Origin of the sequence: Paenibacillus sp. FSL K6-1330, from assembly GCF_037976825.1 — a bacterium.
Classification (GTDB): Bacteria; Bacillota; Bacilli; order Paenibacillales; family Paenibacillaceae; genus Paenibacillus_AQ.
On sequence record NZ_CP150269.1, the window covers coordinates 6,497,844 to 6,555,514 of the forward strand.

44 protein-coding genes (2 of these 44 cut by a window edge) are annotated in these 57,671 nt (G+C 50.3%); 8 read left to right on the top strand and 36 right to left on the bottom strand.

Going from position 1 to position 57,671, the window contains the following annotated elements:
- From NYE54_RS29710 to NYE54_RS29725, 4 genes are all read right to left on the bottom strand, one after another.
- On the bottom strand, positions 1-3,455 hold the 5' portion of the coding sequence (locus tag NYE54_RS29710; protein WP_339268143.1) for an amino acid adenylation domain-containing protein. Its footprint begins 1,027 nt before the window's first position; only the first 3,455 of its 4,482 coding nucleotides appear in the window; the start codon lies at positions 3,453-3,455; its stop codon lies off the left edge, out of view.
- 34 nt (positions 3,456-3,489) lie between these two features.
- Positions 3,490-4,512, bottom strand: coding sequence for a hypothetical protein (locus NYE54_RS29715; RefSeq protein ID WP_339268145.1), 1,023 nt, complete (start codon positions 4,510-4,512; stop codon positions 3,490-3,492).
- 463 nt (positions 4,513-4,975) lie between these two features.
- On the bottom strand, positions 4,976-6,268 hold the full coding sequence (locus tag NYE54_RS29720) for a homocysteine synthase (protein ID WP_076325379.1): 1,293 nt from the start codon (positions 6,266-6,268) through the stop codon (positions 4,976-4,978).
- 149 nt (positions 6,269-6,417) lie between these two features.
- Entirely contained in the window at positions 6,418-7,245 is an 828-nt protein-coding gene (locus tag NYE54_RS29725; protein WP_339268146.1) for an SDR family oxidoreductase, read from the bottom strand.
- A 227-nt stretch (positions 7,246-7,472) separates the two neighbouring features.
- Between NYE54_RS29725 and NYE54_RS29730 the strand changes: the two genes are divergently transcribed.
- Complete coding sequence (locus tag NYE54_RS29730) at positions 7,473-7,730, top strand: DUF3949 domain-containing protein (RefSeq protein ID WP_339268148.1); 258 nt, start codon at positions 7,473-7,475, stop codon at positions 7,728-7,730.
- 79 nt (positions 7,731-7,809) lie between these two features.
- Here NYE54_RS29730 and NYE54_RS29735 read toward each other — a convergent pair whose 3' ends face one another.
- From NYE54_RS29735 to NYE54_RS29765, 7 genes are all read right to left on the bottom strand, one after another.
- The gene (locus NYE54_RS29735; RefSeq protein WP_076325376.1) at positions 7,810-8,673 is read right to left on the bottom strand and encodes an ABC transporter ATP-binding protein; all 864 of its coding nucleotides are present in this window, start codon (positions 8,671-8,673) and stop codon (positions 7,810-7,812) included.
- On the bottom strand, positions 8,666-9,508 hold the full coding sequence (locus NYE54_RS29740) for a hypothetical protein (RefSeq protein WP_076325375.1): 843 nt from the start codon (positions 9,506-9,508) through the stop codon (positions 8,666-8,668). Before NYE54_RS29740 ends, NYE54_RS29735 begins: the two co-directional genes overlap by 8 nt.
- On the bottom strand, positions 9,489-10,178 hold the full coding sequence (locus NYE54_RS29745) for an RNA polymerase sigma factor (protein WP_076325374.1): 690 nt from the start codon (positions 10,176-10,178) through the stop codon (positions 9,489-9,491). The genes NYE54_RS29740 and NYE54_RS29745 overlap by 20 nt, the downstream gene beginning before the upstream one ends.
- 90 nt (positions 10,179-10,268) lie before the next feature.
- Positions 10,269-12,470: an ABC transporter permease gene (locus tag NYE54_RS29750; protein ID WP_339268151.1), complete on the bottom strand. Its 2,202-nt coding sequence runs from the start codon at positions 12,468-12,470 to the stop codon at positions 10,269-10,271.
- Positions 12,463-13,332, bottom strand: a complete 870-nt coding sequence (locus NYE54_RS29755) for an ABC transporter ATP-binding protein (protein ID WP_076325372.1) — start codon at positions 13,330-13,332, stop codon at positions 12,463-12,465. Before NYE54_RS29755 ends, NYE54_RS29750 begins: the two co-directional genes overlap by 8 nt.
- 308 nt (positions 13,333-13,640) lie before the next feature.
- On the bottom strand, positions 13,641-14,546 hold the full coding sequence (locus tag NYE54_RS29760; RefSeq protein ID WP_339268154.1) for an aldo/keto reductase: 906 nt from the start codon (positions 14,544-14,546) through the stop codon (positions 13,641-13,643).
- A gap of 49 nt (positions 14,547-14,595) precedes the next feature.
- Entirely contained in the window at positions 14,596-15,390 is a 795-nt protein-coding gene (locus NYE54_RS29765; RefSeq protein WP_083659800.1) for a sulfite exporter TauE/SafE family protein, read from the bottom strand.
- Positions 15,391-15,512: 122 nt separating this feature from the next.
- On the opposite strand from NYE54_RS29765, the gene NYE54_RS29770 reads away from it, so the two are divergent.
- Complete coding sequence (locus tag NYE54_RS29770) at positions 15,513-15,692, top strand: hypothetical protein (RefSeq protein ID WP_076325467.1); 180 nt, start codon at positions 15,513-15,515, stop codon at positions 15,690-15,692.
- 46 nt (positions 15,693-15,738) lie between these two features.
- On the opposite strand, the gene NYE54_RS29775 is transcribed toward NYE54_RS29770, so the two are convergent.
- Both NYE54_RS29775 and NYE54_RS29780 read right to left on the bottom strand, forming a co-directional pair.
- A complete protein-coding gene (locus tag NYE54_RS29775) occupies positions 15,739-16,299 on the bottom strand; it encodes a hypothetical protein (RefSeq protein WP_339268155.1) in 561 nt (186 codons plus the stop codon).
- Positions 16,296-17,201 carry a hypothetical protein gene (locus tag NYE54_RS29780; RefSeq protein ID WP_339268157.1) on the bottom strand — a complete coding sequence of 302 codons (906 nt, stop codon included), beginning with the start codon at positions 17,199-17,201 and terminating at the stop codon, positions 16,296-16,298. The genes NYE54_RS29775 and NYE54_RS29780 overlap by 4 nt, the downstream gene beginning before the upstream one ends.
- A 189-nt stretch (positions 17,202-17,390) precedes the next feature.
- Here NYE54_RS29780 and NYE54_RS29785 point away from each other — a divergent pair, with 189 nt between their 5' ends.
- On the top strand, positions 17,391-17,732 hold the full coding sequence (locus tag NYE54_RS29785) for a hypothetical protein (protein WP_339268158.1): 342 nt from the start codon (positions 17,391-17,393) through the stop codon (positions 17,730-17,732).
- A 73-nt stretch (positions 17,733-17,805) separates the two neighbouring features.
- On the opposite strand, the gene NYE54_RS29790 is transcribed toward NYE54_RS29785, so the two are convergent.
- The 5 genes from NYE54_RS29790 to NYE54_RS29810 all read right to left on the bottom strand — a co-directional run bounded on the left by NYE54_RS29790 (position 17,806) and on the right by NYE54_RS29810 (position 25,318).
- A complete protein-coding gene (locus tag NYE54_RS29790; RefSeq protein ID WP_339268159.1) occupies positions 17,806-19,995 on the bottom strand; it encodes an alpha-galactosidase in 2,190 nt (729 codons plus the stop codon).
- A gap of 50 nt (positions 19,996-20,045) precedes the next feature.
- The gene (locus NYE54_RS29795; RefSeq protein ID WP_339268160.1) at positions 20,046-22,088 is read right to left on the bottom strand and encodes a beta-galactosidase; all 2,043 of its coding nucleotides are present in this window, start codon (positions 22,086-22,088) and stop codon (positions 20,046-20,048) included.
- A 152-nt stretch (positions 22,089-22,240) separates the two neighbouring features.
- On the bottom strand, positions 22,241-23,527 hold the full coding sequence (locus tag NYE54_RS29800; protein WP_076325364.1) for an ABC transporter substrate-binding protein: 1,287 nt from the start codon (positions 23,525-23,527) through the stop codon (positions 22,241-22,243).
- A gap of 69 nt (positions 23,528-23,596) precedes the next feature.
- Complete coding sequence (locus NYE54_RS29805) at positions 23,597-24,436, bottom strand: carbohydrate ABC transporter permease (protein ID WP_076325363.1); 840 nt, start codon at positions 24,434-24,436, stop codon at positions 23,597-23,599.
- Positions 24,437-25,318, bottom strand: a complete 882-nt coding sequence (locus NYE54_RS29810) for a sugar ABC transporter permease (protein ID WP_076325362.1) — start codon at positions 25,316-25,318, stop codon at positions 24,437-24,439.
- A 132-nt stretch (positions 25,319-25,450) separates the two neighbouring features.
- On the opposite strand from NYE54_RS29810, the gene NYE54_RS29815 reads away from it, so the two are divergent.
- Positions 25,451-27,286 carry a sensor histidine kinase gene (locus tag NYE54_RS29815; RefSeq protein WP_339268162.1) on the top strand — a complete coding sequence of 612 codons (1,836 nt, stop codon included), beginning with the start codon at positions 25,451-25,453 and terminating at the stop codon, positions 27,284-27,286.
- Positions 27,264-28,901, top strand: coding sequence for a response regulator (locus NYE54_RS29820; RefSeq protein ID WP_339268164.1), 1,638 nt, complete (start codon positions 27,264-27,266; stop codon positions 28,899-28,901). The genes NYE54_RS29815 and NYE54_RS29820 overlap by 23 nt, the downstream gene beginning before the upstream one ends.
- Before the next feature lie 240 nt (positions 28,902-29,141).
- Here NYE54_RS29820 and NYE54_RS29825 read toward each other — a convergent pair whose 3' ends face one another.
- The 9 genes from NYE54_RS29825 to yicI form a co-directional block, all read right to left on the bottom strand.
- Positions 29,142-31,175 (bottom strand): beta-galactosidase, encoded by a 2,034-nt coding sequence (locus tag NYE54_RS29825; protein WP_339268166.1) that lies wholly within the window; start codon positions 31,173-31,175, stop codon positions 29,142-29,144.
- A gap of 68 nt (positions 31,176-31,243) precedes the next feature.
- Positions 31,244-33,619, bottom strand: coding sequence for a glycoside hydrolase family 95 protein (locus NYE54_RS29830; protein WP_339268168.1), 2,376 nt, complete (start codon positions 33,617-33,619; stop codon positions 31,244-31,246).
- 202 nt (positions 33,620-33,821) lie between these two features.
- The gene (locus tag NYE54_RS29835; RefSeq protein WP_339268169.1) at positions 33,822-35,534 is read right to left on the bottom strand and encodes an ABC transporter substrate-binding protein; all 1,713 of its coding nucleotides are present in this window, start codon (positions 35,532-35,534) and stop codon (positions 33,822-33,824) included.
- A 76-nt stretch (positions 35,535-35,610) separates the two neighbouring features.
- The gene (locus NYE54_RS29840) at positions 35,611-36,519 is read right to left on the bottom strand and encodes a carbohydrate ABC transporter permease (protein ID WP_076325357.1); all 909 of its coding nucleotides are present in this window, start codon (positions 36,517-36,519) and stop codon (positions 35,611-35,613) included.
- A gap of 14 nt (positions 36,520-36,533) precedes the next feature.
- Entirely contained in the window at positions 36,534-37,496 is a 963-nt protein-coding gene (locus tag NYE54_RS29845; protein WP_339268171.1) for an ABC transporter permease subunit, read from the bottom strand.
- A gap of 89 nt (positions 37,497-37,585) precedes the next feature.
- Positions 37,586-37,771 (bottom strand): hypothetical protein, encoded by a 186-nt coding sequence (locus NYE54_RS29850; protein WP_339268173.1) that lies wholly within the window; start codon positions 37,769-37,771, stop codon positions 37,586-37,588.
- A gap of 280 nt (positions 37,772-38,051) precedes the next feature.
- Positions 38,052-39,608, bottom strand: coding sequence for a response regulator transcription factor (locus NYE54_RS29855; protein WP_339268175.1), 1,557 nt, complete (start codon positions 39,606-39,608; stop codon positions 38,052-38,054).
- Positions 39,583-41,391, bottom strand: a complete 1,809-nt coding sequence (locus NYE54_RS29860) for a sensor histidine kinase (protein WP_339268177.1) — start codon at positions 41,389-41,391, stop codon at positions 39,583-39,585. Before NYE54_RS29860 ends, NYE54_RS29855 begins: the two co-directional genes overlap by 26 nt.
- A 219-nt stretch (positions 41,392-41,610) precedes the next feature.
- Positions 41,611-43,938: an alpha-xylosidase gene (yicI, locus tag NYE54_RS29865; protein WP_339268179.1), complete on the bottom strand. Its 2,328-nt coding sequence runs from the start codon at positions 43,936-43,938 to the stop codon at positions 41,611-41,613.
- Positions 43,939-44,108: 170 nt separating this feature from the next.
- On the opposite strand from yicI, the gene NYE54_RS29870 reads away from it, so the two are divergent.
- Complete coding sequence (locus NYE54_RS29870) at positions 44,109-44,987, top strand: AraC family transcriptional regulator (RefSeq protein WP_339268181.1); 879 nt, start codon at positions 44,109-44,111, stop codon at positions 44,985-44,987.
- On the opposite strand, the gene NYE54_RS29875 is transcribed toward NYE54_RS29870, so the two are convergent.
- Both NYE54_RS29875 and NYE54_RS29880 read right to left on the bottom strand, forming a co-directional pair.
- Positions 44,982-46,409, bottom strand: a complete 1,428-nt coding sequence (locus NYE54_RS29875; RefSeq protein WP_339268184.1) for a glycosyl hydrolase family 18 protein — start codon at positions 46,407-46,409, stop codon at positions 44,982-44,984. The genes NYE54_RS29870 and NYE54_RS29875 overlap by 6 nt on opposite strands.
- 319 nt (positions 46,410-46,728) lie before the next feature.
- Positions 46,729-47,484: a YqcI/YcgG family protein gene (locus NYE54_RS29880; protein WP_339268186.1), complete on the bottom strand. Its 756-nt coding sequence runs from the start codon at positions 47,482-47,484 to the stop codon at positions 46,729-46,731.
- A 184-nt stretch (positions 47,485-47,668) separates the two neighbouring features.
- Between NYE54_RS29880 and NYE54_RS29885 the strand changes: the two genes are divergently transcribed.
- Positions 47,669-49,387, top strand: a complete 1,719-nt coding sequence (locus tag NYE54_RS29885; RefSeq protein ID WP_339268188.1) for a ribonuclease J — start codon at positions 47,669-47,671, stop codon at positions 49,385-49,387.
- Positions 49,388-49,555: 168 nt separating this feature from the next.
- Here the strand turns inward: NYE54_RS29885 and NYE54_RS29890 are convergent, their stop codons facing one another.
- Positions 49,556-50,779, bottom strand: coding sequence for an MFS transporter (locus NYE54_RS29890; protein WP_076325349.1), 1,224 nt, complete (start codon positions 50,777-50,779; stop codon positions 49,556-49,558).
- A 61-nt stretch (positions 50,780-50,840) separates the two neighbouring features.
- Positions 50,841-51,914, bottom strand: a complete 1,074-nt coding sequence (locus tag NYE54_RS29895) for an ATP-binding protein (RefSeq protein WP_339268190.1) — start codon at positions 51,912-51,914, stop codon at positions 50,841-50,843.
- 309 nt (positions 51,915-52,223) lie between these two features.
- Between NYE54_RS29895 and NYE54_RS29900 the strand changes: the two genes are divergently transcribed.
- Positions 52,224-52,844, top strand: coding sequence for a hypothetical protein (locus tag NYE54_RS29900; RefSeq protein WP_098749017.1), 621 nt, complete (start codon positions 52,224-52,226; stop codon positions 52,842-52,844).
- A 126-nt stretch (positions 52,845-52,970) separates the two neighbouring features.
- On the opposite strand, the gene NYE54_RS29905 is transcribed toward NYE54_RS29900, so the two are convergent.
- From NYE54_RS29905 to NYE54_RS29925, 5 genes are all read right to left on the bottom strand, one after another.
- Positions 52,971-53,633, bottom strand: a complete 663-nt coding sequence (locus NYE54_RS29905) for a VTT domain-containing protein (RefSeq protein ID WP_339268192.1) — start codon at positions 53,631-53,633, stop codon at positions 52,971-52,973.
- Between the two features lie 262 nt (positions 53,634-53,895).
- Positions 53,896-54,708 carry a pyridoxine/pyridoxal/pyridoxamine kinase gene (gene pdxK / locus NYE54_RS29910; protein WP_076325345.1) on the bottom strand — a complete coding sequence of 271 codons (813 nt, stop codon included), beginning with the start codon at positions 54,706-54,708 and terminating at the stop codon, positions 53,896-53,898.
- Positions 54,709-55,313: 605 nt separating this feature from the next.
- Entirely contained in the window at positions 55,314-56,060 is a 747-nt protein-coding gene (gene map, locus NYE54_RS29915) for a type I methionyl aminopeptidase (RefSeq protein WP_076325344.1), read from the bottom strand.
- A 739-nt stretch (positions 56,061-56,799) separates the two neighbouring features.
- Entirely contained in the window at positions 56,800-57,426 is a 627-nt protein-coding gene (locus tag NYE54_RS29920) for a hypothetical protein (RefSeq protein ID WP_339268194.1), read from the bottom strand.
- A gap of 168 nt (positions 57,427-57,594) precedes the next feature.
- Positions 57,595-57,671: the 3' end of a class I SAM-dependent methyltransferase gene (locus NYE54_RS29925; RefSeq protein WP_339268195.1), read on the bottom strand. Its footprint extends 490 nt past the window's final position; only the last 77 of its 567 coding nucleotides appear in the window; the start codon falls outside the window, past its right edge — the gene reads right to left on this strand; its stop codon occupies positions 57,595-57,597.

A 57,671-nucleotide genomic window follows, 5' to 3' on the forward strand; every position in this document is an offset into this window, starting at 1 on the left:
GCTTTGAATAGAAGGCCCTGTCCGAGCCGTACACTTGCTTTGAAAGATTCGGCTTGTTTCTTCAGAACCGCAGCCCGCTCTTTCTCCGGAAAGCTGGTCAGATCGAAGCGGGCAAGCTCTACGTCCCCGCGTCCGACCGTCCGGTACACCATGCGCCCTTGAGTTTCAACAGCCTGCAGCCTCAAGGTGTCATGGTGGCCGATTAATGCAAATAACGCATCGTGAAGCTGATCTGTTGTTATTGCCGGAGTTAGGCGAAGCAATACAGACTGCGCGTAGTAATGAGGATTGTTCCATTGTTGTGAAAAAAACCATGATGTAATCGGCAGTGGCTTAACTTCCCCGTAACTCGGCCCCTGCTCGATCGGAGCAGCCGTGTTTAGCTCAATAAATGCAGCCAGTTCTCGGATAACGGGATAACTCATAATTTGCTGCACCTTTAGCTGATAACCGGCCGCCTTGATTTTAGATACAATTTGTATTGCCTTGATAGAGTCACCGCCGAGCCGGTAAAAATTATCCTGAACCGTTATTTCATCCCTGCGGAGTACATCCTTGAATATATTCATTAACAGCGCTTCAACTTGACTGGTCCTTCCGGTCTCACTTGTTTCGAGGTACTGTTCCGGAGCCGGCAGAAGGCGCCGGTCCACTTTACCGTTCGGAGTAAGCGGCAATTGATCAAGACGGACAAAGTAAGCCGGTATCATATACGAGGGCAGTATCTCTGCTAGCTTCATCCTCAGCTCCAGAGCCGTAAGATGTCCCGTTGCGACGTAATAAGCGGCAAGCTGCTGCTGTCCGTCTTCTCCGATGCGGTCAATGACGACGGCTTCTTCAATACCGTTCATTTCAAGCAGCTGATGCTCGATTTCTCCCATTTCAATGCGGTACCCTTTAATTTTGACCTGATGATCGATCCGGCCTAAATATACGATGCTGCCACTATCGTGGCGTACGGCCAAGTCGCCCGTCCGATACATCCTATTGCCCGTAAGGAATGGGTTGGGCAGAAACCGGTCTTGAGTCAGCTCCTCCCTGTGCAAGTAACCCCGGGCCACTCCGGCCCCGGATATATATATTTCGCCGATCGATCCGTCTGGGACCGGCTCCAGCTGCCGATCCAGCAAATAAATCTGCACATTGTCAATGGGCTGTCCGATCGGAACGGAGACCCCTTCGTCGCTCGCCGGATCATACCGGTAAATCATGCAGCCGACTACGGTCTCAGTCGGTCCGTACTCATTGAGGATTTCAATCCCGCCCCGACTGTGTTCATGGATGTCACGAGCCAGCGAGCATTTCAAATCTTCACCGCCCACAATGAATGTCCGAACCGTATATTGGCTGAAATCCATGTCTCTGATGAGTGCCAGATGAGCCGGCGTCAGCTTGATAACTGTTGCCTTGTTGTCTTCCACAATACGTTTAACTATAAAGTCGCTCCCGTCATCTTCGTAGATTTCGATACGGCTGCCGCTAATTAACGGCGTAAAGATAGAGGTCACGGTCAGATCGAAAGCAATGGAAGAGTACAGCGCAAATACATCATTTTGCGAGCGGATATACGTCTTGCCAGCCCACCAGATGTAGTTCACCAGTCCCCTGTGTTCGATCATCGCACCTTTGGGATTGCCTGTTGATCCTGAGGTATAGATGATATAGACCAAATCATCTGGCGTAATCATAGCAGGCAAATTATGCCCGTCCTTGTTGTACAGACGTTCATCATCGAGTGCAAGAACCTCACCGTTGTAAGTAAGCTGCTCCCATTCCTTGCCATGAGTCAGCAGCAGGGAAGCTCCGCTATCCCTCAGAATATACTCGATCCGTTCTTTGGGATATTCGGGATCAATCGGCAGATATGCCATTCCAGCCTTGATTACCGCCCAGATCCCGACAACGATGGACAGAGAGTGGCGGCCCATGATAGCTGCCGGGGTGTGAGGGCTTATCCCTCTCTCCAGCAGTGTTCGTGCGAGCCGATTGGCGCGTTCATTCAGTTCGCCGTAAGTAAGCGATTGTCCCATGCATGAAACAGCAATGCGTTCCGAATTCCGCTCGACTTGTTCTTCGAACAGCTGCAAGATCGTTTGATGCGAGGGATATTCGCAATCTGTTGTGTTGTACGTATATAGAAGCTTCGTACGCTCTTCCGGCAGAAGCAGCTGCAAATCATGAAGTGCGGCATCGGGACGGCTCAGGACTTGATCGGTTAAATATAGAAGACGGCTATGTAGTTCATCGATTTGCTTCTCCGTGTAGTCGCCTTCTTTATAATCGAAGTACAGCTCCAGTTCTTCATTCGATGACCATTCGGTTACGATGAGCTGCAAGGAATACAGTTGGTTGCCGTTATTCACCTCAATTTGCTGCATTTTCCAACCAGGACCGAAGTTCCGGTCGAATGCCGTATTATAATAGTTCACGCACACTTGAAATAATTGGTCCAATCCCCGCTGCTGAAGCTGAAGATCCTGTACGAGCAAGTTGTAAGGATATTTCTGATGGAAATAGCATTGAATGAGTTCTTGGTTGACGTTATGTATGAACGATGAGAAGGACATCTCATGCTTGATGTCAATGAGAAAGGGCATCGTGCTGGTAAACATACCAAATGTATTTTTTTCTTTGGCCCCCGTACGATTCAATACAGGAGTGCCTATCAGGAGACGGTTTTGTTGATTCGCTTTGTGGAGATAAAGGAGCATCGTTGCTACAAAAAAGGTATTCAACGAAATACGATGGGTTTGTGCAAAGTCGCGGATGGCATCGGAAGCAGACTGGCTTACTAAGAACTTTTTGCGGTTGCCTGCGATGCCGATTGATGTAGTATGCAAATCAATGTCATGGATGTGATCAAATTTATGATTCCAATAGCTTTGATTTTTCGTAAAACGAGGGGATGATAAATACTTTTGCTCTTGTTCAATGTAATCCAGGTAGGTAGGTCGGGGTTCCTGAGGAACTTCCTCCCCCTGCATCAATTGCGTATAAATCTGATTGATGTGCGTCGTCATCAATTGAAAAGACCAGCCGTCCGAAATAATATGGTGGAATTTCGTAAGATACGCGCTTTCTGTGTCGCTGATTCTAACCAGTACAAAATCATACAATTGTTCTCCATCCAGTGGGAGCGGTTTGGAAAACTCGGCACTCACCCAGGCATCCACATCCGATTCTTGGGCCATAAAATCGATAAACGGGAACGTTTTCCTGCGGTATTCCATCACCGTCTGCAACACCGAACCGTCCTGTTCGACTAACCGCATACGGACGGCATCATTGAGCCGAATGAAATGATTAATGGCTTCCTCCAGCAAGGAAAAATCGACGGGTCCGTAAATTTTGATGAGTCCTCCGATGTTATGTATGCTCGTACCCGAGTATATATTTTCTACATACCAAATTCGTTTTTGCGGATGTGTCAGTGGATAGAGTTGGCATGTCTTCATAGAAATAACCTCCAATCGGAATAAGTTACGGATACTAGGAAACCACCCGAGGGTCCAGTGCATTCAAAACGGTTCCCAGTATTCGTTTTTCACTTTCCATGATGTGAGTCATCTCGCTCAATCCTTGCTTCAACATGCATTCGTCTCCGGTTAAGGCGTATTTCATCAACAAATGACGCAAAGCATATGCCTGCTCTTCTATTGGCCGGAAGCATTCTGTAAAATCTGGTGAAAGAAGTCCCTGATTACATAAATACTGGATCCGCAGCCCCATCATTTTCTTGTGTTCCCACAGAATGTGGATGGGCCGGATATCACGTTTACGAACAAGTACGGGCATATTGCGAATTAGTGCAGCATAAACATCGACACCGAATGCCGCCTCCAGTGGATTCGCCGTTCCCCGGTTGCGCAAGGAAATATTGCTGCCCGCCAAATATTCTTCCAGGGATTCTTTGATAAACGCTGCATCTAGCCAGTAGCTTCCCGATTTATTGAACTTGTAAAGGTAGATTTGTTCTTCATAGTTGTCCGTCCATTCGAGGTTTTGGAACCCTTGCTCCATTTCATGGTACGGCACCACGGTCTTCTGAAACTGCATTTCTTCATCGTAGCCGAGAACAAGAAACGTCCTTCTCGCATCATCGTAACCGTAAACCAGAATATCGTGAGCATAATGAGTATGTTGATAGACTCGTCTACGAGGGATATAGAACTCATCCACATAAAGAGAGATCGTATAGTTTGAACGGATACTGTTTATCAGAAATTCGATGATTCCAGGCGGTGAATCGAGCACGCATTCGCGCTCCAGCTTTTGTGTAATCAGCCAGGGACAGCGAATAAAATCTTCTCCGTAAAAGGTCATAGGCACTGAGCGTGAAGCGGCCTCTCCGTCAAGATCCTGATGACAATAGAGGTGGATGAAATTGCTGTAAAACCAAGGCAGCGCTTCATTTCGTGTAAGTACCGTACATAAGGGATATGCCAGATACTGATATCCGACAAGAGGCGGGATACTCAATTCAAGTTCCTTGCTACCCAAATCAATACTCACTTCTTTCTCGTTTGTTAATTTTTTGTAAAATAATGAAGCATTATATGAGTTTACCTAAAAATAATATAATAACTAATATATGTAATTCATACTCCCATAGATGTATTTTATTGTCAATATCTATTAAGATTTTTCATTTATACTTTTTTGTCGCCAAGTTATTCAACTCGAAAACAGCCGATCAGCTACAGGATCCGACAGGATCCGGCCTGTTCCAGAACTATGAAAATAGTCCTACTTAATGAAGTTATTCTGAAAACGTCCATCGATCCTTCTTCCCACGTCCCCTAACAAATAGAGTAGAAACATGAGTCTTGCTTCTAGGCTGAAACAGATTATTACAAGCTGTAAGGAAAGATTAACCCCATCTGGCAAGTCGCTCAGAGTAAAACAACAAAAGGCACCTTCCTCCAAAAAGGAAAGTGCCCTATATCTCAGTCATTAAAACTATATATAACAGCCTTTACTTCTGACTTGCCGCAATAGCTTGTTCCAGATCGTATAGTATATCATCGATAGACTCGGTCCCGATCGACAGACGCAGCAATTCCGGATTTACGCCCGCCGTAAGCTGCTCGTCTTCCGTCATCTGCTGATGCGTCGTGCTGGCCGGATGAATGATAAGCGACTTGGAATCCCCAACGTTAGCCAAGTGGGAGAACAGCTTCACATTCTCGATCACCTTCTGACCTGCCGCTGCCCCGCCTTTGATTCCGAAGGTCAGGATAGCGCCTTGGCCCTTCGGCAGGTACTTCTTCGCCAGCTCATGCGAAGGGTGACTCGGCAGCCCTGCATAGCTCACCCATTCCACCGCCTCGTGACTCTCCAAATACTTGGCAACCTTCAGCGCATTCTCGCTATGGCGCTCAACGCGAAGATGCAGCGTTTCCAGCCCTTGCAGGAGCAGCCAGGAATTAAACGGGGACAGCGATGCGCCAATATCCCGCAGCAGCTGTACGCGCGCTTTGATAATATAAGCAATCGGGCCTACTGCCTCCGTATACACAACGCCATGATAGCTTGGATCCGGCTCCGTCAATCCAGGGAACTTATTGTTTGCCGTCCAATCGAATTTACCGCTATCAACAATAACCCCGCCGATGGAGGTCCCATGACCGCCGATGAATTTGGTCGCAGAATGAACGACGATATCTGCTCCATATTCTATCGGTCGCAGCAAATACGGGCTTGGAAAGGTGTTGTCTACGATAAGCGGAATGCCGTTCTCATGCGCGATGGCCGCAACAGCTTCCACATCCAGCACATTGCCCTGCGGATTGCCGATCGTTTCGGCAAACACGGCCTTTGTCTTGTCATTGATCGCTTTTCGGAAATTTTCCGGGTCCGTGGAATCCACGAAATGCACCTTGATGCCCAGCTTCGCAAGCGTATTGGAAAATAAATTATAAGTACCGCCATACAAGCTCGAGGAAGAAACAATTTCATCACCTGCGCCCGCAATGTTGAGAATGGAGAAGGTGATGGCTGCCTGCCCGGAAGATGTCGCCAGTGCACCGGCACCGCCTTCAAGCGCTGCAATCCGCTTCTCAAACACATCCGTGGTTGGGTTCATGATACGCGTGTAAATGTTGCCGAATTCTTTAAGCGCAAACAGATTCGCTGCGTGCTCACTGTCTTTAAACCCGTAGGAAGTCGTCTGATATAGAGGGACGGCGCGGGATAATGTGGTCGGATCAAGCTCCTGACCGGCGTGAACCGCTAAGGTTTCAATGGAAAATTGGCGTTCTTCTGACATGGGTGTTTCCTCCCTTTTCTTCATATGGAAAGTATTATGGCTTCATAATTTCTCCCATTCTCTCATACTTTCCCGCATTTGAAAAGAGTTATAACCAACTAATTTCATCGGAATATTATAAATTATTCTGCATGCAGCTGGAAACCATCTTATTCCTCATCCGCTGCATACACCCTGCCCCATCCATATCCGGCTTCCGGGGACGTATCCTCCGGCATGCCCGGCAAGATTAAACCGCCGTCTATACGGAGATTGATCCCAGTAATGTAGGATGCCGCATCTGAGCAGAGCCAAGCAATCGCTTCCCCGATGTCCGACGGCGTGCCCAACCTTCCCAGCGGGATTTTTCTGCCGAGCGGCTCGTCCTCTGCCGATTGGTCCGGCTTGTGAACAGTCGCTCCCGGTGCCACGCAGTTTACGCGGATGCCATGCGGAGCCCACTCGAGCGCTAGCGATTGTGCGGCACGTATAAGCGCTGCCTTCATGCTGCCGTAAATGCTGTCCTTGGGATAGGCTCTCTCTCCCCGGGAGGACGTGATGAAGATGATATTTCCCGGAATTCCCTGGGCGATCATCTCCCGGACAGCATATTTGCTAAGCAGCATCGGTGCTCGAAAATCGAGATGAACCGTAATGTCCAGCGCGTCCTCCTCAAGCTCCGTGAGCTCGTCATAAAGGCCGATCCCCGCATTGTTCACCAACAGATCGATCCGGCCAAATTCCTCTATCGTCTTTCGTATCGTATTCTCCGCTTCACTGCGAACGGTCAAATCGCTTTGAATAATAAGAGGCGTCTTGCCATAGATATGACGAATATCCTCTGCTATGTCCACTATTCCATCTTTACTCGAATGGTAGGTCATCGCCAGCCGATATCCTTTTTCAGCCAAAACCTTGGCAATCCCCCGTCCAATTCCAGCTCCAGCGCCTGTCACCAACGCTACTTTCTCTATCCCTTGAATCCCTATGCTACCCATTCCTCTCGCTCCCTTCGAAATCCTGCATGCAGGCCACGATTACGCCGCTGTTCAACCTATACGCATACCGTGCCTACCCTTCCTTACCCTGTTCCGAAAGGGATGATTGGCTTTGATAAATAAAGTGAGCATCGTTATTATAAAAAGTTGAATCCTTACCGAGGTTAAATACGTATTGAATATTAATATGATTTTCCATAAACGATAATCTTTAGGAGGGTGTACTCATGAATTCTGAGTGGTGGATTGTTGGAAGTATTCTAGTCGCCGGATTCCTGTTTATGATTCCCGTGCAGTACCGCTATATTGCAGCGTTAAAGAATGATCCCCGGAAGCGAGGGGGCGATCAGGAAACGTATTACAACAAGATGTCGTTTCAAGAAGAACAGCTACACTACAACACGCAAATTATGTTTTTGCCTTCCACCATGGTTGCCTCGTGGATCTATAATTGGAGGCATAGGAAAAGAAACACGACCAAGTAGGCGCTTTCTTTCCAACGGACGAAACGCAAAAATCATCGCCCACAATAAGGGCGATGATTTCCCAAGATCCAAACTATTTTCAGCCGCGTCTAGCTAAAGCGTTCATATGTAGGAAAAAGGTATCCTCCAGCGTAGGCGCCTTCTCCACAAATTCGGGACCCGGCTGCTTTTTCCCCATCAGCCTTACTCTCATATGATGTTCCGTCATTTGAAAATGAATCAGCAGCTCCTGCGGTATCCGCTCGAAGGCTTCCAGATCGATTTCGCCTTCCCAGACGCTGGAGCTGGAGGCCACATTCAGTTTCCACTGGGTCGGTGAACCGATATACCGGATGCGACCGCGGTGTATCCATATCACGGTATCTACCGCCTCTTCCCACTCGTTCAGCTCATGGGCGGCCACGATCACCATTCGGCCCCTGGCGTATTTAGTCAAATACGTGATAAGGAATTTGCGTTCCTCAGCGTCCATGCCGTTTAAAGGCTCATCGAGGAATAGAAAAGAAGGTGAAGCCAGCAGCGCCTGCACGACGGCAATGCGCCGCTGCACCCCTTGTGACAAATTCTTGACCTTGCTCTTGCGGAAGGGCTCCAATCGAAAGTCCGTCATCAGCCTGTCAATGGCCTCAGGATTATAGATGCCCTTTAATTCTGCCATATAGGTCAGTAGCTTGCCGACCTTCATATCCCCATACAGCTCGATATCCGCCGGAACATATCCGATTTGACTGCGGATCAACGGCAAATGATCTCCTGCCCTGCGCCCGCTGTACAGAATTTCGCCTGCATCGGGTGCCTGGAGCGTGGTCAACAGCTCAATCAGGGTGGTTTTCCCAGCCCCGTTCGCCCCGACGATAAGGTTCAGGCCGGAGTGAATCTCCGCTTTGTCGATTTCAAGCCGGTACGTACCCGCTTGGCGTTCCAGTCCTTCAAGCCTAATCATTTGCCATTCTCCAAGCTCCGTTCAGCTTCAAGCTGCGTCCGTAGGAAGAGACGAGCAGAATCACTCCGATAACAAGCAGGGCCACGTCCGTCATCATTTTACCGCTCATCGAAACGCCGTGATCCACGATTTGTCCCTGAATTACGATCCACATTCCGTAGACCAGGACGGCCGAGATCAGTGAGACAACCATGCCTTTGCGAAACAGCATATACATCGCAGCCCCTCCCGTCACCAGCAGAATTCCCATCCACTCCAGAATAAAGGGTCCGAATAAAAAGCGAGAGCTTTCCGCCTGGATGGATCGCAGCCCGAGCGCGAGGGTGCTCAGCAAGGCCATTCCGATGACGATGCCGGTCACAAGCAGCAGACGGGTATACAACACAAGCGCCGGTGGATATGGGGTTAGGGTCTCCACAGCCCGCATTCCTTTATCCCAGGTTCGGCTGCTGAACAGCATCGATACAATCAGCAGCAGAGGGGTGATCAACGGGAAAATGCCGCCGGGCAATCCGGCAAACTGATCCAGTGGATACTCCGGATCGATCAGTAGAACCAACATGCAGAATACCGCGCCTGCTGTGAGCAGAATGGATCTTTGGTTCAATCGGATCTGACTCCGAAGAATCTGTTTTAATGAGGGCGGGTCGACCTGCGGATTAAAATCCAGCTTGGGGGACTCGGGCTCAATCCTGAGCTGATTGAACTCTCCCTGAAGAGACGCAATGAGCTGCGCCGTCTCATCCGGTGACGGCGATGGAAGAGCAGCGCGTCTGAGCGGGCCACGAAGCTCGTCTTCAAGTCTTCTCAATTCATTATCGAATGGATGATCCATGGAGGTACACCTCACTTTCTTTTACTTTGCTCTGCGAATCCGATTCTTCCGACTTGGAGCGGTTCCGAACCTGTTCCTGAGGGCTTTTCTCCCGTGTCCTTCGGGACGAACGGACGGGAACCAAATCAGAATGCTCCATCGATAATGTTTTCTTCAGCTTTCTCAAGCCGTTATATAAATGCGTTTTCACCGTACTTAGGGGGAGGTCGACCAGGTCGGCGATTTCCTGCAGCTTCAGATCATGAAAGAATCGAAGAGATATGACTTCCTGTTGTATATCGGGCAGGCTCTCCAGAGATGCTGCAATCTCCAGTGAGGTTTCCTGTCTTTCCACAAGTTCCTCCGCGCCGGGTGCAGGGTCGTATGCATCCGGCATCTCCTCACCCGCAAGACCTTCAGACCTATAAGATGCGCTTTTCCAATAATCCTTGCACATATTCAGAGCCACGCGGTAAAGCCAGGAGCGAACATGTTCCAGCGTGCCGTGCTGCTTCAGATGCCGAATGAGCCGGATAAACGTTTCCTGAACGATATCCTGGGCTTTTTGCCTATCAGCCAGCCTCTGGGTCGTATAACTGAGCAGCGGACCATGGTACCTCGTCACCAACATTTCAAACGCTTCCTGGTCGCCGGCAGCCATGCGTTCGGACAGCTGCTGATCGGAAATCATGCCTTTCCCCCCCTTTCTATGTGCATTCTAATCTTCCCACTATATCTATTTCTCAATTATAACCGACCGTGTGCAGGTGCATAGTCGTCATTATTTGACATTCATCATGGCATCCCATTTTTGCTGCCACTCTTTATACGTAATCGGGTTCTCCGGGCTTAAGTACGAATTTCGTTCGGTATCGGGAAGCATCAGCCCTTGTTGGTAAAAATGAACCAGCAGCTCTTTGACCTGATTCCCTCTGCCTTCTTCCAACGCCCTTCTGACTTGCTTAGCCATACCCATGCCTAATTTATTTTGAGGATCATCCCCGTCCCCATTCTTGAACAACAGTTGCTGTACCGACCGAAGGTTTCCGTATGCGGATCTCAGTTGTTTATCACTAAGCCCTTTCTCCTCCACGTAATACACATACCAGAAAAGACTGCTGATCTTGCCCCGCACATCCCGCTCTGGATGCTCAAAATAATAATTGAACCCCTCCTGGTTGCCGAACAGAACGGAGTTCATCCATTCGCCAGGCAGATTCATGAAGTTATATGTGTACTGGTTCGAGGACAGAATCAGACGATGGTGCACCCGGGGATTATTAAAACCGTGACCCAAATATAAAATCTTGTCGACGTTGCTTTTGAACTCGGGTACCCACTTGGAAAAATAGTCATACTTCTTTTTCATATCCTGCAGCATCGATACGGATGTTTTCTCCAGATATGGCGTTGTCACGATTGTGATCGGGAGATCAACCTGGTGGATTTCCTTCCAAAACTGACCTCCGTACAGGGAGATATTCTGCTCGATCTCCCCACCCTCGAACCGCTGGTAGCCGGGCCTTCGTTCCAGCTCCTGCATCCCCGTATACAAGGGTCCCGGATAACCTTCGACCTCCAGCTTCATCTCGCCGAAAGAATAACGCATCCGGCCAAATTCCCAGCCTAAATAAACGTATTCCGGAGGACCGTCTCCGTTATCACTCTTTAAATATACATGCTGATGACCGGGAAGCGGATACCAAGCGATATATCCATCCAGCTTAACTTCGGGCCCCACACTGTAAACCGAAAATTCCTCACGGGAGTACCCAGCCATAAAGTCCATGACCTTGCCTCTATATTCCAGCTCGGCTTGAATGTCCCCTCCCTTGGCATCGCCAGCCATCCTTACCGATATCCGCTCTCCCTGTCTGCGATAGGGAGCGTCAATGCCCTGGAGTTGGACACGCTCAAGCTCGAACATCCGGTTCAGGGTTAAGGGAAGCTGCCTCATGCCTGATAACTCGGAGGCGGGTATCGTTAGCTTCGCCCTTACGCGAAGCTCATCGTTTGACAGTCGTTTCAGCTTGATATCATAAGAAGAAACATGAAAGAAGGATATATTGTCAGGGTCATCGACATAAGAAACCGTAGGGTCTCCAAGCTTCGCATCAAATTGGGCATACCGATCCGCCCATAGTGTGCCGTAGGGTATGGCTGCGGCTACCGTCAATACGGCAGCCCCCAGCACGGCGAGCCATCCCGCTTTCCGCAGCATCGTAGGCCGCTTACGGTTTAACAAGAACAAACACACCGTTAGCAGCAGGAAAGTAAAGGCAAGCACGAACCACCGGGAACTCATTAAATCTTCCCTAAACAGACCGTACCCCCAATTCTCATATTCAAAGCGATTGGATTGAAGGAAGAATTGGTTGAGGTGAAACACTTGAGCCGGCATCCATCTTAATTCGGTGATGATATAAATTTCCATGAAAAATGTTCCAAACATCCATGCACAGAAACCGATCAAATAAACAATCCGGTTCGGAATGCTTGCCCCAAGCAGCATGGCGAGCGCGAGTGTCACCATATAGGAAACCTCGTACTGCACCGCAAATTGCATGGTATGCATCATCGCAATATCACCGGCTATCCCCTGGCTAACCGACAGGATATAGAATATAACCGACGTCGACAACGTGAACAGGGAAAAGTACAACAAACTGACCACATATTTCGACGACAACAAGGTAAAGAAAGACACAGGCAAGCTGTGATTCCATTCAAAGGACCTACGGCGAACATCCCGTCGAATAGACAAGATGCCAATTAGCATAGCCGGACCCAGGGTCATCGTATGACCCAGCATGTGGAATGAATAGGCCGCCGTGTACAGATTATGGTTCGGTCCATTGCCGCTTGCCGCCTGCAGCATCATAATGATGAACAGAATCGCATAGATGATCGGAAGTGAGGCAAACAAGGGATTACCGAACAAAAGCCTAAGTTCAAGGAGACTATGCCTCCACCACTTATGCATGACGATCCCTCCGCAGCAAGCTCAGATATCCATCCTCCAGCGTCGGATCCGCGGGAAACGCCCCTGCAACCGGGGCCGTTTGGCCGATAAACCGGCACAGGACGCCTTCCGGAACGGTTCGGGTAGATACGACGGACATGGGATCAATCAAGGCAAATTCATCCGGACTCATCACCGCTTCCCATACTTGTCCCTTCCCGCATGCCTGCAGTTCAGCCAGACTGCCGTTCATGGACAGTCTCCCCTTGTTCATGACTGCGATACGACGGCAGTTGCTCTCAATATCGGCGACAATATGGGTGGATAGCAGGACCGTCCGGTCGATGCTAAAGCGGGTTAACACATTGCGGAACCGGACACGCTCCTGAGGATCCAGCCCGGATGTCGGTTCGTCAACGATCAAGATATCTGGTGTTCCCAATAACGCTTGGGCAATACCCAGCCGCTGCTTCATTCCCCCGGAGTAAGTACGTACTTTTTTATCAGCCTTCCCCTGGAGATTAACCATCTCGAGCAGCCTGGAGATTTCCTTCTGTCTGGCACTCCGTTCTTTGATCCCTTTCATGGCCGCCACATAATCCAGATAATCTCGTCCGGTCAGCTGCGGGTAAATGTGAAAATGCTGCGGCAAATACCCGATCATCTGCCGAATCTCCTCCGGCCGTCCAATCGATATCCCGTTCACTCTCACCTGGCCGGAGGTCGGCGACAATAAGGTCGCCAGAATGCGCATCAGCGTTGTTTTGCCGGCGCCATTGGGGCCCAGCAGACCGGTCATGCCTGTATCCAATTGTAGAGAAACATCCAAGAGTGCCCATGCACCCTTGCGATAGGTTTTTGATAAATGCTCAATGGTAATCATTCTAGAATCCTTTCACCATTAACGATTATGGCATAAGCCGCGCGGTTTACGTTACTTGGAACGAACCATCGTCTTAAAAAGTTTGGCATTTCCAACGTTTTGACATCAATTCATTTTATAAGGTACAAAAAAGCCCGTGATCCTTTAAGCGGATTGCGGGCATGATCTATATTCACCTGATGTCAGGCTCTTATTCAGTTATTATAACATGCTAAGATGCGGTTCATCCGTAAACCTTCAGGACATAAATATTTCATGCCGCAAAAGATTAACGGGATGGATCATTCACGTGCTTATCGCATCGATCCTTACCGATGAGCCTCATATTGGTTGGCGCGACTGATCGCCTGGATCGATTGGATGCCCTGCGGCGATAACTCTTCCTTATTCCCCGCCGCCAAGTTATGCAGCAGCTGTTCAAGCGAGCTAGCTCCAGGGATGGTGCAGGCAACAGCGGCATGGGCCACAGCATATCGAATAGCCAAATGGGACAAATCCATGCCAGGGCCAACCTCTTCAAGCCTCTTGAGTATATCAAGCAGCTCATTTTTGTTGTAATCCAGATAGCCCTTCTCGGCTTTGGCTTGTCCGCGGTCCGACAATATGCCGCGGGCAACGGGTCCTCGTGCAATGGCGGATATTCCGTTCTCAGCAAGGAGATCGAGCACCTCTTCCTCCGGTCTCCGGTCCAGGATGCTGTACTGACTCATGACGCTGACGATATTGGATTTTCCGACATACTCGCGGATGACGTTCGGCCGGATGGACGAGATGCCGTAGTATCGAATCCACCCTTCCCGCTTCAGCTCTTCAAAAGCTTCAATCGTCTCGTCAATCGGATCATCAAGCGTCCCCCCATGAAGCTGATACAGATCGATATAATCCGTACCGAGTCTGCGAAGACTATCCTTGACAGCGGATTTGATGTAGTCCTTGGAAGGATCCCATACTAAGCCATCCTTACCCGGTACACGACGGTTGCCGACTTTGGTGGCGATGATCACATCCTCGCGCCGACCTTGAACCGCTATGCCTACCAGTTCCTCGTTACGGCCTTCGTCGTACAGATCCGCCGTATCCAGAAAATTCACGCCCCGGTCCAGCGCTTCGTGGATAAGCTTTACGGCTTGTCCCTCATCTGTACCCAGTGACATACAGCCCAGCCCGATTTCGCTTACATACAATTCCGAAGATCCTAGCTGATTGATTCTCATGCTTGATCTCCTCCTCTTCCCTATGATGAATAAGGTTCTACTTCTTTACTTACCCTAAAATATCGATCCAGATCTTCACGGCCGTAACTGCAATGAGAATCGCCAAGGCATACCGCAGCAGTCGGACGTTCATCTTGCGACTGATGATGGCGCCGATGGGAGCACCCATCAAGCTTCCGGCAACCGCGAACAGGGACGGCCAGATCGGAATGTCGCCCGAGGCGATTTTGCCAATGACACCCCCGACCGCAGACAGAAAAACGATCGCGAGCGAGGAGGCGATGGTTATCCGTGTCGGTATCTTAAGAATCGTCAGCATGATGGGTATCAGGATAAAGGCACCTCCAGCGCCGACAATCCCCGCAATGCCGCCGACGATAAAGGCGGCTCCCATCGCAATCCCTGAATGATAGGTCACCTCGTTAACCGACCTATTTTCCATAGTTGCCCGGGTCGGCACAATCATCAATAACACCGCGATAACCGCCAGAAAACCGTAGATCACGTTAATCATACCGCTTGTCATCAGCATCGAGGACAGACTCCCGATCAGACTGCCAACCAGGGTGCTTACCCCCATCTGAATGACCAATGGCTTGTGAAAATACGACTCACCGCCGCGCGAACTCATCCGGTTGGTGATCATGCCTGACAATGAGGCGAAAAATACCTGCAGCATGCTGATGGACGCCACCTCCTTGGAGGTAAAGGCCTCCAGTCCAAACCAGGAAGGAACATAGAGCAGCAAAGGAAAGTTAATAATCGCCCCGCCAATTCCCAGCAATCCTGAGAAAAAAGAACCGATGATACCTATAAAGATCATAACTACAAGTTGCACTATCAAGGTGATCGATCTCCGTTCAATTTAATATCGTGACCGCGCACATTGCTATTGAATGTACCCCATTGTTGATTTATAATAAAACCAAGTATTTATATCGGAAATTGAGGAGGTATGTGGTGATCATGTTGAATAAGCTGAAATTCCTCTTCCAGGACCGTTGCCCTGACTGCGAGCAGAAGCTGATCTCCAGACAGGAAGACATGGCTACGATCAAGCATTGCCCGGATCACCACTACACCGAAGAAACATATAACCAGCTGGGAGTTACGATTGTTTATCATCCCAGCAAAGATAACAGTTAAACTTTGTTTAAACTCCGTTAGCTATTTCGGACTGAGATCTTTGGATTTATTCCGTTCCCTCTGCCCATTCCCGTCCGGCAAGCCTGACCAGAAGCATAACCGCGATCTCGGCAACCATCACTACGAGCGAGCACATAAAAATCACAGGGATCATATCGCCCGAATCCAGATTTAAAATGAACGGGTAGGCGATAAGCCATAGCAGCTGCGCGGCCATAAACAAGTGCCCCCGAAAGCGAGCCTTATGATCCAGTCCGGATTCGGCACCTGCGGAATTGGCTTGAATGCCTCTACAGATTCCAAAAATCAGTACCATATGCAAGCAGATGGCAGGCAGTTGAATCAGCAGCTCCTCTACCGATTGCATAGGCACGCCGCCTGTCTTCACCTCAGGAAACCAGAATAATGAAAGAACCGACCAGATCAGCAGCAGCCAAGCGGATAGATGCCCTGCCTTAAAATATCCGTTCAACGCCTGAAGCCTCCATAATCCCGAAGCAATCAACAGGTATCCCAGCAATTCCGGCAGCAAGTCCACCGTTTCCAGCTTAAAGTCGACAAGTACAAGCAGCAGCCCCCACACGATGCGATAACAAGCGCTTCTCATGGTTTCCTCCTGCTTTCCCGAACAAATTCCGTCATTTCTCGATCCATCGGACTTGGATGATAAGGAATCATCGTATCTCCATACCAAAAGCGACGGCCGTCCTCCAAAAAGGTGGTTCTTAATATCAACTGATATACCTGCATGCTCTTCTCAAGCGACATATCAAATTGGTGGCTGATTCTAATGGAATCCCCTTTATTAATCTGGAATGGAAGCTGAATCTCATTGATAGGTTCACCTCTTAACTCGATGTGCGCTTCCGAAGGTTGAGACCGGTAACTAGTACCCGGTATTTGTCTGGAAATGTCGACAAAGATTCGGAGATCTCCATTCTCTGCGATATCGAGCAATTTCGAGGAGAACGCCGTTAACTGAAGCGGCCGACTCACGACGGCAGATTCATAGCCCGAGTTATCGGAAGAGGATCCGCCGGACGTCCCTGATATCGGATCTTGATCTTCCTGATCATATACGCCAGGCCATACGTAAATCTCTCCGATATCCACTTGTTCCGAGGTTCCATCAGAGTAAAGGGCGGTAATCTCTCGAACGAGAACCGGCTCCTTCCTCTGCTCTCCTGCCCCTTCTTTCCCCGGGGCGGGTTTATTTAAATTCACCATCATTTTTCCCAGGCACTGTCTCTGATACTCAGCATATTGAGGGTATGGCGTTACGATCTGTTCGGGATAACCTTCGATCCGGATGGAGCTTAGCGTCTTGTCTGCTCTTTTGTCCTCTACATAATACAAGTCAAATACACTGCCTCCCCCTTCCCTTGTTTCCACATGATGCTCAAGGAATACGGTTCTTCCCAGTTGGTTGGCTTCATAATACCAGACATTCCCGACCCAGCTGCAGGCTACGAACAGGATGGCGAGAACATAATACCATTTCTTGCTCATAGCGCCTCCTTATGTATCATGCGATTGTTCCATATTATTAAACTATCTTAACACGTAAATAGATGAAGAGGGTTTGATCAGCGTTAATTTTTCATATGATTCTGACGAAGGAACTCCATGAATTTGAAATAAGGTTATGACTTCATGGACAGACTATTTGAAGCCACCCTAAAATCAAGGAAGGTGTTCATGATGAATCCATCGATCGAAGAGGTCACCCATTGGCTTCAATCCAAAAGCAATCACACCCTGCACATATCCAAGCAAGAAGAGAAGGATCAGGACCAGATTGAAATACAGCTGGAACGATTTGAACACCAGCAGCATCAAGAGCAGTCCATCGACGGTTATGGAGACCACCATGCGCTCCTGCTCCACGGCCCCGGCGTGGTCATCACCGCCGGCCATGAAGCCCCGCTGCCAAGCAATTCCTTTGTCATCGGACTGGACGGGTTAACGGCTGCGGACATCCAAGACCGTCAAGTGGTGCTCACAACGGACCGGGGCACTTATTCGATCACGGCAACCTGAGGGCAGCCGGCATGAAACAGCAAGAACCGCCAGAGTTGTTGCATCTCTGGCGGTTCTTTTGGTTTTATTCAGCTCACACTCGTTTGAACCTCCAGATAAAGCTCTGGAAATCCCCATGCATCGCGGGAATGGCCAATCCGGCGTTCATCAGTCGGTCTCCGCCATAGATGTTCCCGTCTTCTTCGCACCGATAATCTCCATCCCCATCCAGCCCGGCCGTACGCAGCCAAACAATCGGCTCATTCGCCTCGCTTAAGATGCGGAAGTAATACAGCACCGCTTCCGAGCGGTCCTCGGAGACGATGGTCCAGGCAGCTTCGTTCCCTTCGAACGGATTCCGAAGGCGGTAGAAATCCCCGAACTGTACCAGATGCCGAATCTCTTTATACTGTTTTACCTGCTCGCGGACCTCTTCCTTCTCCTGCTCACTGAAGGCTGTCAGGTCCAGCTCATATCCGAAATTGCCCGACATCGCCGCATGACCTCTCGTACGCAGCGAAGTATGCCGGTGCACCTGATGATTCGGAACGGCGGACACATGGGCTCCCATGGAGCTAAGAGGATACACAAGGCTCGTTCCGTATTGAATCTTCAATCGACTGACGGCATCAGAGTTATCGCTTGTCCACGTCTGGGGCATGTAATACAGCATCCCCGGATCATAGCGTCCGCCACCGCCGGAGCAGCTCTCAAACAAAATATGCGGGAACTCCGTCGTCAGCTGCTCCATCACCCGATACAATCCCAGCATATAACGATGGGCTGTTTCCCGCTGGCGTTCAGGCGGCAGCGCGGCCGACCCGATCTCCGTCATGTTCCGGTTCATGTCCCATTTCACATAGGTGATCGGCGCACTTTGCAGGATGCTCCGAACCATATCGGCCACCGCATCGCCTACTTCCTGGCGGGAGAAGTCCAGGATCAGCTGCTGTCTGCCTTCCGTTCGCCGGCGTCCTTCCACATGCAGGCACCAGTCCGGATGCTGACGGTACAGATCGCTATCCGGCGAAATCATCTCGGGCTCAAACCATAAGCCAAACTGCATATCGAGATCGCGAACCCGCTTCACGAGATCCTCAAGGCCTTCCGGCAGCTTGTTCTTGTCAACGACCCAATCTCCGAGGGAAGTCGTATCGTCATTTCGCTTGCCGAACCATCCGTCATCCAGCACAAACAACTCGATGCCGAGATCCCGTCCGACGCTGGCGATTTGTTCGATTTTATCCGCATTAAAGTTAAAGTAGGTCGCTTCCCAGTTGTTAACCAGCACTGGGCGCGTAGCATCCCGGAATTTCCCCCGGCTCAGCCTTGAACGGTACATCTTATGATAGCGTCTGGACATGCCGCCCAAGCCTTCCGCCGAAAAAACCATCACCGCTTCCGGCGTCTGGAACGATTGTCCCGGCTCCAGCAGCCAGGAAAAATCAAACGGATTCAATCCCATCGTAACCCGGGCGGTTTCGTAATGATCCACCTCAACCTGTGCAGAGAAGCTGCCGCTGTATACAAGGCTGAAGCCGTACACCTCACCGTGCTCTTCGCCAGCGCCTTCGGACAGCAGCGCAAGAAACGGATTGTGGTTGTGGCTGCTTGAACCCCTCCGGCTCTCAATCCCCTGCATGCCGGGGGATAATCTTCTGCGCTGCACATGGCGCTCTCTCGCCCATGCTCCATGGAGATGCAGAAGGTCATAACAGCTATGATTCATATCCACGCTGGCGCTCATAGCCCGCAGCAGGGTGATGTTCTCCTTGCTGTCATTACGGAAGGACACGGAACGCGTAATGGCATCGAACGCATTCATGACCGTATAAGACAAATAAATCGTCAATCCGCTTACCCGATCCAGCAGTTCCAGCTCCAGCGTATCCGCCTCAGCATCCTGTTCCGCGTATACGGCAGGCAAGCCTTCCAGCTTCGGTTTGCCGCTGTAGATCCGGTGACGGACATATTCCGCTTCGGTGACCGTGGTCCCGTTAGCCAGCTGTACCTGGTACGCAGGCTGCCGGAAATCGCCGCTGCCGTAGCCCGGGTATTCCTGTGGCAAACTGTCCAGGGAAAAGGATGCATCCTCGCGAAACGGCGACGGTGAAAAGGATGCTCTGCCCCTCCGTTCCAGCAACCCGCCGATGCGGTGATCGCGAATCCGCCGCCCCCAATAGGCGTGCGCCGGATAGACGCCCCGCACAAGCTCAATCACATAACTTGACCGCTCGCTCTGGAGATGGAATATCCCCAGATCTTCATGAAAATGTATACTCACTGCTTTTTGCCCCCTAACCCAAGGTCCGAGTTAAATCTCCATGTTCCGTTTTAAGACCCTACGGCGGTCGTCCGTTCCAGAATCATGACGTCCCTTCCCGGAATCGTGACATGGCCTGAAATCTGCCGGCTACCCAGGAGATCGAATTGATTGGCAGAACCTGCATCAAACGTCATCTCTTCGGCATTGTGGTTCATAATGAACAAGTAGGAGTTCCCATCCTTCACCCGTTCCACCACCTCTACCCCGGCAGGTGTATTCAGCAGCGGCTTCACACCCTGTTCTTCGCACAGATTAGCAAGAAATGCCTGCAGGAACTGCGAATCCGGACTGCTCGCCACATAATAGGCCTGCCCTTCGCCAAACGCATTCTTCGTTAGAACAGGAGTGCCTTTATAGAAGTCGGATCCGTACTCAGCCAGAATCTCTGCCGTCTCCGCATGGATGACGTCACACAAAATTCCACATGGATAACTTCCACGCAGTGATCCCCAATCCTGCTTCATATGGATCTGATTTTGCTGCCCGGGAAGCAGGGCATCGATCTCCTCGGCCCAGATGCCAGTCACCTTGCGCAGTTCGCCGGGATGACCTCCCAGGGTCACCAGATCATGCTCATTGACGATGCCGCTGAAGAAGGTCGTCACAAAGGTTCCGCCCCGGGATACAAACTGCTCCACGCGCTGGGCAACGCCCGGCTTCACCATATACATCACGGGGGCAATCACCACATCGTACTTGCTCAGGTCCTCCTCGAAGCTGATGATATCGGTCTGGATATTCAGCTGATACAGTGCATCATAATACTTATGAACCTCATCCACGTAGTTCAGGGCTTTGGAAGGTCCGCTTGACAGCTCCAGCGCCCAACGATTTTCCCAATCATACATAATCGCTACTTTGGCGTCCGATCGGGAGTCTAGCAGCTTATCTCCGAGCTGCTGCAGCTCGTGCCCCAGCTCCGCGCATTCCCGGAAGACCCGGGTATGCTCATGTCCCACATGCTCAATCAATGCACCGTGGAACTTCTCGCATGCCCCCACGGAACGGCGGAGCTGGAAGAACATGATTGTATCTGCCCCATGGGCTACGGCCTGGTAACTCCACAATCTCATCACGCCGGGCCGTTTGGCGGAATTGTATGGCGACCAGTTTTGAACGCTCGGCGTCTGCTCCATCAGCATGAACGGCTGTCCACTTTTCAGTCCGCGCATCAGATTATGCGCCATCGCTGTAAAGCTTACCGGCGTATCAATCGCAGGATAGTTGTCCCAGGATACCACATCCATGTGCTTCGCCCACTCGAAGTAATCCAGCTCCGGATAAAATCCCATCAGATTGGTGGTGACCGGAATGTGCGGCGTAACCTTCTTCAGTTCTTCCTTCTCCAACCGATAACATGCCAGCAGGCTGTCAGATTGGAAACGGCGATAGTCCAGTGATATCCCTTGGAAGAAGGTCCGGTTTCCGCCGAATTCTTCACTGAGCGCGTTCGGTACCACAATCTCGTCCCATTCGTAAAAGGTATGACCCCAGAAGCCGGTATTCCATGCGGCATTCAACTTATCGAGCGTCCCGTAACGCTCTTTCAGCCAGACGCGGAACTGCTGCTCGCAGTTGTCGCAATAACAATACCCGCCGTACTCATTCGAGACGTGCCAGATGACCAGTGCCGGATGATCCTTGTAACGCTCAGCCAGCTTACGCGCCATCAGCATCGAATATTTGCGATACGTCGGACTGTTCGGACATGAATTATGACGACCGCCGAATTTGCGTTTGCGTCCATCGTAGTCAACGCGCAGGATGTCCGGGTATTTCTTGGCCATCCAAGCCGGATGCGCCCCCGTGCTGGTTGCCAAGCAGACATGAACCTGCTCCTCGGCCAGCCGATCCATCATTTCATCAAGCCACGTGAAATCATAGCTGTTCTCATCACGCTGCGTTCTGGCCCAGGAAAATACATTGAGGGTCGCCACATCAACACCGGCCAGTTCAAACATCCGCAGGTCCTCTTCCATCGTTGCCTTATCCCATTGCTCGGGATTATAGTCCCCGCCATACCATATCTTAGGGAAATGTTGATTAATCATTGAAATGCCTCCTTCATCGTTCTTTAGCTAAGAAAACCGTATCTATCGACGTACTTTGAATCTTAAAGAAAAGAGGCACCATCCCATGTCATGTTGGACAGGAATCATACCTCTTATGAACGATTAGCTAACTTTGATTAGAGCATTGCTCCTTACTTTTTCAGACTATCCCAGGATGTCTGCATATCCTCAAGCATCTTGTTCGCATCGGATTTGCCTGCGAAGAAGGCCTGCATCGCGCCGGAGAATTCCTGGGCTACACCGTCAGGGAACTTCGCGGATTGTCTTGGCAGTACTTTGCCAGCTTGCACGTACTCCCACACGGCTGAACCCAGATCGCCCATGTCCTCAGGTGTTGCTTCGATTGTCTTCAAGGCCGGGATGAATTTGAATTTTTTGACGATGTACTCTTTACCGATATCGGATGTGACAAACCAGTTAAGGAAGATCTTCGCTTCTTCCTTCGATGCGGAATCCTTGTTGATGACCAGGTTCGCAGGTACCCCTACGTTCAGCTTGTCATTTAGCTCCGCATTGTCGCCAAGCGGCATCGGCAGGTAGCCAAGATTCAGGTCCGGATTGATGGCATCAATCTCGGTTTGGGCCCAGTTGCCGTTCTGCATCATGGCTGTTTTCCCCGTAGCCAGCAGGGAAATGGCCGTATTGTAATCGGTGGTCAGCGGATTTTTGTTCCCGTGATCCAATGTCAGCTGCATCAGTTTGGCCCACTCTTCGAACTTCGCATTGCCCGCAAATTTTTGCGTGCCGTCGTTCAAGCCCTGGATAAAAGCATTCGGATCATCCTGCTGGGCAAACGCCGGGTTAATACCTTGGTTACCGATCAGCCACCATTCCTGGTAAGCGTTCGCAAAAGGAGTTATGCCTGCCGCTTCCAGCTTCTTCGCAGCATCTTCCAGTTGGGCATAGGTTTTAGGAAGCTCGGTAATGCCCGCCTGCTCAAACAAATCTTTATTGTAGATGTACCCCCAGCCTTCAAGGTTCATCGGCATGCCGTATACTTTACCGTCTTTGGTCATCGGCTCTTTTGCCATGTCCACCAGATCGTTCACCCAAGGCTGATCGGACAGATCCTCCAGGCGGTCAATCCACATCTCCATCTCGGCGTCGCCGCCATTGGAGAAAATATCAGGCGCATCGTTGGATGCGAATTTCGTTTTCAGTGCAGCACCGTAGTCAGCACCGCCGCCTACTGTTTGAATATCAAGCTTGATGTTCGGATATTCCTTCTCGAATTCAACCTTGAGTTCATTCAGGCCGTCCACGATCTCGGTTTTGAATTGGAAAATCTTAACCGTCTTAACTTCGCCGGAAGCTCCATCCGAGCTTCCGCCCTGACCTTCCTCCGACTTGCCGCCGCAAGCCGCAAGCAGCAGCGAAAAAGCCAGCAGCATCACGAGAGATAATTTCATTTTGTTCATCTTTACTACCCCCTAGTATTGTTTATATATAAAGATGGGAAAACCGATTTGGGAGAAGCCAGGCTGCCATTACCCCTTAACGGAGCCGGCAGCGACGCCTTCAACAATGTACTTCTGTAATGACAGGAAGAAGATGATAATCGGCGTGATGCCCAGCACGAGCGCTGGCAGCGCCATATCCCACTGCTTCGAATACTGCCCGAAGAAGGCAAAGGTCGCAAGCGGAATGGTCCGCAGTTCCGGACTTTGCAGGATCAAGGATGGCAGCAGGTAGTCGTTCCAGACCCACAGACAGTTCAGGATAATGACCGTCACCATCATAGGTTTCAGCATAGGCAAAACGATACGGCCAAATACTCTGAACGGAGAAGCTCCGTCGACCGTGGCGGCCTCCTCGATTTCAAGCGGAATACCTTTCACGAAACCGTGGAATAGGAAGACCGACAACGGGATACCGAGTCCCAGATAACTGAGAATCAAACCCACGATACTGTTGTTAACACCCAGGAAGTTAATGACCTGCAGCAAGGGAATCATTATGGATTGGAACGGAATGACCATGGCCGATACGAACAGCATGAACACGATTTGATTGAATCTCGTATTGGACCGAACCATTCGGTAAGCCGCCATCGCACTCAACAGGGCGATGATCAGGTTGCTGATGACCGTAATGATGACGGAATTCACGAACGCTTCCGGGAAGCGGGTCATTTCCCAAGCCTTGCTGTAGTTGTCAAAGTGAAAGGCGGTTGGCCAGTTGGCCGCGTCGACCATAATATCGCCCAGCGATTTGACCGAGTTCACCAGCAGGAAGTAAAAGGGCGCCAGGAAAATCAGCGCAATAATGACCATCACAATCTGAAGTACAATCGTGGAAGCCGACATAGGAGGTTTCTTCGATCTCATTTAAGCTTCAACCTCCTTCTGCTTCGTTAATCGAACTTGAATGAGCGTGATGACGGCAACAACCAGGAAGAAGATCAGGGACTTGGCTGTTCCGAGTCCATACCGGTTGTTCAGGAATGCCTCATTGTACACGTTCATAGCCAGCGACTCCGTGGAGCGGTATGGTCCGCCCTTCGTGAGCGACAGGTTCAGGTCGAACATTTTGAAGGACCAGGATATCGCCAAGAATAAACATACGGTGACCGCCGGCATGATGAGCGGAACGATGATGCTCTTGAGCACTTGAAACCGGTTCGCTCCATCAATCTCGGCAGCTTCCATGACTTCCTTGGACACATTCGTAATGGACGCGATGTAGATGACCATCAGATAGCCTGACGATTGCCATACAAAGACCATGACGATGCCCCAGAAGCCAGTTACTTCGTCTCCCAGCCATGGAAGATTAAAGAACGGAATCCCCGTTGCCTCGCCAACGGTGGCAAAGCCCTTTATGAAGATAAACTGCCAGATGAAGCCGAGCAGCAATCCACCGATCACGTTTGGCATGAAGAAGATCGTCCGCAGCCAGTTGCGCGCCCTAATATTTTTCGTTAAGAAGTAGGCCAGGAAAAAACCGACCAGGTTCGTTAGAACCACGCCAACGATCGTAAACTTGGTGGTAAACCAGAAGGACTGTGCGAATGCGCTGTCATTTGTGAAAATCTGTTTGAAATTGTCCAGCCCGACCCATTCAACATTCCCCGATACACCATTCCAGTTGGTAAACGAGTAATACATCCCCATTACAAATGGGATAATGATCGTCATACCGAAAAACAGCAGCGCGGGTCCGATATAAACCAACTGCTGCGTCAAGGCAGCCGTTCTCTTGCTATTCATGTAAATCCCCCTCCGCTTGTCCTCTCGTTTCTCTATCCATTTCTCTATGATTTAATTATGCTAAGATGAAGACCTTGGGACTACCACAGGATGTGAACTAAATGGTATAGAAAATTGATCGGCGGTGAATTTATGAACTGGAATTGGAACAGCATTCGCACGAAATTGATTACCTTTATGATCATGGCTACCATCATTCCAACCACCATCTCCATGATCATCAGCTATGTCATGACAACCAACTCGCTCAAGGAACGGGCCGTTGTTGAGAATATGAACCTTCTCTATCAGGGACGGTTGAATTTGGAGAGCTATTTGGAAGACATGAACCGGAATTCCCTTACGGTTTATTCGGATCCGGATTTTTTCCGCAGCCTTTATTATAGTCATGAGAACATCAATGCCAGCGGTAGGCAGTCCGCCACGCTGCAGTCCATTCATAAAGCCATCGGCGGCGCAAGACAGGTCTATCTCTATGTCGACGGCAAAAGAGAGGCCACGTTGTTCGCCCAGGATATCGCCAGAAAAACGAGTGATGTCAACCTCTATTCCGAAATTCCCAATCTCGGTAACGATACGGTGGTTTTACAGCCGCCCCATCCCCTTCACACGTATGGCTTTCAGTTAGCTTATCCCTATGAAGCCAATAAACAAGTATTCACCATGTACCGGGTCATTGAACGCGTCCCATCTACCGAGCGATTAGGCATTCTCGCCATCGATATGGATATGAATTTCCTGAGCCGGATCAGCGATCAGCTGTTCCAGCCCGAACATGAGCAGCTATATATTACGAATGAAGCCGGGTATATCATGTATGCCGGCCATGGCGAGATGCTGGGACAGCAAATTCAAACGGAATGGTACGACAGCATCAAGCAATCCGGCAAGAAGGAAGGCCATTTCGAATATGACAACAAAATCTATTTATATAACAATATCAAGACGTCGATCAGCGACTGGACAATGATCAAGGAGGTTCCTTCCTCCTATATTCTAAGCAGCGCCGACAAAGCAGCCTTCGTCAATATTTTGCTGATCGGCGTGTCCCTGATTCTCATCATCGCCGCCACGATCTGGATTTCGGTCTACATCACGGCGCCGATCCGGGAATTGGTAGGCCTCATGAGCCAGGTCAAAAGCGGACGAATGACCGTGGATATCTCCTCCAGCCGCAAAGACGAAATCGGAACTCTCCACCGCAGGTTCGGGAGCATGATGGATACGATCAACAATCTCATCTTGCAGGAATACAAGCTGAAGCTGGCGAACCGGACCAACCAGCTCCGCGCGCTGCAAGCGCAGGTAAACCCGCATTTTATGAACAATGCGCTGCAAACCATCGGCACCCTTGCGCTTGAGCATGGCATGAAGAGGATCTACTCCCTGATCTCCGCTCTTGCCCGGATGATGAGATACAGCATGTACAATACGGACAAGCCGGTCACGCTAGCCACAGAGCTCGATCATATCAAGGATTACGTGGAGCTGCAGAAAGAACGATTTGAGAATCAGTTCGACTTCCGTTACGATGTGGATGAGTCGACTTTGCAGGTGTTGATCCCGAAAATGCTGGTTCAGCCGCTGATCGAGAACTTTTTCAAGCATGGCATGAACCCCTTGGCGGAAAACAATTACATCGCGCTGAAAAGTAAGCGCCTGTCGGCCTCCATCGTGCAGATCACGGTCGAGGATAACGGTAACGGAATGCAGGATGAGCCGTTCCAAACCCTTCAGGAGCACTTGCTTCGGATGGAAGAAATAGATCTGGAACAGCTTCAGGTTCTTTCCGAAATGGAAACGGAAGACAGCAGCGGGATCGGACTCAGCAACATCATGACAAGGTTGAGACTGTATTATCGTGGAAAATCCAAGTTCAGCATCGAAAACAACCAGCCGCATGGCTTTCGTGTTGTACTGACTATAAATGTGGAAGGTGAAACGGATGAAGGCATTGATCGTGGATGACGAGTCTCGCGTGCGTAAAGCCATCCGACTGCTGGTCCAGTGGGAAACGCATGGGATTACCGATATTGAGGAAGCCGCCAATGGTCTTGAGGCGATGAAGCTGATTCCGGCGTTCCGGCCGAGCCTCGTGCTGATGGACATGTTGATGCCGCTCAAAAACGGCGTAGATCTCATGGAATGGATTCACAAGAATTACCCGGATATCAAATTCATTGTCATTAGCGGGCATGACGACTTCGAATTCGTACGCAACACCATCTGGTACAGCGGCACGGATTATATCCTCAAGCCCATCGAGGAAGCCGTCATCAACCAAGCGGTCGCCAAGGCGACTGCCGCCTGGAAAGCCGAGGAACGGGAACGCCTTGCGGCGCGGCAGCAGCATGTTCAGGTGAACGAATACCGGCCGGTTTATTCCGAGAAGCTGTTATCTAGCCTGGTTGATGACAAAAGCGCCCATTCCCAGGTGGTCAATCGCCTCAAGGATGAAGGCATCGTACCGGAGCAAACGCAGACGATACGCCTGGCCGTCATGCAGATGGACAAGTCAGATCATGCGCTTTATAGCCGCTTTGGCCATCATCAGGATTTGCTCATGTTTGCCCTGCTGAATATTTGCAATGAATTTCTGCAAAAGGACCGGATCGGGATCGCCTTCCGTCACTTCGGTTCACCTCACCAACTGGTTATTTTGTTGTGGGATCAGCTTGCCACGCTGCCCACACTGCTTCAAGAGATCAATAACGGGATGCACCGCACCTTGTCGCGCCACATGCACTTTGGCCTTAGTCCTGACGGTCAATACCCGGCAGACATTCCGGAATTGTATGACCGAAGCTCGTCCACCCTGCATCAGAGGGATTTAACGGTCCTAAATCACTTTATCCATGATACGGAGCAGCAGCTCCGATCGGGCGTTGACCATCATAAAGGCGCGCAGTTCAGCGGGTTTGAGGATACCTGGAAACTCGCCATACTTAGCGGCCAACCTGCTCCCATAACCGAAGCTGTAGAGTCATTCATCGCGGCTATTCGAAAAAGCAGCGTTCTTACGCCGGAGCTTCTGGAGCGTTGGGACCGCGATATCGAGAGATTTGCCAATCACGTGATTCATGAAACCGCTAACCCGTCGTCTGAAGCTTTGTTGAAATTGTACAAAGAGGAAAGCGCCACCATCGAGCGGCCAAGCCCGGACAAATATGTGTGCTCCCTGGCAGAGTGGCAGCAGTATTGGATTGAATTAATGAGCCTGCTGGCCTCGGCCGTGCAGTCCCAGAAGCAAACGGGACAGGACCTGATCCATGACATTACGACGTTTATCGAGCAAAATTATCAGAACGACGTGTCGCTGTATGATATTGCAAACCGATTTCATGTAAGTCGTGAGTACATTTCCCGCAAATTTAAGCAAAAGCATGGCATTAACATTCCGGAACATCTGAACCGGATCCGCATCTCCAAGGCCAAGGTCCTGCTGCAAAATCGAAGCCTAAAAATGGCAGCGATTTCCGAGATGGTCGGCTTCAAGAACGAGAAATATTTCAGTCTTGTTTTTAAAAAGCAAGAGGGCATCTCGCCGAAGGAATTCCGCAAGCTGCATGAGCAGGAAGCGTAGGCTGGACAGCGGTTTACCGCCGAAGGACTGAGAGCCTAGGCTGTTTAAGCATATCCGATCGACGCATTTTCTCAGAAGCTAGACCGCATGCAGCCTAAATTTTTCTTGCGGGATCAGGAGGGTAACCTCAGGCGTATATTAAAAAAATAAAGCAGAGAAAGCCGGGGATTCCCCGTCTTCTCTGCTTTTTTTGAGAGCGCTCCAAGCTATTTATTTTTCGTGTAAGCCCTCATGCTATCTCTACCCCAGCCGTTTCTCTAATATCATCACTCCGCGTGCCGGCACCTCGCAGGAATCTCGATGTTCTTCTTCTGTCAGCAGGTCAACATAGGTATCGCCTTCCAATGGCACGGGTTTGCTCTCCGGCATGTGATTAAGTACAAAGGTGAACTCCACGTCCTCCTTCACACGCTTTGTCACCTCAACGCCTTCCGGAGCTTTCAAGACGGGCTCAATGCCATGGTCGTTGCATATGGTTTGCATCAGGTCCTTCAGAAATTTAGGCTCTGGACTCGTGGCCACATACCATGCCTTCCCTTGCCCGAAGGAATTCACGGTTAACGATGGCGTCCCCTGATAGTAATCGGAGCCATATTCGGCAACGACTTCCGCTCCTTCAGCATGGATCACGTCACACAGAATTCCGCAGTCGTAGGTGCCCTTCAGTTGTCCCTTCGGCCCTCGCATCACCATCTGATTCTGCTGGCCCGGAAGCAGTGCATCAATCTCCTCGGCCCATATTCCCATTACCTTGCGCAGCTCGCCCGGATAACCGCCAAGCGTCACCAGATCATGCTCATTAACGATGCCGCTGAAGAAGGTCGTCACGAAGGTTCCGCCTTGCGATACAAAGGCCTCCACACGCTCTGCAAATCCCTGCTTTGCCATATACATCACCGGTGCGATGACAACGTCATATTTCCGGAAGTCCTCTTCCACGCTGATCATGTCAGTCTGGATATGCAGCTGATGCAGGGCATCGTAATATTTATGGACCTCATTCACGTAATTGAGGGCAACAGTCGGGCCGCTCGACAGATCGATGCCCCACCGGTTCTCCCAGTCGTAGATGATCGCGACTTTGGCGTCGGAACGGGCATCCAGAATACGGTCCCCAAGCTGCTGCAGCTCCTTGCCCAGCTCCGCGCACTCGCGGAATACGCGGGTAAACTCATGCCCTACATGTTCAATGACCGCGCCGTGATATTTCTCGCAGGCTCCGATCGAACGACGCAGCTGGAAGAACATCACCGTATCCGCGCCGTGGGCGACCGCTTGATAGCTCCACAACCGCATCACACCCGGACGTTTGGCCGAGTTATACGGCTGCCAGTTCTGGACGCTCGGCGTCTGCTCCATGAGCATAAAGGGCTGTCCTCCCTTAAGTCCCCGCATCAGAGCATGCGCCATGGCCGTATAGCTGTACGGTGTATCCAGGGACGGATAGTTGTCCCAGGATACAACATCCATCTCTTTGGCCCATTTGAAGTAATCCAGCTCCGGATAGAAGCCCATGAGATTCGTGGTCACCGGAATATCCGGCGTGATCCGCTTCAATTCATCCCGCTCCAGCTTATAGCAGTCCAGCAGGCTGTCCGATTGGAAACGGCGGTAATCCAGAGATATGCCTTGAAAATTGGTCCGGTTGCCGGACCACTCCTCGCTTAAAGCGTTAGGTACAACAATGTCCTCCCAGTCATAGAAGGTATGGCCCCAGAAGCGGGTATTCCATGCCTTGTTCACGGCATCCAGCGTGCCATAGCGCTGCTCAAGCCAAGCCCGGAATGCCGCGGCACAATTGTCGCAGTAACAGTACCCGCCATATTCGTTCGATACGTGCCAGATCAGGACTGCCGGATGATCCTTATAGCGTTCCGCCAGCTTGCCGGCCATGATTTTGGCGTATTTACGGTAAGTGGGGCTGTTCGGGCAGGAGTTATGGCGGCCGCCGAATTTGCGTTTACGGCCCTCGTAGTCGACGCGCAGCACATCCGGGTATTTACGCGCCATCCACGCCGGATGGGCCCCTGTGCTGGTTGCCAGACAGATATATATCCCGTTCCGGTACAGTCGATCGATCGTCTCATCCAGCCAGGCAAAATCGTACGTGTCCTCATCCGGCTGGCTCAAAGCCCAAGAGAATACATTAATGGTGGCTACATCGATACCCGCCAGCTTAAACATGCGGTCATCTTCCTTCCACGCTTCCGCATCCCATTGCTCGGGATTATAATCGCCGCCATACCACATTTTGGGCAATTTTTCGTTAATCATCTAGGGTTCAGCTCCTTTAGCTTCTTAAATTCCGTATCCAGTTCCCTATTCAAAAAGGCCTTGTTCGATCAATCCATGTTCACGCTGCCTTCGTCGGTGGCTGGCGTGATCCGGTAAGTCGCTCCGCTCACCGTTTCAAACGAGCCTTGCTCATCCGTCGTCACCACACTTCCGTCTTCCCTTCTAATAGCAAGCGGCACGGAACAGCTAATCCTACAGACTCGGCCATGCGTAGAGGTTACGCTCGCAGACGTAAGGATGCCTTCGCTCCATTCCATGTCCACAATAAACCCGCCACGAGCCTTTAACCCTCTTACGGAGCCTTCTGCCCAAGACTTCGGCAGCGCCGGCAGAAGCTGAATGGCGTCCAAATGACTCTGGAGCACCATTTCTACAACTCCGGCGGTGCCTCCAAAATTCGCATCGATCTGGAACGGAGGATGGTCTCCGAGCAGATTAGGATGCATGGAACGGGAAATCAGCGTCCGGACATAAACATACGCCTTGTCCGGTTGCTGTAATCGGGCAAACAGGTTGATCAGCCATACGCAGCTCCACCCCGTGTGCCCTCCTCCATGGTCGATGCGCGACATCAGCGTACGATAAGCGGCTTCCGCAAGCTGCGGCGTATCCTGAAGGGTTATGTCAGAGCCGGGGTACAGCCCATACAGATGGGATACGTGCCGATGTCCGGGCTCCGCTTCCGGATAAGGCTCGCTCCATTCCATGAGTTTACCCTCGGCATCGATGGCGTAAGGCAGCAGGCGTGCAACCGCTGCCTTCCATTCCTCCCGCAGCTCATCATCCTGCTCCAGCAGCTGTGATGCCTCAATACAGTTATGAAATATATCCCGAATGATGGCCATATCCATGGTGGAGCCTGCCGACACGCTGCAAGGCTGGCCGTCCGCAGTAAGAAACTGATTCTCCGGCGATGTCGACGGGCTGGTCACCAGATGCCCTTTCCCGTCTTCAGTAAGCCAATCCAGGCAAAATAATGCCGCATTCCTCATCAGCGGATAAGCCGTTTCCCGCAAATATTGGAGGTCCGGGTGAAATTGGTAACGCTCCCAAAGATGCCGGCACAGCCATGCACCGCCCATTGGCCAGAAAGCCCACATGGCTCTGCCATCGCTCGGGCTGGACATTCGCCATAGATCCACGTTATGGTGGGCGACCCATCCGCGGGCGCCGTAATGAATCTTCGCCGTCCGGGCACCGCTTACGCTAAGCTCCCGGATCATCTGGATCAGCGGCTCATGGCACTCGCTCAGATGGGTCGTTTCTGCAGGCCAGTAGTTCATCTCGGTATTGATATTCGTTGTATAATCACTATTCCATGGTGGCTGTACATGCGGATTCCATATGCCCTGCAGATGGGCGGGCTGTGTACCTGACCGGGAGCTGGCGATGAGCAAATATCTTCCGAATTGAAACATCAGCGCCTCGAGTGCAGCATCCTCTCGTCCCTCCCGGTACGCTTTCATCCGCTCGTCGGTGGCTAAAGCTTGTGCGGAACGCACACGCTCTGGACGGCCAAGCTGAAGCTTCACGCGTCTGAACAAGGCTTGATGGTCCTCGATATGCCGTGAGCGCAATTCTGTAAATCCATGCCGCATCGCGTCCTGGAGTCTCCCCCTGCATATACTGGACGGATCGGTTCCTTCAGAACCCGGAGATCGATCGAAGCCTTCAAAATTCGTGGCAGCCGCAATCAGCAGCGTGACCGAGCCTGCGCCGTTAATACGTATACCGCTGTTATCCACCGTAACCTGCCCGGTGTCCGTCAAGGCCAGCAGCCTCATTTCATACCGTATGCCAATCCCGTCTTCATAGAGCACCGACCCGGGGTGATCACCTCTGTAATTCTCAGCAATATGGGTGGGGGCTTGTCCATACAACACCAATGCTCCGTCTTCTGCACTACGGGTACCATGCTGCAGCGGTGAACGAAGCCCGATCTCTAATTGGATGGTTCCGCCGTTCGTGCTTGTATAACGGATAACCGCGACCTGATCAGGCGCACTGATGAACATTTCCCTGCTGAAGCGATCATCGGGACCGCCGGTTCGAAAGTGAGTGGATGCAATCCCTGTATCCAGATCCAGTGCTCGCCTGTAGTCCGTCCAGTGATCCCCTATTCCCGACTGTCGGATGACCAGGTCTCCTAAGGGCAAGAAGGACTCCGTGCTTCTGCCAACCATCTTGCCCTCAATCAACTGCTCGGCTTCGGCAAACTTCCCGGACGCAATCAGCTCTCTTGCCGCTGCCAAATGCCGGAGAGCCTCGTAATTATTCGTGTCCCGGGGAAATCCGGACCAAAGTGTATCTTCATTCCATTGAATGCGTTCTTCCTGAACGCCTCCGAATACCATAGCCCCAAGTCGGCCGTTTCCGAGCGGAAGCGCTTCTTCCCACCTGTCCGCGGGCTTCCGATACCACAAGGTTGTGTTCTTATTCTCAGCTGAATTCAGTGTAATCCCCCCTTATTCCAATTGATAAAGGTCTTCTCGATGAACCTCTCATATCCTTCATCCGCTGCTGTATTTCTTCTGTTAAATAACGGCACAATCGCTATAACAGTGACCCTTTCATGTAGCGGCAAAAGGGGCCGCATATTGCCGGCCCCTTCTATTCACCTATACCTTAATCATTCCAGAGTTCGACGCGGTCGCGTACCAATTGGGTGTATTCCTGCTCCATCTTCTCGGCGCCGGCATCATTCAGCTCTTTGATGAACTGTTCATACAGCGCATCAAATTTCGCCGGATCGGCAAGAATGATTTCCGGAATCCGTTTACGGGTAATCTCTTCCACCTTTTTGTACGTGATATTGATATTGGAGTCGCTCGGTACTGGAATGTTGTAAGCAACGCCCCATGGCTTCACTCCAAATTCCTCTTGTTTCGGCCACAGATCTTTCCACATTTCCGCGCCGTATGCCTTCAGTGTTTCCTTCGCGGATGGCGTATAGTTCTCTATGATCGTCTCCGGGAAATTCGTCGTATAGTAGTTATCCGTCGAATCCTTCACGCCGTCTCCGTAACGCGGGAACATGGCGTTGTACAAGCCGATTCCTGTTTCCTTAGTGAAGTTGGCGTTGTCATAGGTTTTGCGCTCTTGGACATCTTCCGGAATGACGCGCTTGCCGTCCACAACGTTGTAATGCTCGCCCTCTATTCCCCAATTCATCAAAACTTGCCCTTCTTCGGAAGCCAGATAATCCAGGAACTTGATGATTCGAACTGGATCCTTCGCGGACGTCGTAATGCCCACACCCCATCCGGCGACGTAACCCGCGTCTTGGAACGTTGCATCCTTAGTCGACTCATCCAGCTGGATCGGGAATCTCGCATAGGTGCGGTTTTCCTTGCCGGAAGATCTCAGTGCGTTTGTTGCATTGCCGAAGCCCCATTCCTGATCGATGACGCCAAGAACACGGCCAGAAGAGATTTTAGCTTCGTATTGGTCCGTTTTCTGTACGAACGTTTCCTTATCCAGAAGACCCGCATCGTTCATATGGTTCAACCAGCGGAAATATTCTTTCTCTTCCGGGCGCTTGTAGTGCAGCTTAGCCTCGACCGTCCCCTGGTCGATATAATACTCGCCGTCATCCGATGCGCCTGTCGCGATAAACGCCGGGTTCGTTACCGAGATCATGATTCTCCATCCGTCCGCATTCAGCGTCAGCGGAATCGTCGGCTGGCCGTCAATGGTCGGGTGTTTCTCGGCATAGTCTTTCAGCGCTTTCTCGTAATCCCTCACCGTCTTCAGTTCAGGGTATCCGAGTTCTTTCAGCACTTCATGCTGGATCTGAAACGTGCCGCCGGCATCGAGCGCCTGATGGTCCACCGCTGCAAGCGTCGGGAGGACATAGATGGCCTCATCATCGTTACTCCATTTCAGACGGCTCATGTATTCTCCATACACCTTCTTGATGTTCGGTGCATGCTCTTCGATCAGATCCGTCAGATCAATAAATGCTCCGGAATCCACAAACAGATTGGCGTCACCCTTCGCAAATACCAAGTCCGGATATTCCCCGCTCGCTACCATCAGCGGGAGCTTCTGATTGGAGCCGTCTACCGCGTATTCGGCCTGGATTGTAATGCCGGTTTTCTCGGTCAGCTTCTTGCCGACCGCATCCTGCATGTTGGCCCAGTTCGCATTGGAATCCGCGCTGTAATACGTCATGGTCATCGGCCCCAGCTTCTCTTCCTGCTGTGTATCGTTGCCGCCATTGCCCTCTTCACCGCCGTTTGCGCTATTGTTACTGTCGCCGTTGCCGCACGCTGCAAGAACGAATGTGGCCATCATCATGATCGCGAGCAGCAGCGACAATCTCTTCTTATGATTCATTGCTATACCCCCTAAATCGATTTTTAATCATCTATCGTATAACAGGTCATAATGCCTGCTGATACCGTACATGCGCTTAGCTTTTTACTGCTCCAAGCGTCATCCCCTTCACAAAATACCGCTGCAGGAACGGATAGACGAGCAATATGGGAACCGTAACCACAATCGTAATCGCCATTTTGATCGATTCCGGCGACACCTGCTTCACGATTTCGGCCATATTCTGCCCGGACATCATGCCGCTGGTTTGTCCCTGTGTGCTCTGCAGCACCTTCATCAGCTCGAATTGGAGCGTCGTGAGATGGGGTGCATTGCCGTTATAGAGATACGTATCGAACCATGAGTTCCACTGACCGACTGCCAGGAACAAGGCGATGGTAGCCAGTACGGGCTTACAGAGCGGGAGAATGATTTTGTAATAGATCGTGAAATCATTAGCTCCGTCAAGCTTGGCTGATTCCTGAAGCGAATATGGCAAGCTGTCGATGAAAGACCGGATAACGAATACGTTAAATGCGCTCACCATCCCCGGAATGATGTAAACAAGAAACGAATTCATCATGTTCAAGTCGCGGATCAGAATGAAGACCGGAATCATCCCGCCGGAGAAGTACATGGTCATGGCCAGGAATACAGACATGAACTTTCTTCCCTGAAAATCTACCCTGCTGAGGACATAACCCAGCATCGTTCCGCTGACCAAGCCCAGGAATGTTCCTGCCAGCGTACGGAGAATCGTAATTTTGGCGCCGGTGATCAAACCGTCGTATTTAAAGATCTGAACGTAGTTCTCCAGCGTAAACTCGCGCGGCCAGAGATAGATCCCCCCACGCACCGTATCCACGGAATCGTTCAGCGATATCGCAAGAACATTCAGGAACGGATACAGAGTGACAATCATAACCAGTGCCATAAATATAAAGTTACCCATATCAAACACGCGGTCGGAGAGCGTGGGCTTGAATGCTGTTTTGGTTCGTGCCATGCTGCTTCCCTCCCCTACATAATGGATTGCTTCGTGAATTTTTTGAATACGCCGTTAGCGAGCAGCAATAAGAGGATACTTACAATGGAGTTGAACATCCCAATTGCCGTACCGAAGGAGAAACGTCCCATGCCAAGGCCATAATTCAGCGCATACAGATCCAGCACTTCGGAATAATCCACCACCAGCGGGTTACCCAGCAAGAACTGCTTCTCGAAGCCGATGCTGATCAGATGTCCGATGGACATGATCATCAAAATTGCAATCGTAGGGGCGATGCTTGGCAGCGTAATATGCCATATTTGGCGAAGACGGCTTGCGCCGTCAACCTTGGCTGCTTCGAATTGCTCCTGATCAATTCCTGAAATCGCTGCCAAATAAATGATCGCGCTCCAGCCCATTTCCTTCCATATATCAGAGCCTGTTACGATATACCAAAACAGGTTCCCCTGAGCCATAAACTGTATCGGTTCATCAATGAACCCCAGCCACATCAGCAGCTGATTGACAGCGCCTCCATCTGTGGACAGCATTTTGGTCACGATACCTGCTACCACGACCCAGGACACAAAATGCGGCAGATAAGATATCGTCTGTACGGTCCTCTTGAATACGCTTCCACGAAGCTCATTCAACAAGACTGCGAATAGGATCGGAATCGTAAATCCAACGATCAATCCCATAAAACTCATGGCGAGTGTATTTCGCAACACCAGATAAAACTTATCATCCGAGAAGAGTGTCACGAAATGGTCCAGGCCCACCCATTTTTGCTCGAAGATCCCTTTGCCCGGCTTGTAATTCTGGAATGCCATCAACCAGCCCCAGACCGGCATGTAGCTGAAGATGAACACAATGACGATAAATGGAAGCGACATTCCATACAGTACTTTCTGCTCTTTGAAAGTGGCCCAAAAGCCTTTCTTTTTCTTTGCGGCAGGTTGGATGCTACCTTCTGTCTTTGTTACCGCTTTCAAACCAACCCCTCCTCTCTTGTATATCCTGATGATAAACCAAGCTGCGGCGGGGAAGTACCCGAAGGATTGGTTTAAAAATCATATAAAAATTAGACATTAACTGAGGAGAAAATGCAGAAGAGCTTTATGCCGCTCCGTGTCCGGATCGTATCTCCGATCGCTGTTAAACCCGGGAAACTTCGGATGATACGGTGAGGTGGTTTCCCGGCTTTAAAGACGAGCGCTGTCGCTTCTCCGATACGATTCCGGCCCCTCCGCTCTATGCTTCGCAGCATTTTGGCTCCCCCAGTCATGTCTTGGGGAGGTAGGAGGAAATAAAAAAAGACGCGTACCTTAGTCGCGTCTTAAAGGGCAGCGATATGAAAGTACTTATGTTTAGTCTGGTTGTAGGGTAAGTGAACGCTATCCGATATTTGGCTTACCTATGTTCGATCTCCCGTCAAACCCATGCTCAGCAGCTTGATGTCAGCACGCTACACTGCGCTTCCGCATCGCCTTCCCGTTTGGCAGTTGGTTCCATGGCGAAGAGGCAGACGATGAGGAACTTGACCCTGTTTACAGGTCCAGCTCCTTGCGGAAATTAGACGGAGAGGTACCGACGTATTTTTTAAACTTGCTATGAAAATAATCTACGTTCGTATACCCGACCTTCTCCGCAACCTGATATACCTTCATGCCCTGTTTCAGATAATCCTTGGCCTTGTTGATCCGGACCTTATCGAGGTACGTATTGAAGTATTCTCCAGTTGTATTCTTGAACATCTTCCCGAGGTAGGCGCTGTTGTAATTAAATACGGAGGCCAGTGTTTCCAGTTTAAGATTCTCATTGTAATTGCGCTGAATCAGGTCCATGATCCGCTTCATCTCCTGATCTCGTCCGCCATCCCCCGCCTGCCAGATCAGCTCCTCCAGGAATTGGGACGAATGGCGGTACAAATCATAGGCCGTGCGCTGGCGAAATATCGCGGCAATCCGATCCGAATATTCCTTCGTGCGGGACCGCAGCTCTGGCTGATGCTGCATCAGCTTATTGTGCACGCCGGTGAGGAGCTCCACGAACGCCCCCTTCATCCTTTCCTCCGTATACTCCACATTGACCATGGCATATGCAGCAACATGCAGCAGCTTCCGCTGCACCTCGACATTGCCTACATCTACAGCGTAATAGAGCTGCTCCATCAGCTGCTCCGGATCATAAGGTTGCCGCTCTTCATCCGTAATGTCGCCAGCAAACCGCTTGGATTCAGGGAATAACAACTCGCCGGAAGGATAGAAGAAACGTTCGCGAATCCGTTCCTTAGCACAGCGGTACGACTCCGCTACATCCTCCAGACGATGAACCTGGCGCCCCAATGAAGCCGTAATTGACCTACCTGCCAGTGCGGCAGCAGCCTCCAACGTTTGAAGCAATTCCTTCCGCCCTCCTGCGGTCAATACTGGCGTGGGCATTAGAACGCCAAGTTGCCCATGCATGGAAAAGACCGTGCCGCGGCCGTTCTCTTCAAAAGCTTCAAGCAGCTGGTTTTTCAATCGGTCGTTGGCTCCCTCACCAGATTCATCGTAGCCGTTATGATGAATAATCAGCACTTGGTAATGGTTCCATAACAGTCCTGACCGCTCGGCGATATGCCGTAAAGCCGCATGATCGGGCTTACTCTCCGGATTGAACCATGTCTGAATGAACTGCTCGCGGTTCATATCGGAGGCTGCCCTATTCAGTGCCTTCCTCTCCTGTTCCTGCTCGATGGCTTCTTTAATCTGAAGCAAATACTTGCTCAGCTCGTCCTCATCCACCGGTTTCAATAGGTATCCGTCCACGCGATGGGAAATCGCCCGTTTGGCATAATCAAAATCAGCATATCCGCTTAGGATGAGCAGGTGAATCTCGGAATCCAGGGTTCGGATGGCTTCGATCAGCTGCAATCCGTCCATTCCCGGCATTCGGATATCAATCAGCATCAAGTCCGGGTCAAACATCCCGTGCTTCTCCAGCGCTTCGCTCCCGTTCGCTGCGGTACCAACAACCTGATACCCAAGCTCGTTCCATGGCACAATGCTCTTCAATCCTTCGCGCAGCTTGGGTTCGTCATCCACGATTAACACTTTCATCATCGCTCTCTCCTCCTGTCGGAATACTGAATTTAATGCGCGTTCCAATCCCCGGTTCGCTATAAATGATCAGACCCGCTTCAGGGCCGTAGGTAAGCTGCAGACGGACATGAACATTCCGGAGCCCGATCCGTCCTCCGTCCTTCTCATCGGTATCGTTCAAATAACCATAGATCATCTGCAATCGCTCCAAGGTTATGCCCGCTCCATTATCCTCGGTTATGACATGCAGTTTCCCTTCGCTGGCCGTGACCCTCACCCTGATGAAAGTTCCTTCTTCCTTGTGATCCATCCCATGTATGACCGCATTCTCCACAAGCGGTTGTATGATCAGCGGCGGGATTCTAACCCGATTGGCTTCGGGATCTACCAGAAGTTCATATTTCAGACGATCCTCATAGCGGAATTTTTGAATATCCAGATAACACTGCACCATCTCGATCTCGTCTTTTATCGTTGTTTTTCCGCTGCCTATCTCGAGATTGCTTCGCATCATTTTACCGAGCAGACGCACAATCCGGGCGATTTCGTCCTCACCCTTGAGATGGGCCTCCATGCGAATAGACTCTAAGGCATTAAACAAAAAATGCGGATTGATCTGACTGGCCATCATTTTGAATTTAATTTCGTTCTGCTTCTGTTCCATTAACCGTTTCTGTTCATTGGACTCCTGCACTTCGTTCATCAGGTCGTTAATGTTACCGACCATGGAGTTGAATTGGCGGGATAACTGGCCGATCTCATCCTTGCCGTCAATTTCCATCGCAACGCCGAGGTTGCCGGTACCTACCTTCGTAATATGCTTGCTGAGTCGCAGCAGCCGATTAGAGATCAGTGAGGAGAAACTGTAGATCAAAAGAACAGCCAGCAGTAGACTAATGATGATGACCGTCATCGCCAGCTTGCTGATCCGGTTGGCGTCCGCCACGATGCTATCAATCGAAAATATGGAAATAATGCGCAGACCATTAACCCCGGATTCCGTATTCAACGGTTCAATCAGCACCTTGGAGGCTTCATCATGGATGACCGATTCATAGCTTCCGCTCGCATGGTATACAACCCCGCTGGTATCTTGAATCTCGGCTAGCGTCTTCCCGTACAGCTCCGGGCGGTTAGCGGCGACAATATTGTTATTGCTGTCCACAATAATGGTGTCAAACGTTTCTTGGCTGAGGATCGTGTTCAGCATACCCGTATTGACATTGATAACCAGTACACCACGATTGTCCTTGCTTCCAAGATCAACCCCCTTGATTAAGCTGAGGTAAACCTTCTGATCTCGTTCATCCGTAATATAGTCCCAGTAGATGACGCCAATATCATCCTCGGCTCGCTGATACCATTCCGTTCTCTTGATTTCATCCTCGGGATAAAGGAACTCCCAATTGTTCAGCATGGTGGGGTTCTCACTGTAGAAACGGATATTCGATATTTCCTTGTACATCCGAATCGCCTGCTGTAAATCGGGATACTCCCTGTAAGCCACAAATACGTCGTATACGCTTTCATATTGCTGGCTAGCAAGATTTCTCAGACGCTCGTCGTAGGATAGCCGATAGGATAAATCGTCTGCCACGTTGATGACTTCGGTGGACCGTTTCTTGACCCGGTCCACGTTCTGGTAAGCCTGCTCCAACGCATTGTTGAAAGCAAACTTGCGGAGCTCGCCCGTAAGGAATATCCCCACGATGGCAACCGGCACAAAGACCACGACAACAAAAGACAATATCAATTTGTTGCGGATTTTCATGTCATTCACAAGTTGAATGAAATAAGATAACATCGGACCGTCTTCGCTCCTGTCCTTTAATCTTCGGCAAGCCTCTAAAAGAAAACGGTTACAACTATTCGTGAAAAAATCTGCCGCAGGCCTATTATATCAGCATTGCCGTTTGTTCAAGTCCATTCAAAATATGGAAGAAGCCCGACTCCAGCATAAGGCTGGTCCGGGCTCATCTTCGCTATGCTTTTTTCCCTTTTATCAAACAGGCGTTCACCGAGCTTACCCTTCCAGAGCTGCCGTGAAGGTCACCGCTTGTTGTCCAGCTTCTACTTGAATGCTCCCTTCTTGCAGGCTCACTCCCGAGCCCTCCACAGATGAAACGGCTCCCATGTCATGCAGCTTCACGGAGAATGGCTTGCCGCTGCCTTCCATCGTAAAATCAATCCGGCTGCCTGCACGTACCGCCCGCACATCAAGCTCGGTCTCCCCATTCATGTTGCGAACGGTAACCGAAGCCTCGCTGCCGTCTTCCAATGCATACAAGCCAAGTTCAACTCTGTCTGCATAGTCATATTCCGGACGGTTATCGGTTGCTCCCAAGGCGAGGAACGAGTTGCTGCGTACAAACAACGGCAGCCCGAGGAAACCGTACGTTTCCTTGCGCCAAGCTCCGCCATCCACCGTTTCTCCGGTTAACAGATGCGTCCAGCGGCCCTTCGGCAGATAGTACTTCACATCGCCGTTCTCGCTGAATACCGGTGCCACAAGCAGGGAATCTCCCAGCATATATTGACGATCCAGCATTTCAACGGCCGGGTCTTCCGGGAATTCCATGAACATGGCGCGCATGCTTGGCACCCCTTGCTCCGATGCCTGTACGGCGGTATGGAACAGATAAGGCATCAGACGGCTCTTCAGCTTCGTGAAGAAGCGCGTAACATCCACTGCCTCCTCGTCATAAGACCACGGCACCCGGTAAGAGCTGCTGCCGTGCAGACGGCTGTGACTGGACAGCAAGCCAAATGCCAGCCAGCGTTTGAATACATGCGCCGGAGCCGTATTTTCGAAGCCGCCAATGTCATGGCTCCAGAAGCCGAAACCTCCGAGACCAAGGGACAAGCCGCCGCGCAGACTCTCCGCCATCGATTCGTAATCCGCATAGCAATCGCCGCCCCAGTGAACAGGAAACTGCTGTCCGCCTACGGTTGCAGAGCGTGCAAATACGGCTGCCTGATTCTTGCCGAACTTCTCCACCAGCACATCAAAGACCACTTTGTTATAGAGCTGTGTATAATAATTGTGCATTTTGTGCGGATCGGAACCGTCAAAATAAACAACGTCCGTCGGAATGCGTTCGCCGAAATCCGTCTTGAAGCTGTCGACACCCATATCTGCCAGCTCGCGCAGGTACCCTGAATACCATTCGCATGCGTCTGGATTCGTGAAGTCCACCAGCGCCATACCCGGCTGCCACAGATTCCACTGCCACACATCGCCATTCTCTTTCTTCACGAGATAGCCCTTCTCACGGCCTTCCTCAAAGAGACGCGAGCGCTGCGCGATATACGGATTGATCCATACGCAAATTTTCAAGCCTTTTTCTTTCAAACGCTTCAGCATGCCTTCAGGATCCGGGAAAACCTCTTCATCCCATTGAAAGTCCGTCCAGTTGAGCCCCTTCATCCAGAAGCAGTCAAAGTGGAACACTTCCAGCGGGATATCGCGCTCCAGCATACCGTCAACAAAGGAGTTTACGGTTGCTTCGTCATATTGGGTCGTAAAAGAGGTTGAAAGCCACAATCCGAAGGTCCAAGCCGGCGGCAGTGCCGGTTTTCCTGTCAGGTTCGTGTATTTATCTAGCACACCTTTCGGATCAGGCCCGTCAATAACAAAGTACTCCAGTGACTCGCCTGGCACGCTGAACTGCACCTTCTTCACTTTCTCCGATGCCACTTCAAATGATACGAGGTCCGGTTGGTTGACAAACACGCCATAGCCCTTATTCGTCAGATAAAACGGAATATTTTTATAGGCTTGCTCGGAGCTTGTACCGCCATCCTGGTTCCAAATATCCACGACCTGGCCATTCTTCACAAACGAAGTGAATCGCTCGCCAAGGCCGTAAACCCACTCGCCTACGCCAAGATCCAGCTCTTCGCGCATGTAGGTCTGTCCGCCATCTTCCACGATATGTGCCATCGATTTGGCTCTGCTGCCGGTAATGCGTTCTTCTCCTCTATAGAAGTGAACCGACCATTCCGGGCCTTTCTTGATCACAACGCTCAAATTGCCGCTGCGAAGAACCGCTTCCTGATCATTCTCTTCAATGACCGTATGGTCACCTTCCTGTTTGTACAATTCGAATGCAGGTCCGCGATCTCTTACGCCTGCATAGTGAACCAGCTTTACACCAATGACGCCGGGCGCCGGAGATTGAAATTGCACGGTGATCAGCTGCGCATTAATGGTTGCTCCTCTACCCGGAATCGGGGCCGTGGAGGCATAGGCTGTCAACGTGTCTCCTTTTACTGCAAAATCATAAGCCTGAACCGCTCCCGAAACGGAATATCCTTCTCGGATAAGCCAATTGCCGTCTGTAAATTTCATTTTTTAATCCGCCTTTCTATATGATGAAAATTGAACTTTAAGATGTAAGCGTTATAATATCATTATACTGATCTATTTCAGGCCATTCTAACAGTATTACGTTATTTTATAGCACAATCTTGATATAAGATGACATCATTCAAGCACTATTCATTCAAAGGAGGAATATGATGGATCAATCCTTTCGCCAATCGTTAAAAGAAAGCACCGTCCACGGAAATGAACGCTTCCCGTTTGGTGCCTACTGGCATCAATTTGCCCCCGGTAACCATGTGGTAGACTCCCATTGGCATAAGGAAGCGGAAATTTTCTACGTGATCGAAGGCGAGGCTCTGTTTCAGATCGACTCGGAATATATCCCTGTCCGGGCGGGTGAAGCGATATTTATCGATGGAGGAGACCTTCACACTGGTCATGCCCGGGGCGATCAAGGGTGCAGTTTCTGTGCGATGGTGTTCGATTTCGGCATGCTTGCAAGCAGCAGCTACGATCTTGTACAGGAAGAAATGATTGTTCCCTTTCAGGAGCGAAGAGCCACCTTTCCAAGATGGATGACATCCGAGACCGATGAGCAGCTGCTTCAGCATATAAAGGAAATGACGCTGCTGTCGAAGCACAAACCTGCTGGTTATGAGGTCGCTATTAAGGGACATCTGTTTCTCATGTTATTTCAGGCCGCATCCTCTGGCCGACTGGTCAACCGGAGCCGGAGCGAAACAGCGGATATGGTGAGAACGGAACGCTTGAAGAAAGTCATTCTCTACATCCAGAATCATTATCACCGTCCCATCCGGCTGAGTGAGCTGGCTGATCTGATCCCGATGAGCGAAGGCCAGTTCTGCCGCTTCTTCAAATCCATGACCGGGCAAACGCCCGTGGATTATATGAATTCCTATCGCGTTCGCCAGGCAGCGGAACTCCTTCGTCAGCCGGACAATAAAATATCCGACATCGCACTCGATGTCGGATTTGGGCACATCAGTTATTTTGTTCGGGTCTTCCGTAAGATTATGGACTGCACGCCTTCGGAGTATCGGAAAAAACTATAATTTCGGCAGGCTCGGTATGGTCTGATTGCAATCCCCCGGAAGCGGCAGATTTCGACATACGTACTGGCCCGCGCTGTTCTCATTTGCAGCACCTGACGGCGCTGGCTGATGAACCCGCTGTTTCCAGAGCTGCCACAGCATGAATCCATCATTTGCTCTTCCCTTATTTTTAATATAATTCACCATCGTTTCTACATTATAATAGGGCGTTGCAATATTATTCTGACCGTTCATCATGTCGGCATCGTATACCGTGCCCGGTGCGGCATTCAGTTGCAGGACGGCCCCGCCGGATCCCTCCGGAGCAATCTGCATGCCCATATTGATAGGTCCGTTGTATATCGCCTTGTACGATTCATATCCTTCACGCGGATCGTAATAAATACCGCCATCGTAGGACATCAAATTGATGAAGTTGATCTTACTTCCATGATCCTTGACTACGCGGTACATGGTACCGCCAAAAGGAGATCCCCATTGGACCTTGCCTTCTTCAAACGGCGTTCCTTTCACGTAATAAGCGCCCGTGGACCAACCGGCGATGGAAATCTGCAGATTCGCATTTCTTGCATGGATTTCATTATAGAGACTCGTAATAATGCCCGCGATTTCTCCATCCTTAGTGCAGCTGAACTGAGCGGCTGTTCCTTTGTTGCAGCTGCTGCCGCTGGATTCCCAGTCAATGTCGACGCCGGCAGCGCCAAGATCGAGAGCCAAATCCACAATGTTCTTGGCATTGAATCCGGACCACTGTGAACCTTGGCTGTATGACCAGCCTCCTACCGATAAGAATGCTTTTGTTCCGCGGGCTCTAAGAGATGCGATATTGTTACGCAGATCCTGGGACTGCTGGGCTGTAAATTTACGTTGGCCGTTCGGGGTGGTCGCCCCTTCCACAAATTCCAATCCCGCAACGGCTTGATCAAACGCGTAGGACCCTTGGGTATACGTGGTATCCGGCCTTACGAATGCAAGATTGAGATGGGTAATGTAATTGGGAATGTTGGCAGTCGTCAGATCGTAAATACTGGTGTTCCAAGAGCTCGCGTAAGCGACATACATACGGTCACCAGGCAGCGGAGGGTCTACTGGAGGATCTACTGGAGGATCTACTGGAGGATCTACCGGAGGATCTACCGGAGGATCGACGGGCGGTGTCCCAGGAGTGCAATCTCCAAGGTCCTCCCATACCCCCCATTGTCCTGTCGTTCCAGGTACCTCGCCCTGTGTCCACCATTTCGCTTTCCAGGCATGACCGTTGTAGGATACGATATTACCCCCGCCATATACGGCAGAACTGCTCCAAGCAGGCTCCGTACAAACCTCAGCGGCTTGAACCTTGTACACAGGGAACAAACTAAGTACCAGCACGGCGATGAATCCGAGAATCCATCCTCTCATCGTTCTGGACAACCTTGTCATTCATCAAACAACTCCTTCGCCAATTGATTTTGTTTATTAAAGCGGTTTCAAAGCTGGTGAAAGCTTCGTACCATACACACCTCCTAACGCATACAGATAAAATGATATGACGCACTTCAAGTGTAACTTGGTCATTTTTTGTACAACAAGGATAAGATTTACTTATTCAGGGACAAAATCCTATACCCTGGCCTATCAGCTCTTCTACGCAAAAAAGGCTGTCACACTGCGGATTACCGCGAATGAGGCAGCTCTTCAATAGAAAGCATGGTTAACCCTGACTCCGATTTAGGGTATGATGATAGCAACGTGTTATTTCTTATTGTTGACTGATCTCTTTGTGCTGCCTTGCAAACGGACATTTCGATAGTGACTCCGTGTTATCCCGCAAAAAATATTGCTTCCATTCATAGTTATCCTCCGCCCCGTAGAACTTCAAGTCAGGGTGCGGTGGTACGGGATCATATTTGGCTAACCGCTGACGAATCAATCCCTTGGTGTGTTCTGCTTGCCTTGTTCGGGCATTGAACTGCTTCAGAACCCAACGAGGCGTAAAAGCAAGCATCATGTAGGGAAAGTATCTGCTCTGGCGAAGCTCATGTGCCGGTGTGCCGCAATAAACAAAATAAGGTTCGCCTGCAAAACAAAACTCCCACAGATGATCCGCAGGCTCCTCCGGCAGATCCGCCGGCCAAGGCTCCGTATCGTATTCGGTTGTCTGGCTTAACAGCTGCCAGAACAAGCGCTCATAATATTGGACGCCTTCCAGGCTATCGCGCCCATGCTCCGTACAGATCATGACGACAAGTGAAGTATATGGCCCGAAGTCCCTGGAGCCGAGCCCGTACTCGCGCAGCAGAGCAGCAAGCTGTTCCGCCGCGGCCTGTGATTCACCTTGATGAATAAAGCCGTATCTAAAATGATTCAGTGCATGTCCTTGCACTGCGGGAATACAAGGGAATTTGGCGTAACGGTCCGTCATTTTCTCGGTCAGCTTGGTTATCGCTTTCCGCTGCCATTCCTCCTGTAATCCATGGACAGCATCCATATCGTCCAACCTCAATAAACCGCTCATCACGAGCCCCCCTCTTCTACAGCATATAAGAGTGGGTAAAAATAGGTGACTGTCTCGTGCGAAATGCACATGAATTTTGAAAAGCGTTTCCCAAAAGCTTGAACTTTCTGATATCTTTAGTAGAGAAGAAATTAAAATGACCAGGCTTATGCCTTAATTACCATAGAGAGGATTCTTTCACATTATGTCTAAACCCCTGTTAACAGATCAGATTCAAACTGCCAAACCCGCCAAAAAACCGAGGCCTTCCGCTCCACCTGTGCGCATCTTTGCGCTGGGAGGGCTTGGCGAAATCGGCAAGAACATGTACGGTGTGGAATTCAAAAATGAGATTATTATCATCGATGCCGGGCTGAAATTCCCGGATGCCGAAATGAGTGGCGTCGATTATATTATTCCAGACATTCGTTATTTACTGGATAACAAACATAAAGTAAAGGGTATGTTCCTGACCCATGGACATGAAGATCATATTGGGGCTATTCCCTATGTGCTTCGTCAAATCCAAATGCCGATCTATGGCGGGGCACTGACCATCGGCCTGGTTCGTGCGAAGCTGGAGGAGCATCGGCTGCTGGATCAGAGTGATCTGCGCATATTCCATGAAGACGAAACGATTTCATTCCGTCATCTTTCCGTTCATTTCTTTAGAACCACCCACAGCATTCCGGATGCCTTCGGGATCGTTGTGGAAACCCCGTACGGCCCGATCGTACATACCGGAGACTTTAAATTTGACTTTACGCCGGAGGACAAGCCTGCCAATCTGCATAAAATTCTGCATATCGGCGCGCGTGGCGTCCTGGCCCTGATGGCTGACAGTACCAATAGCGAGCGGGACGGGTTTACCCCTTCTGAACGCACTGTCGGCGATTCCATTCTGCGTCTGTTCCGGGAATGTCCCGGACGGATCCTGTTTGCCACCTTTGCTTCGAACGTTCATCGTCTGCAACAGGTTGTTGAAGCTGCCATCCGAACAGGCCGCAAAATCGCCATCGTCGGCCGCAGCATGGAGAAGGTATTTGTGATTGGTCAGGAGCTTGGATATATTCGCGTACCGGACGGCATGATGATTGATGTGAAAGCCGTTAATCGTTATCGCGATGACCAGGTGCTGATTATTTGTACAGGCAGTCAGGGCGAGCCAAATGCGGCACTGACACGTATCGCTTCAGGTGCCCATCGTTCGATCCAGATTCATCCGGAGGATACTGTTATTTTCTCGTCTTCGCCGATTCCTGGGAATACCCAGAACGTCAATCGCAGCATCGATCTCTTGATGCGGGCAGGAGCAGAAGTTAAATACGGCTCCATTCTCGATATCCACACTTCGGGTCACGGCTGCCGCGAGGATTTGAAGCTTATGATCAGCAGCTTGCGTCCCAAGTATTTTGTGCCGATCCACGGGGAATACCGGATGATGCTCAATCATCGTCACCTCGCCGTGCAGGTTGGGGTTGCCGACAGCAATGTTTATTTGATGAACATTGGGAATACGCTGTCCCTATTCCGCAACTATGCGCGTAAAGGCCGGAACATCCCCTCCGGAGACGTCTACATCAACAATGGAGAGCTGCGTACCCATGAGAAGGAATTGCTTGAGGAACGAGTACAGCTCGCTCACGATGGCGTTGTCATCGTCGCCATCACCATCAATCGCGAGACGCGCAAGCTGCTCTCCGGGCCGGAGCTGATTACCCGTGGGTTTGTATATATGCAGGACTCCAAGCCTCTTCTACGCAGAGCTGAAGCGATGCTGCGCAAGCAGCTGAACAAAGCCGGTGAACAGCGCGAATACAACCGGGCTGCCTGGGAACAGATGACAAACAACACACTCAACCGTTATTTTAAAAGGGAACTGGGCCGCAGCCCGTACATTATGCCTTCCATTATGGAAGTATAAGGCTCTGGTCACTCTGAGCCTTAACCGTATCTCAACATAAAAAGGGTGGATCCAAGGTCATTTGAACCTTCGGATCCACCCTTTCTTCGGACATCAGAAAGTATACACTTCTAAGCATGTGCTACCTGATATCGCAAGAATAAAATCATCTAAACGCGGTCTTCAGCCTTAGTCCGCAAGCTCCAGCCCTTTCGTTTCCTTGCCAAGTACGAGTACGCCGAGCGCACCGATCAGGATGGTCACGAAAAACATCACGAAAATGAATTCGATCCGGGTGCCATTTTGCTTCAACACCCCGACGAGCAGCGGTGCAATAACGCCGCCGATCCGTCCAAACGACGTTGCTAGCCCAACCCCCGTTGAACGAACCTTCGTCGGATAGAGTTCCGGACTGTAGGCATATAAACCTCCCCATGCTCCCAGATTGAAGAATGACAAGGAAATGCCTGCTGCCAGCAGCGAACCTTCCGTGTTGGCATAACCAAACCAGATGGCGCTAAAGGCCGTAAGCACCAAATAGGTAACGAGAACGAATTTCCGCCCGAACTTTTCTATAAAGTACGCGGCAGTAAAATAACCCGGCAGCTGGGCAAGCGTCATGATCAACACATACTGAAAGCTTCGGACCAGACTGAACCCTTTATCGACCATGACGGTCGGAAGCCACAGGAACATGCCGTAATACGAGAATACGACCGTAAACCACAGTACCCACAGCATAATGCTCGTACGCCGATGTTCAACCGACCAGACCGAAGCCACTCGCTGCCCAAAGGTCAGCTTAGGGGCAGCCTTAGCTTTCTGCTCAAGATATCTTGGCGAATCCTCGATGGCACGCCGCAAATAAAGCGCATAAAAAGCCGGCAGAGCTCCAATAACAAAAGCAGCCCGCCATCCGTAATCCGGGATGACAAAGTAAGCGATGAGTGCGGATAGTATCCAGCCTGCCGCCCAAAAGCTTTCCAACAGCACAACCGCTCTTCCCCGTTCATGAACCGGCATGCTTTCCGATACCAGCGTGGATGCAACGGGAAGCTCTCCGCCTAGTCCGAAGCCGGCAATAAAGCGCATCAAACACAGCATGATAAAGCCGGTAGCCAGTGCGGAAAGGCCGCTCGCGATCGAGAATATGAGCAGCGTCCATAGCAGAATATTTTTCCGTCCATATTTATCAGCCAAGAATCCAGCCATGGCCGCGCCGAATACCATTCCGATCGATGTGGTACTTGTCAGAATCCCTACCTGCTGCGAGCTCAGCGACCATTCAGCTGCCAATGCCGCGACAACAAACGAAATCATTCCAACATCCATCGCATCAAACATCCAGCTGGCACCCGCACTCATCAGCAGCTTGCGCCGCTTCGGCTCTTTTAACAATTGCATATTGCCCATGTTGCCCGCCCCCTCTCCTATATCTTTCTATAATGTAGAGCGAACCATACGCCTGGTCAAGCTAGATTATGCTGAGCGGCAGAATTACCTTGATGGTCGTTCCCTCGTGAAGCTTGCTGGATACATGAACCTGCCCCTTGTGATCCTCGATCATTTTTTTGCTGATCATGAAGCCCAGGCCATTGCCTTTCTCCTTCGTGGTGAAGAACGGTTCCCCGAGACGAGAGAGGATTGCTTCCGGAATCCCGCAGCCATTATCCGTAAAATGGATGGCCACCGTATGGTCATCGCTTCTCTCCAGCCGAATGGTTAACTCCCCGCCACCCGGCATGGATTCCACGGCATTTTTAATAAAATTGATGAACACCTGCTTCAGATGATTCACATCACCCTCGACATTGGCCTCTCGCTCTCCGAAATCCGTTATAATCTCGACGTTATGTATGATGGCCTGCGTATTTAATAGAGTAATCACTTGGTCCAGGAGCTGCCGGATATCGGTACGCTCGAATTTCACACTTTGCGGCTTCGCCAAAAACAAAAGCTCACTTACGATCAGCTCAATCCTTTCGATCTCCGAGGAGATAATATCGAAATATTGATCCTTCCGGCCAGCGCCGGAGCGAATGAGCTGCACGAACCCTTTGATGGAAGTCATGGGGTTACGAATTTCATGGGCGATCCCTGCCGCAAGTTGACCGGCCATGGACAGCTTATCGGACTGGATCAGCCGCTCCTCTTCTTGATAGGCGGCCTTTTTCATATCGGTAATATCCGTAAAATGCGCTACGTAGCCAAGTGTTCTTCCTTCCCTGCTACGAGCTGTGCTTAGCATACAAGATACCCACCTGATATCGCCTTGTTTATGTATCAGTCTCTTCTCCAATTGCAAAGAAGCGGTCTTACCCGACATTAGCTTCTCCATCCTATCTTTGTCCTTATTGACATCTTCCGGATAAATCCAATCGTAATAGGGGTGGTGCAGACACTCTTCCGCCTCATACCCCAGCATGACGCAAGCAGCGGGATTAATTTTGATAATGCTCCCCTCTGAATCGATGAATACGGTTCCAATCGGCGCTACTTCAATCGCTTGGACCATAAAATCATAGCTGAGACGTTCACTATTCATCATCGTTTGGAGATCCTCCTGTCTTTCATTGTTCAATCGTTTTACATATTTCGAGATATCGGTTTGCTTCTCCTTTCCTCTCGCCTGTTGAAAAATATAAATAAAGCAAACCAAAGGATAATTTGGACATGGGGCGAATATATTGTGATGAGGTTTCTAATTTTTGGTGGCAATTCCAGCGCTATTCTATTAAAACTGAGAGAAAATGGTTTTTTTTGACTTGAACGCTATGGCTTTTTCGTTTATTGTGAAAGAAAGCAAGTCATTTACAATTGCTAGTCGTTAGGACCGTTAACAAAGGAGTTTGCGAGTATGTACACGGAACAAGATATTTGGATTGTGCTTACAGGCACGGGCACCTGGTTCAGCAGAATGATCCAATATTTCACGAAGGCCCCACTCAACCATGCATCCATCGCGTTTGATTCCGAATTACGCGAAGTGTACAGCTTTGGGCGAAAGAAGGCGAACAACCCGTTTGACGGCGGTTTAGTTCGCGAGAATCTACGCGACCCCTTCTTCTACACTTCGGAATGTGCGGTATATCGTTTCCGCGTTAGTAATGAAGACTATCAACGCATGCACAACCTTGTCAAAGAGATGATGCGTGATCAGGACCGCTACAAATATAATCTGCTAGGGCTGCTGGGTATATTGTTTCGGATTCATATTGATCGTGACGATGCTTTCTTCTGCTCCCACTTTGTTGCTACGGTGCTGGAGCAAGCAGGCCTGCGGCCTGTGAACAAGCCTTGTCATCTTGTAACGCCGGAGGATTTCTCCCATTCATCACAGTTGAATGAAGTCTACCGTGGACCTCTCCACGGGTATCTTGCTCAAGACATGACATCCCCGCTATCCCCATCACCGACGTTTACTCCTGTGACAACGAAAGGCCGAGGCAAGTTCTTCAGATTCGGAAAAACGGGTTAATACTGAAATATGTAGTTATCATATAAATATGTTTCTCTGATACCTTGAAAAAAAGCAGCCGGGCTCTCACCCGGCTGCTTTTTTGTATATTCCTCGCGGGGGTAACCCCCCGCGTCATGTTTAGCATTAAGCGGATGGAGTCTGGTCCGACGCCTGCTCCAGCACCGTCTTTTCGACCACAGCGGGGCTAGATTCGATAGTAGATTCAACCAGCTTTTCCTGCTCCATTTTCTTACGCTTGCGTTTGCGGTTAAAGTACACACCAATCAACAGAAGCGGAACCGCAATAAGCGCAATATATAACGATACATCCTTAACCATACCTTCTGCCGCGTTACCGTACAGGTAAAACAAGGTACCTACCACATAAAACTTGGTAGCTCTGCCTATAGCGGCATAAGCAAGAAGTCTCCATAACGGGAAGTTCAAGCACCCCGATAGAATCGTGAACACCTTAAAGGGTACCGGCGTGAAGGAACCAATCAATATGGCGGCCTCGCCGTTTTTCTGAAACATGTTCGTAGCAGAGTCAATCCACTCTTTTTTCAAAATCTTGTATAGTACCGACTTCCCAAGCAGCTTTCCGATTAAATAACCCAGCGGCGTCCCCAGCAAGCACCCGATAAAGCCATACGTTGCAAGCCACAACGCATTCTGCGGATGCATGATGCTTAGCGAAACCTGCAGAAAAAAGGCGGGAACCGGAAAAATTACAGCATCAGCAAACGAATGAATAAACAATCCCCATGGACCAAAATTTTTTAAAAATTCCAAAATGTCCTGAAACATGTCTCAACCCCTAAACATTTTCTTCCTTTTCTATCAGACCCTTTATAAAGTATAGCACATAATTATACTGGAAAGGACCTAAGCCGCTGTATCCCTTTCGGAAAAAACGCGTAGAACGAAGCATGCCTTTGCTCCTATACACTATATGCAGCGAGTTCAACTAACAACAAAAAAACCTTTCTTCCAAGAAGAAAGGTTTTTTTGTCACTTTCTGCAAACCGAATACCACGCTTGAATAAGCTTGCAAAAAAATGTATTTTGTTTAATTTGCAGATAAACTGCGATGCGCGGAATGTCTTGTCGGACCTACGAATTCATTCAGCGGGAAGCCATTGGAGATGGCTTGGGTAATGAATGCCTTCGCTTGCTGTACCGACTCGCGAACGGTCAAGCCTTTAGCAAGATTAGCTGTAATGGAAGCGGATGACGTGCAGCCTGCGCCATGGGTGTACTTCGTTACGATCGTATCAGCCTCGAACCATTCAAAGCTGTTTCCGTCATAGAGCAGGTCCATCGCTTTGCCTTCGCGGATCTTGCCTCTATCTTTAATCAGCACATTCTTCGCGCCGCGCTCATGAATAATGGCCGCAGCCTCCTGCATTTGATCCAGTGTTGTAATCGGGCCGGACTTAGCCAGTTGGGACGCCTCGAACAGATTTGGTGTTACCAGATCGGCGCGCGGGAGAAGGAACTCCAGCATCGCTTCCGTATTTTCCGGCTGCAGCACTTCATCCGTGCCTTTGCAGACCATCACCGGATCGATGACAATTCGTTCCAGATTATAGCGGTCGATATACTGGGACACAAGCTCGATGATCTCTACGGATCCGAGCATGCCGGTCTTCATGGCGTCGATGCCAATGCCCTCGAGGACGGTTTTCAGCTGCGTTTCTACAATATCTAGCGCCACCGGGAAAACCTGATGGTCCCATGTCTTTGGTTCCATGCAGACAATCGTGGTAAGTGCGGTCATACCGTATACGTCAAATTCCTGAAACGTCTTCAGGTCAGCCTGGATGCCAGCGCCGCCACTCGTATCGGAGCCCGCTACTGTTAGTGCTTTTCGTATCGTCATGTTCCATGTTCCCTTCGCTTGTAAAGTGATTACTCTATTATAAGAAAAACTGGGATTGGCGTCTATTCATTGATCGCGTATTCGCAGATGTCGAATCGTAGTCTATTCAAAGACGAATTCTGAGAGCTGATGCAACACTCCGCATGCGGAGTGTCCTTCCGATCACTGTTGCAACACTCCGCATGCGGATTGTCCTTCCGATCGCTGTTGCCCCCAGATTTCCCTTGAATCACGATTTATATCGTTGAAATCCGGGGGCAAAGGCGAACGCTGCGCTTCTACAGAACAATTCCGCCTGCTCCGTTGGAGCATTTCTTTTAAGCCCTTAAAGAGAAATTCACTTGCGATTATTCTCAGATGACCAATTCTGCATGATACCTCATCTCTCCGAATGCGGATTGTCCTTCCGATCGCTGTTGCCCCCAGATTTCCCTTGAATCACGATTTATATCGTTGAAATCCGGGGGTAAAGGCGACCACTTTCGTTTCTCCAGAACAATTCCGCCTGCTCCGTTGGAGCATTTCTTTTAAGCCATGAATAGAGCTTTATAGCTTATACCGTCCGACGGCTCCATAGGGAGCGTTAGCCCCTACGGAGTCGCATCTTATTGTTCCGTCAGAATCACTGGGCCATCCTTTGTGATGGCGAGCGTATGCTCATACTGCGCGGACCATTTGCCATCTACCGTTCTCGCGGTCCATCCGTCTGAATCGATCTTGCATTGATATGTGCCAAGATTCAGCATCGGTTCAATGGTGATGACCATGCCCTCTTTAAGTCGTGTCCCGCGATTAGGTGGGCCGTAATGGGGTACTTGCGGCTCCTCATGCATATTTTCGCCGATGGCATGCCCCACGAAGTGGCGGACGACCGATAAATTTTGGGATTCCGCATAGGTTTGAATCGCATGGGAGATGTCTCCGATTCGATTGCCGATCACCGCTTGCTCAATGCCGAGATACAGGGATTTCTTCGTTACATCCAGCAGATGCTGCGCTTCCTCGGACACGTTTCCAACCGGATAGGACCAAGCAGAATCGGCGAGCCAGCCATCATACTTCACCACCATATCAATGGTAACGATATCCCCGTCCTTCAATGGCTCATGGCTCGGAAAACCATGGCAAATTACGTCATTAACCGATGCGCATGTGGCAAAGGGATATCCGTGATACCCCTTCTGCTCCGGTGTCGCGCCGCGCTCTGCCAGAAACCGCTCGACAAATTGATCAATCTCCAGTGTTGTCACGCCCGGTTTGATCATCTTGGCAATCTGCCGGTGGCATTCGGCGAGAATGTCCCCCGCTTTATTCATCTTGGCGATTTGTTCTTGTGTTTTGAGGATTATCAATCCTGCTCACTCCTTCTCATATGGCTGTTATCTCCTATTCAAATCAAAAAGCCTTAGCTGACCGAAGATTCTTGAAGACAGGCACCTGCCTCTCCTCACTCCCCGGCCAATAAGGCTGATTCACAAATCACAAGGTGTATCTGCTTTTTCTTCTTGTCTTGTATCCAAAAAAAGAAAAGCGAAAAGCGCCCTACCTCATCTTATTCTACTCCTAAGCCAAGGGAACCTCAATCATTTCCGTTAGGAATGTCTTCCTTCTGTTTATACGCGGGCGGGCACCGGAACGGTAGCGTATGCTTGCTGTATCCTCGGAGGCAGCTTCAGCTCGGCTGTAACCCAGAAAGTCATATGACTCTCCATAACCATAAACAGAATCAGGGCAGGCAGCATTTTATCTAACTTCGAACTTCATTTATTCAATGACAATCGTTTCTCCTCGTATCATAAATTATAATGTAAGGTTGCGCAGAAACGATAATTTTACACGCGAGATCACAATTCCTCTCTTTTTTCCTATATTCATTATTCGCCGTCCATGCCCCCGATATTCGTGAGGCCGGGTTCCGGCAGCGTCAGAGCAAGGGCAATGGCAGCCAAAATCACCTCAACCGCAATATCGCAAGCTCTACCATACATACGTATCAAAAGACCAAAGGAAACAAAAAAACTTTACCCCGACAATCGGCGATAAAGTTTCAACTCAGAAATAGGTTACAGGAGTATACATTTTACATTCCCTTTATTTTTCTCTTTTCTTCCTCCAAAAATAAAGCCATACCCCCGCTGCCAGCAGCACTACTGCAACTCCCCCCAAGACGGGCTTCAGTAAGAATGGAGATTGTCCTGAATTCTGACCTTCACCTGAAGGCACGCCCTCGGCAAACGTATCGGGCCCTGATCCCCGAGCAGATGCATCTTCCGGAGGGTATCCATCTCCAAGCTCGGTTAACTCTTTGCCTGCGGTGGAGAGGAGCTTCGTACCATCACACATCCCTGTTCTCAGCTGACCCGATTCTACAGATGCGAACACCAGGAATTCGCTCCCTACGGCAAATTGATCATAACCGCAGCTGGCTGATGACATAGCTGTTGTAAGCTCCGTCATCCCGGCCAATTCGCCCTTCCATACTTCCGTTACCTCTAACATAACATGAACCGGATCTGCGGATGACATCACCAGCTTGGGCTTCGGGCCAACCAGCTTGGTCACTTTGCCTGCAAATATCGCTGCACTCCGTTCCAAGCTCTCCTCAACCGTAGGCGGTCCTGCACAAGAACAGGCAAATACGTTGGCTGGTTTGACCGTGTACAGACTCACGAGCAGCAGCAAGCAGCTAAGCAGGATCATAACCATGGATTTTCTCATCAATGAATCACCTCAAACCTTAGACGGCCCCCTCCCCCAAAATGTTCCAGATGTATCAATATATGCACCGATCTGAGATCCGACCTCCACAAAACGTGGTGAGGCGGCGCTAGACGGCGGTCGATTTAAGGGGAGAGTCCATCCAGCAAGAGGCTTCATCGACATTCGCTATTTACTGGCGATGATCAGATAATGACGCTCTGTAGGATACTCGATGCCTTCCACATGCAGCCCAGCTTGCTCCA

What these genes read in the sequence shown, in the direction of transcription:
- NYE54_RS29745 (WP_076325374.1), bottom strand. Translation starts at nt 10,178, where the DNA reads ATGATTTCCGATCAGCAGCTGTCCGAACGCATGGCTGCCGGCGACCAG.
- NYE54_RS29785 (WP_339268158.1), top strand. Translation starts at nt 17,391, where the DNA reads ATGATGAATCCATCGATCGAAGAGGTCACCCATTGGCTTCAATCCAAA.
- NYE54_RS29725 (WP_339268146.1), bottom strand. Translation starts at nt 7,245, where the DNA reads ATGGGTAGCATAGGGATTCAAGGGATAGAGAAAGTAGCGTTGGTGACA.
- NYE54_RS29740 (WP_076325375.1), bottom strand. Translation starts at nt 9,508, where the DNA reads ATGGATCATCCATTCGATAATGAATTGAGAAGACTTGAAGACGAGCTT.
- NYE54_RS29815 (WP_339268162.1), top strand. Translation starts at nt 25,451, where the DNA reads ATGAACTGGAATTGGAACAGCATTCGCACGAAATTGATTACCTTTATG.
- NYE54_RS29855 (WP_339268175.1), bottom strand. Translation starts at nt 39,608, where the DNA reads ATGATGAAAGTGTTAATCGTGGATGACGAACCCAAGCTGCGCGAAGGA.
- NYE54_RS29730 (WP_339268148.1), top strand. Translation starts at nt 7,473, where the DNA reads ATGAATTCTGAGTGGTGGATTGTTGGAAGTATTCTAGTCGCCGGATTC.
- pdxK (WP_076325345.1), bottom strand. Translation starts at nt 54,708, where the DNA reads ATGACGATACGAAAAGCACTAACAGTAGCGGGCTCCGATACGAGTGGC.
- NYE54_RS29770 (WP_076325467.1), top strand. Translation starts at nt 15,513, where the DNA reads ATGTTGAATAAGCTGAAATTCCTCTTCCAGGACCGTTGCCCTGACTGC.
- NYE54_RS29850 (WP_339268173.1), bottom strand. Translation starts at nt 37,771, where the DNA reads ATGCTGCGAAGCATAGAGCGGAGGGGCCGGAATCGTATCGGAGAAGCG.
- NYE54_RS29880 (WP_339268186.1), bottom strand. Translation starts at nt 47,484, where the DNA reads ATGAGCGGTTTATTGAGGTTGGACGATATGGATGCTGTCCATGGATTA.
- NYE54_RS29885 (WP_339268188.1), top strand. Translation starts at nt 47,669, where the DNA reads ATGTCTAAACCCCTGTTAACAGATCAGATTCAAACTGCCAAACCCGCC.
- NYE54_RS29840 (WP_076325357.1), bottom strand. Translation starts at nt 36,519, where the DNA reads ATGGCACGAACCAAAACAGCATTCAAGCCCACGCTCTCCGACCGCGTG.
- NYE54_RS29835 (WP_339268169.1), bottom strand. Translation starts at nt 35,534, where the DNA reads ATGAATCATAAGAAGAGATTGTCGCTGCTGCTCGCGATCATGATGATG.
- NYE54_RS29750 (WP_339268151.1), bottom strand. Translation starts at nt 12,470, where the DNA reads ATGCATAAGTGGTGGAGGCATAGTCTCCTTGAACTTAGGCTTTTGTTC.
- NYE54_RS29820 (WP_339268164.1), top strand. Translation starts at nt 27,264, where the DNA reads ATGAAGGCATTGATCGTGGATGACGAGTCTCGCGTGCGTAAAGCCATC.
- NYE54_RS29805 (WP_076325363.1), bottom strand. Translation starts at nt 24,436, where the DNA reads ATGAGATCGAAGAAACCTCCTATGTCGGCTTCCACGATTGTACTTCAG.
- NYE54_RS29825 (WP_339268166.1), bottom strand. Translation starts at nt 31,175, where the DNA reads ATGATTAACGAAAAATTGCCCAAAATGTGGTATGGCGGCGATTATAAT.
- yicI (WP_339268179.1), bottom strand. Translation starts at nt 43,938, where the DNA reads ATGAAATTTACAGACGGCAATTGGCTTATCCGAGAAGGATATTCCGTT.
- NYE54_RS29755 (WP_076325372.1), bottom strand. Translation starts at nt 13,332, where the DNA reads ATGATTACCATTGAGCATTTATCAAAAACCTATCGCAAGGGTGCATGG.
- NYE54_RS29720 (WP_076325379.1), bottom strand. Translation starts at nt 6,268, where the DNA reads ATGTCAGAAGAACGCCAATTTTCCATTGAAACCTTAGCGGTTCACGCC.
- NYE54_RS29735 (WP_076325376.1), bottom strand. Translation starts at nt 8,673, where the DNA reads ATGATTAGGCTTGAAGGACTGGAACGCCAAGCGGGTACGTACCGGCTT.
- NYE54_RS29905 (WP_339268192.1), bottom strand. Translation starts at nt 53,633, where the DNA reads ATGTTTCAGGACATTTTGGAATTTTTAAAAAATTTTGGTCCATGGGGA.
- NYE54_RS29920 (WP_339268194.1), bottom strand. Translation starts at nt 57,426, where the DNA reads ATGAGAAAATCCATGGTTATGATCCTGCTTAGCTGCTTGCTGCTGCTC.
- NYE54_RS29800 (WP_076325364.1), bottom strand. Translation starts at nt 23,527, where the DNA reads ATGAACAAAATGAAATTATCTCTCGTGATGCTGCTGGCTTTTTCGCTG.
- NYE54_RS29890 (WP_076325349.1), bottom strand. Translation starts at nt 50,779, where the DNA reads ATGGGCAATATGCAATTGTTAAAAGAGCCGAAGCGGCGCAAGCTGCTG.
- NYE54_RS29895 (WP_339268190.1), bottom strand. Translation starts at nt 51,914, where the DNA reads ATGATGAATAGTGAACGTCTCAGCTATGATTTTATGGTCCAAGCGATT.
- NYE54_RS29775 (WP_339268155.1), bottom strand. Translation starts at nt 16,299, where the DNA reads ATGAGAAGCGCTTGTTATCGCATCGTGTGGGGGCTGCTGCTTGTACTT.
- NYE54_RS29860 (WP_339268177.1), bottom strand. Translation starts at nt 41,391, where the DNA reads ATGTTATCTTATTTCATTCAACTTGTGAATGACATGAAAATCCGCAAC.
- NYE54_RS29760 (WP_339268154.1), bottom strand. Translation starts at nt 14,546, where the DNA reads ATGAGAATCAATCAGCTAGGATCTTCGGAATTGTATGTAAGCGAAATC.
- NYE54_RS29900 (WP_098749017.1), top strand. Translation starts at nt 52,224, where the DNA reads ATGTACACGGAACAAGATATTTGGATTGTGCTTACAGGCACGGGCACC.
- NYE54_RS29875 (WP_339268184.1), bottom strand. Translation starts at nt 46,409, where the DNA reads ATGACAAGGTTGTCCAGAACGATGAGAGGATGGATTCTCGGATTCATC.
- NYE54_RS29810 (WP_076325362.1), bottom strand. Translation starts at nt 25,318, where the DNA reads ATGAATAGCAAGAGAACGGCTGCCTTGACGCAGCAGTTGGTTTATATC.
- NYE54_RS29795 (WP_339268160.1), bottom strand. Translation starts at nt 22,088, where the DNA reads ATGATTAATCAACATTTCCCTAAGATATGGTATGGCGGGGACTATAAT.
- NYE54_RS29870 (WP_339268181.1), top strand. Translation starts at nt 44,109, where the DNA reads ATGGATCAATCCTTTCGCCAATCGTTAAAAGAAAGCACCGTCCACGGA.
- NYE54_RS29780 (WP_339268157.1), bottom strand. Translation starts at nt 17,201, where the DNA reads ATGAGCAAGAAATGGTATTATGTTCTCGCCATCCTGTTCGTAGCCTGC.